Below are 57671 nucleotides of genomic sequence, written 5' to 3'. Positions count from 1 at the left end.
AATACCATATTTTCAGGTTTTAGAGTGGTCTTTTGTATTTCCTGCCAAGGTACAATATAAAGAACTTGTGGCAGTTCTTTGTTGCCTTTAATAAAACTGGTTTTTAGCTCTAGTCTGTCTGTTGACTCTACATTGTTTTGGCTACTCTCTTCATAGGCCATGGCAGTTAAGCTGAAAAAGAGTAGTAATAGCGCAGATAAGCTGAGATTGATTATTTTTTTCATTAATTATTTGCCGCCATGGTTGCTTGTAAACTTTCTAACCAGTTCTCAGTGTTTTCGTCTTTTTCGCCGTTATAGGCTAAATAGAATTGATAGTGCTCAATGGCTTTAGTAATGTCTTGCAGGTAAATATCAAAAAGTAATGCTAAGTTGTAATGGGCAAGGGCGTAATCTGATTTATTACTGATTGCCTTTAAATAGTAGTTTTTGGCGTTATGAATCTCGCCCTTTTTTTGTGCTAAATATCCAGATAAGTTCCATGCCTGCGCCATATTGGGATTTTTCTCTAAGGCGGTTTTTGCATAATCCTCTGCTTGAGCCAAGTCTTTTTGTTTAATACTGATTAAGGCTAAATTAGCCCAGGAGCCGGCAATGTTCGGTTGGCGTTCGCTCATGGAAATAAACAACGCTTTAGCCTGGTCTAGATCATTATTATTTAAAGCAACTATAGCATTTTTGTAGAGCTGAAGTTCCTCAATTGAAGACTCCGTTGTTTTATTATTTGTTACCGGTTTATTGCTTGTTACTTGATTACTACAAGCTGAAATGGTCATTATAAAAATTATGACCAAGGTAATGCTCAAGGTATTGTTAAGGGTAGGTTTAATGTAAGACATTGATAAAGTTCTCTACTTTTGGCTCTCGCTTATACCTTATTGGAAATAAGCGCTGTAATGCTTGATGGCTCTTTTTTATCCATTGGTCGTAAATATCATCTTGGGTATAAGCCAGGTTAACTTCATAAAATTCGATGGCTTTTTCTTCAAATGGAAAGGCTTGATCTTCGAGTAAAAAGAGATACTGTTCTTTTTCATCATCACTAAGGTGCTTGGGCACTTCCGAGGTTAATAAGGCCTGACTAAAGTCATTGTATATTGTGGCAATGGCATAGGTGGCTTCTGTAGCTGTTTCAGCAACGCCATAAGAAGAGGCTCGGGCATAGTAGTTAACACTTGCCTGCATTTTTTGTTTTTTACGTTTTAAGTTCTTCTTTAAAGGGCGAACTAATTTTACTGTTGAAAAACCTCGGCTTTCTTGACGTGCTAGGGCAATTGCCGCATTTGAGGCGATAAAATTAGTACGCTCATTTTTAGCTGAACTGGGTGTCTTTTTATCTGTAGAAAGAATTCTTCTATGCCAGAAAAGGCTTTTGTTCAGCTCATTGCTCTGGGCATATAATTGCGTTAATTGATACATAGCTTCGAAGTAAGGCATAAAAGGTTGAGGGTAGGTTTTTATATACTTTTTTAACGATCTCACGGCTGATGAAATATCGTTATTTTGTTGATAAAGATCAGCGGCTTTTAGCAGTGAAGCCATTTTGTATTCTTTACTATTTTCATGGCTCGACAACTTCTCTAATTCTTTTGCTGCAGCAATATCTTGCTTAGAGTTTAAGTAGGCCACCGATAACTTTTTAGCGATATCATTTGAATTTTTATGCTGTGGATATAAGCTTCTAAAGCGCTTGATATAGTCAATGGCAGGTAGCCATTGTTCACTCTGAATGGATAAAGCAATAGCATCAAAAAGACCTGAAGCTGCGGTTTCACTTTTTGGTGTTAATTGAGATATTCTTGCATAGTGCTCGATAGCTAAGGGTATTTCTTTTTGCTCAACAGCACTTTTACCTTGATAAAATATCGCTAAGGCTAGCCCTTCAGTAGCTGAGCTTTTATCTTTAGCACTTAACTCTTGGGTTTTCATTAAAGCAAAGTAGCTACTTTCTGCTGCTAGGTACTCTTTGGTTTGGAAGTAAGCGTGTGCTTTAACCATATTAATGGTGTTAATGAGTTTAGTGCTTTTATTACTGATAACTAATTCTGCTAGGTGAATTGTATCGTCAAATCTTTTGTTGTTATAAGCGGCATCACTGGCACGCGCTATTACTTTAATAGCTTGTTCATCAGTAGGGTATTGTTGAGCATATAGAGTTGATGCCTCAATTAATCGGTTAAGCCAAATTGCCTTACTTTCAGGGTTAGTTGCATCAGTTAATAATTTATCAGCTAAGGTAATGACTTGGTATGCAGCGGCTTTATTGGTGACAGTCTGTTCGTCAAAACCCGCCAGTTTATAATGCTTATAGGCAAGTTCTTGCATGTTATGCTGTAAATATAGAGAAGCAAATAAGAAGTGGATATTGTCTTGGCGAGAGTAAGCTGAAAAATGTGCTAAATAATTTTTGTACCAACGCTCAGCGCGAGTGAAATCAGCTAGTTTATTACTTTTTTGATACTCTTTATGGTAAGTCGCAGTTTCAATCAAAATATGATTCTTCAATGCTAGACTTATCATCTCGTAGCGTTTTTTATAACGGCCTTTTTTGTTCAGCCAATAACTGCTTGTTGGTTGGTAGTTGCTATAAAATTGCTCGAAGGCTTTTTTCCTCTGCTCGACAAAGCCAGATTTTTTCCAAATATCAACAACTTTTAGTGACGCTTGTGCCGAAAATTCAGAATCGGGAAATTGGCTGATATAACTATTTAGGGTACCGACAGAATCGTTATAACGTTGCTGTTTGAGGAAGGTGTCACTTAAACTGCTATAAATATAATATAAATTATTTACATGCTCTGTTTGTTGGAAGTATAGGTTCAAAGGCTCTACGCCACCAAGGTAGGAGAATGACAATCCCATGGCACGAAAGTATTCATCGAATAAACTCTGTTGACTGGCGGATAATTGCTCATACTGCTGAAAATCATTAAAGTTAATCGCCTGGACAAAATCATCGGCCGCTTCAATGTAAAACTCTTGTTTAAAGCGAGACCAGCCACGTTTATAAAGCGACTTTTCATAAAACACCGCATTATTTTTAGCGATAATAATTTCAGTGTACTTATCTTCAGCCAAGGTATATTTTTTAGCGCTAAAGGCGTACTCAGCTAGTCTAAATTGCGCTTCTAGATAATAACGTGACTTAGGGTAACCCTTGGCCAGCAATTTCAAGGTTTCATGGGTCTGATCGTATTCACCCTGTTGATCGTAAGCTTTGGCTAACTGGTAAAGTGTGACATCGTTATGTTTAGCTTTAGGGTAATCTTTTATTGAGGTCTCTAATAACTCAATGGTTCGGTTGAGCTTTTCATTGGCGAGTTTTTCTTGGGCGGCTTCAGCCGTTTCACTTTGTAATAACTCTTCAGATAATTTAAATTCGATAGCTGCCAGGCGGTTTAAAGCATCGGCCCGAGATAAATCTGATTTAGAGGCATGTTTTAAATAATTAATGTATGCGTCGCGAATATCACCTTCTGATGTGGCGATGTTCTTTTTTTGTGCTCGGCTTTTACTCTGCTCTGCATTATCGATGTTTTGCAGTGTTTGCCGTGAGCTCTCTTTTTCGTTGCAGGCACTGAGTAATAGACTCAGGCAGCAAACTAATAATAACCAGAATTTAGTGGCATTAAGCTTTGAAAAAATAAGTGTTGATAAGTTACGCGGCATTACTGTTCAACCGTATTGTTGTCATAAAGTCTGGCCAAGCCATACCTAGATTGATTTAAATAGCTACTTAATTGAGACACTCTATTTTGCATGATACTTTTTGCCATCATGATGGTGATATTTTCATATTCGTCATTAAGCGCAGTAATTTTTTTGCTAATTTGGGGCTTGTTTAACCTTGTAAGTGAATCTTTAAAAGCCAGCATATTTTGACGTTGACTAAAAAAATACTTAGGGTAATTTGCCAAAAAATCGACTCGGGTTTTGTTATTAGCATCTGAGTTAGCATTAGCAATGCTCATAACAGAATTTTCACTCATTGCCATAGTGGCTTTTTTGAGAATAAGTGGTGAATTAATTAAGCGATTCATGGAATTTATCTTGTCTTGATAATAACCAGATGCTTGTGAATAACCGAGTGATGCTGTGGCTAGTTGCTGTGATTTTTCATAGAAAAAAGGCATCAATAAATAGGCTTCATCAATGGGTAAGTCATCTTGTTTTTTGTCTTTTAAAAAGCGAGTGGCATTTAACGCACCAATATAATCGTCTTGATGTGCGGCAGTTAAGGCAATGCCCAATAACGCTTGATTACTATATCGGCTATTAAGGCCAACCAGTTGGAAGGTTTTTCTGGCATTGCGGTAGTAGGCTTGATTGAGTAGAGAATAACCTAGCGTGATATATAAACGGTTTAGGGCTTTCTCTTTATTTTCCGTTTCTTGTGAGGTTAATAGCTGTGAAATAATTTGATGGCCATCAGTCCACCAACCTTGCCTGATATTAGCGAGTGCCATATTAAATTGTGCAGCAGCATAATATTCACTACTAGCGACAACTTTTTCATAGGCCTTTATAGAGCGGTGATGTTCGCCTTGTTTTTGCAAAGAAATACCGGTCATTAATTGTGCGTGATGATATTGCTCTATAGGTAATTCACTCATATTATCTTTGAGGTAAGTTAGTACTTTAGGCCAATTTTTACGTTGAAAGTAAAAGTCTGCTAGCAGGTAGCTAAGTTGGGCGTTAACCCCATCATCGCCTTGGTCATTAATTTTGCTGATCAAGTCCTGAGCATTTATTAAAACATTATTATCGAGTAACTGCTTAATCAATAAAATGACTTTAGGATCGTAATAGTTGCGCGTTAACAAAAATTGATTTCTGATGATCAAGGCCGTCGCTTTAATCGGTTTTTTGAGGTTGATTTCATTTATTATGGCTTGGGATAAAGCCTCAAGAGAGTTGAAACGGGCTGCTTTGAGTTTTGCTGTTTTAATTATTTTATTATAAAAGTCGTTTGTAAATTCTTGGTGTGCTTTATCAATTACTGCTAGCTGATTTTGATAGTTTTTTACTTCTGCAGCGGCACAATAAGTGCTAACAAATAAGCCGAACGAAAATAAGCTTACATAAATGAAATGTACAAAGAGGTTTGTGACTGTGGCTTTCATTAAAGATACTTCATTTGATGTTGGCTAATTGAGCTCGTCATAGGGTTAATATTTAGGTTTTTTAGAAAGCTAAAATAAGCATCAACGGCTACGCTAGTTAGCGTAGCCGTTGATGTTTTACTCGTTATTTACATAACTGAGCCTTAGTTCTGTCTTAGTTCAATTTCAGTTATGTTAATTGGTAGGTAAATAAACCTTCCTCATTAACATTTACCTCGATATGAGATATTTGCTCATTATTAGAGAGCTTAGTTAAACACTCAACCGCCATTTCAGGTAATAAAGTTCGGGTTAAAATATTTTCAATATTACGTGCACCTGTATCAACTTCTTGGCTTCTAGCAAGAATATGCAGCATCACTTCTTCATCATAACTAAAGGTAGCGTTGTAGTGCTCTTTAACGCGTTTAGCAATGCGATTCATATTGATTTTACATATCTTCAGTAAGTTCTCATCACCCAGAGGGTAATAAGGAATTACGGTTGTACGACCAAGGAATGCTGGTTTGAAATAGTTCAGTAGCTGAGGTCTAAAGTTATCTAATAATACTTCAGGATCAGGCAATTCTTCACTTTGTGCACAAATAGCGCGGATATGCTCTTCACCGGCATTTGAGGTCATAATGATAATGGTATTTCTAAAATCGATATCACGACCTTCACCATCTTTGATGGTACCTTTATCAAATAAGTTATAGAAAATATCTTGTACGCCAGGATGAGCTTTTTCCATTTCATCAAGTAAGATAATACTGTGTGGTTTTCTACGAGCAGCTTCGGTTAAAACCCCGCCTTCACCATAACCAACATAACCAGGAGGAGAGCCAAGCAACATAGATACTTTATGCTCTTCTTTGAACTCTGACATATTGATGCAAGTGATGTTTTGTTCACCACCGTATAATTCATCAGCAAGCGCCAGTGCGGTTTCGGTTTTACCGATACCACTTGAGCCTACCATAAAGAAAACCCCAATAGGTTTACGTGGATCAGTTAAGCCGGCACGTGATGTTTTAATACATTCAGCGATAGCTTCTAATGCATGGTCTTGACCAATGATACGTTTTTGTAAAATATCTTTTAGACCCATGATTGCTTTGATTTCGTTGGAAACCATTTTACCAACAGGAATACCAGTCCAGTTAGCAACAACTTCTGCAATGGCTTGACTGCCTACATTCACTTGAATCATAGGCTCATCACCTTGCATTTCAGTTAATGATGCCATAAGAGCATGTAACTCTTCTTTGGTTGCAGCGACTTCGTCAGCGGTTAATATTTCAGTTTTGTTCTTACCATCATCTTTTACATTCCCATCAGTGCTCTCGGGAACATTCAGTGTAGCTTCAATTTTTTTCTGTAATGCATGAATTTTTGTAACAACCGCTAACTCTTTTTTCCATTGAGCTTCTTGCTTAACAAGTAACTCAGTAAAAGCTGTTTGTTGTTCAGTTAATTCAGCAATAGTTTCTTGATGGTTACCTAATGTCGCTTGTTCTCGCTCTAACGACTTTATTGTTGTTTTCGCTTGAGTAATATTTCGGCGAGTATTTTCAACCGCTTCAGGCGTCGCACTTTGGCTTAATGATACCCTTGCACAGGCTGTATCAAGTAAACTCACTGACTTATCAGGAAGCTGACGAGAGGTAATATAACGACTAGATAATTTCACTGAATCAACAATCGCTTCATCCATAATACGTACGCCATGATGGTTTTGTAATACGTTAGCTATGGCGCGCATCATATTGATGGCTTTTTCTTCACTGGGCTCTTCAATTTTAACCACTTGGAAACGACGTGTTAGTGCCGGATCTCGTTCAAAATATTTTTTATATTCTGCCCAAGTAGTTGCGGCTATGGTACGTAGCTCACCACGTGCTAATGCAGGCTTTAATAAATTAGCTGCGTCGCCTTGGCCTTCTTTACCACCTGCACCAATTAAGGTATGTGCTTCATCAATGAACATGATAATAGGTTGGGGTGATGCTTTTACTTCAGCTATCACTGATTTTAAACGATTTTCAAATTCACCTTTAACACTAGCACCGGCTTGTAGTAAACCTAAATCGAGCGTGCGCACACAAACATCTTTTAGTGCATCAGGCACGTCGCCTGCTGCGATACGTAAAGCGAAACCTTCTACTACGGCGGTTTTACCAACACCAGCTTCACCGGTTAAAATAGGGTTGTTTTGACGACGACGAATCAAAATATCAATGATTTGACGAATTTCTTCATCACGACCTAAAATAGCATCGATTTTGCCTTGTTTTGCATCTTCAGTTAAGTTCACGGTGAACTTATCTAATGATGGTGTTTTACTTGGCGCACCAGGCATTGGCGCCTTGCTATTAGATGTATCACCCATCGCGCTAGAGAGTGACTCAGCAGTTGTACCAACAATAGCACGAGTTACTTCACGTAGTGACTCTGGTTGAATTTTCTTTAACTCACCTGATAATGCAGATGTTGATTGACGCATACTGTCATCAAGCAATAACGCCGTTAATATATGCGCAGACGTTGCAACGCCGTGACCATATTCAACGGAGGCGAGCATCCAGGCATTTTTGCTGATATCAACAATGCTTGGAGATAACGCTGGTGCTCTGGTATTGCCGCCTTTAATACGGTCCAATTCTCTGTTTAAGTCTTGATGGATTTTGCCCAGATCAATATCAAACTTATCAAAAATAGCCAAAATATCGCTATCAGGTACTTCCAATAATTTTAATAACCAGTGCTCAATCTCAACATTGTAATGAGTACGTGAAAGACACAGTCCCGCAGCTCCTTCTAGTGCATTACGAGAGGTTTCATTCAACCTACCGACTAATGATTTTAAATCAATTGTAACCATATCTATTCCCTCTTTGTTCAAGTGATGTTAATTCACTTGATATCACTTCATTACATAAGTTTGTTAGTACTAACAAACGCCTTGTACATTGTTGCAGCATGAAACGCCGCAAATTTTGGTAAAACTCTTTTCGCCATTATAAAACTCAGCAACACCGCCAGCGCGCAGCACCCAATGAAATTCATCATCAGCGATATAAGCTAGGCCTGAAGAATAACAAGGTAGCTCTTTATAATTGCCGTTACCTTGTTTTTCATGGGTGAGCGCGGCATGTTGGTAGAACTCTTTTAATTTTTGTGGGCTGACATAAAATCCTTTGCAGGCTTCTGCCATTTCAGGCCTTTTTTTAATGCTCTCGCCTTGAGTCAATACTGTGATCTCAGATAATTCATTGGCGGGCCGACTGCTTGAACAGGCGCTAATCAAAGTAATAAAACACAATACAAATGCCAAATTAAGGGGCATTAGTGGTAAATTTTTATTGTTACTAAAACGGCTAAAATCTATCATAGTTTTATCTCCTAGAAATAGGTATATCAACTACGGCATTGCCGTGTTTAGTATCGATAGATTTGCTCGATAACCAACTAGTCCAGCCTAAAATGGGTTTGTTATCAGTAGCAAAACTTACCTTACTCGGCAATTCTTTTTTTAACGTTCTTAAGATAAAGCTATAATCGTGTTCAAAACCTAAATACAGCCGAACAAACTCATCTAAGGCTTTTAGGTGAGGAGTTTGTGGGGTGAATTTTTTTAATTGTTTAGCGGTTAATGGCCCTAAAATAATATTGATTTTTCCTTGAGCAAAGAAACCACTTTTACCTAACATAACCGTCTTTCCTAACTGATTATTTTGTCCAGCAGCACCGTTATTTGGTAATTTGGTTCGAACATCATCAATTAAAGGTTGCCATTGACCAACAAACTCTTTTATTTCTACCGGTAACTGAAAATGGCTTTCAATAATTTGCTTAAGGCCGGAAGCCGTGCGTACAGAGCTACTTAATAGTCCAGCATAACGCAGCAGTGATTCATCTTTAGTGTATAAGCGGTCAGTAAGGTTGCCGGTACCCAAGCCAACCAATGCCAATAACATCTTGGTGAAATTATCTGTTGTCGTCTTAGGTTTACTGCTTTTACTGGTATTACTATTTTTTTCCTGAAGGCTATTAATATCAGTTGCACTGATATTGCCTAGTCGGCTTCTTTCATATTGCAGTGGCGCAAAGTACTTCACCGATGATTGAAAAAATAATGAGGCAGCCCTGTGGTTAAATAAATTAAAAAACTCACTAATGGTTTTATCTTTAAGTTTTAATCGTTTCAATACCGTTTCGGTGTAGTGATAAGGCAAGACACCATTGCTACCGGTTAAGCCGATAAAGTTAAGCTCAACTCGCCATTGATTATTTTCAGAATTTGCTTGATACAAGGGTTCAACAGATGAAATTTCAGCTGAAGGAAATGATAACGATTGTCGACTGGTAAAGCGAATGCATTCAGATTGTGGCGGCATAAAGCGACCCACAGACGCAATTGCTGAAGTTTCAACCAAATCATTATAGTTATTACTGCGCTCAATCAACCGAACAGTTTGCTTAAAAGAAAACTGATAAGGGTACTGAGCTAATGTATCTATTACAGCAGTATTTTTTCGCCAGCTCGCGGTGGACATTTCTTAAAATAACCTTCTTTATTTTTTGTTTTTATTAGTAATCGAGTAAATGAGTTTATAGAGCAATATAAGCCAAAAAAGTGCTCTAACACGCTCGAAAATAGGAAAACACTACTGCCACTCAATAACGAATCATCAATGTTCACTGTGATTTCGATGCCGCGACACATAGCTGTATAACCATCAATTGTGAGGGGGGCGCTAATAGATTTTGCTTCTACTTTACTAATAGATTCTATCAATGTTCGGGTAACTGCTGAGCCTTTAAAGTCATACAAACGCAGAATTTCTTTTAAGGCCAAACAGGCATTATTACCACCGGTAAGTGATAAAAAGTTCAAATTCAAATGAGAAATTAAACGCCACCTTGCATGATCGCGAAGTGGCGGTCTGATAACCGCAGTTGGCTGCATTAAATAGCGTATTGCCGAACAAGGAGGTGCACTGTCGGTACATTGTAGTTGAGACTCACCGACAGAATAAGGTAATTTTTGCGGTAAATCTCTATTACTACAAGTAGTTTCAATAGTAATAGTGCGATCTTCAGGGATATTCGGATTAAACGATAAATCTACTAACGATAAAAATACATCCGTGCCTTCATCTCTATCATAGGTATCAAGCTTGGCATTACGGCGTGCGGCAAACCAAAATGAATGAGAATTATTTTCTTGCTGCTCGTGATTCATGCCATAAAAAGGCAGGAAATCGACATCGTCGCCATAATATGAAGACGCGGTTACATTATCAATACTATAAACTTCATAACCCGTTGAGCGGCGCGAATCAGGGGTAACCTTATATTCGTGCTGAGTATGCTCTAGTTTTATTGGGTCAGCGCTGTGGGCAAATAAATTCACCACTGGTGTACAACCTAAGTTGAAGGTCGACTTTGAAATATTATGCTCAAGCTCAACATTCATATTATTGAGGTAAATATAAAAGTCTAGGGTATCACCATCATGCTCTACTAATTTTTTAGCAACGCCTACAATATCAATAAACATGAATTTTTCAGGGAAGGCAAAATATTCTGTTAATAACCGGTAGCCTATAAAAGAGGAATCTGGGTATGGCAACATACCTTCACTTGTTGAAAATCCCACCGATTGAATTGCTTTCATGCCTAAGTCAACGGGCTGAGTATCTTGCTCAGAAGTCGCCATAAAAGTACGGTTACAATCATTGAGTAACATTTCATACAGCGGGTTTATATGTTGCGCTTGGCCTTTAAGATAAAAACGTAGTTTATCAATCTCTAGATCGGCAAAATTTATATCTTTAGAAAAGGTTTTAAGGGAAATTTTAAGCACACTATCTGCACCTCTAATATTTGCAGAGCCTGGCGTGAAAAAAGGCTTAGCCATTAAACTGGCAGAGGTTACTTCAATGGGTAATAAAGGGATTTCATAACTGGTGGTAAAACGGCAATTCTCACCTTGAAACTGTGTTGTTTCTAATAAAGTCCCGCTTGCTATGGTGTAATTTGAGTCAAGCTGCTCTTTATCGGCAACAAACTGCACAATAGACATGGCCGGAATAGGGCGCTGATAATGCGGGTACAAAGTACCTAGTAGGGCATCACTTATCTCGGGAAAGTCATCATCAAGCTTATGCTGAATTCGAGCATTTAAAAAGGCAAAGCTTTCAATTAAACGTGAAACATGTGGGTCTTCAATGGTGTCATTATTAATACCTAAACGTGAGGCTATTTTAGGGTGTTCTTTAGAGAACTCAGCACCGAGTTGGCGTATATACACCAATTCTTTTTCATAAAATGGCAGTAGCTCGTCAGACATAATTAAACTTCCTTTACGTTTACTGAAGGTGTAAGCGTGTGAATAAGAGCGCGAGTAACAGAGTCGAATATTGAGTTAATAAAGAAATCATAAACAATAACGTCAGGTAGTGTTGGGCAACGCTGTAGCTCATTAGACATAGTTAAAGTTCCTTAACGCTTACCGAGCGGGTAACAGAGTCAAGCATAGAGTCGTATACAACAACTTCTGGCAATGGGTCGGCATAAATAACAGTATCAATACGAAAGCGTAAGGTGCGATCTATGCTCTCGGAGTTCTCTATAAAAGAAACTCTAACCGACTTAAATCTAGGCTCATAACTTTTCAAAGTACTTTCTAAATGGCTGATAAACTTCTTACGTCGTTCAATATCCATAATGTTAACCGTGGCAAGGTCGGGCAAACCATAATTGAAAAGTGATTTTTCAACTTCGACCAAATCACTGCTCGGTTGTATCAAATGAAAGCGGGTATTTAATAGCTGTTCTAAATCTCTACGAATACTGCTGCGCAATTGTTTTAATACTTGGTGATGCTCCATTTTTTGCTCTATTTGATTATGAGGTTCATCATCAAATAATCTATCTAAAATTGAAGGTCGTAATTTTTTGTCTTTATCAATACGTGCCATCGTTATTTCCTAAAAGATGCTAGTTCAGTGACTAACTCCAGCTCTGAAACCATTTGGTCTAGCTGGTAATGTGGCTGTATATGGATAACACATAAAAAATGGCCGGGTTTATTGGGGTGTTCTTTCACCCGGACATAACCCTCTTTTAAAGGGTATTTTGCTTGTTCTTCCCAATCAAGATCTTCACTACCTGTAGTGTATTTCATTAACCATTGTCGGATGTGATCCTCACACTTTTCTGCGCTAACAAAAGAACCAATTTTATCTCTAACCATCAGCTTAATAAAATGAGAAATTCTCGCGCCACATAAAACATGCTGTAACATTGACGATATCTTAGCGTTAGTAGTTGCATCTAAGGTATTGTATTTTTGATGTTTATGTATTGACTGATTGTTATAAAAGGTTGTGTAGGGTGATAAATATCCTTGGCAAAGGGGAATAAAACCTAATTCACTAATGTTTTTTTCAGTACCGTCAGTGATAATAACGTCAGTAGTCGGTTTAACTGCAATATCATTACTATCTGTTGCGTGGCTATCAACAGCCAATTCTTTAAAAATACCACCTGAGAGCTGATTTCTTGGCGCGCCACGAATATGGCCAAACCAACCAATATCAGCAAACTCTCTAATTAATATACAGCCGAAGGCGTAACAGGCATTTCCCCATAGGTTATTTTCACCATTTCGAGAACTCTTTTCGCAAAAGTTAATACCTTTATAACTACCCATCGTCGTTTGATATGGACGACGCATCAATATTTTTGGTAACGCTAAACCAATAAAGCGGGTATCAGCAGATTTTCTTAAGGTATTCCATTTTATGTATTCTGTTTGGCTAAAAACTTTATCAAAATCGATAGGTAAACCAAGGCCAGAAAAATCATCCAAGCCAAATAAATCACTTGACGCCGAGGCGATAAAAGGTGAAAAAGACGCGGCAGCAATTTGCGCTATGCCAGCTAAGGTTGAAATGTCGTCAGTCGGGTGTGCTTTGCTTATTCGATGGCTGATTTCATAATCACCAATAATAGCACCGTAAGGCTCACCACCTGGCGTACCGTACTCTTCGCTATAAATTTTTTGAAATAGCTGACTTTGATCAAACTCCATGGCTTTACTGATGTCTTTAACCACTTCAGTCCAGGCCATATTAAGCATTTTTATCTTGATACTACGGTAACCTTCAGCTTGTTTCACTAATAGCCATAAGCCGCGCCAAGATGCTTCTAATTTCTGCAGTCTTGGTTGATGAATGATTTTATTTACTTGCTCATTTATTTGCTCATCTAGGTCAGCCACAATCCTGAGTAAGGCATTACGGACTGTTTTAGCAGACGTTAGCTTACTTTTATCGACAAAGTGTTCAATGCAATACTGCAGGGCTTTACTGTCGTCTTTTTCATCGAGAAGCTGAGTTAAATGGGTAATATAAGTAGGTTGCTCTAATACCGAATCAAGAAGCGTAGTATCAAGCAGAGTCGATTTTGGTTTGCTCATAAGTACAGGGGAATAGGCCACGTTACGTTTTACTTGGTAATATAGTAAACGTGTAAAGCTGCTTTCTAGGTTGGTGAAATAAGGAAATAAATAACCTAAGCAATTGTTGTCTTAGCACAGTAAAACAAAATGACGATTGCATAAATAAAGCAAGCGTCATTAATGTATTAGTGTTTTTGGCAAAAACAGCAGCCTGCTTCATTATTTATTCCCTGAATAATTGCAGGTAATACCTTAGACAAATATAAGTCAGAGGTATTACACTGCGATGGTCAACTAGCTAGCTTTTGGAATTTTCGCTACTAGTCTAAGGGAAGCACTTAATTCTTCCATTTGTAACCACGGACATAAATGTGCAATGGCACTATAAGAACCTGGTTGACCTGGAACTTCTTTAACTTCTACTTTTGCTTCACGTAATGGATATTGTGCTTTCATTTCAGCACTTGCATCAGAACTGTTATTTACATAACTGTTAATCCACTTGTTCAACCATTCTTCAGCTTCAGAAGCTTCTATAAACGAACCAATTTTATCGCGGCCCATAACTTTCAAGAAATGTGCAATACGTGCAGTTGCCATAATGTATGGTAAACGAGCTGATATGGCATAGTTAGCTGTTACATCTGGATCATCAAAAACTTTAGGTTTTTGAGTTGTTTGTGCACCAAAAAATACCGCGTAATCAGTGTTTTTATAATGACAAAGGGGTAAAAAGCCTAATTTACTCAGTTCTGCTTCACGGCGATCGGTAATACCTATTTCGGTAGGACACTGTTGATCAATATCACCATCATCACTAACAAAAGTATGACTTGGAAGACCTTCTACTTTACCGCCACCTTCAGCGCCACGAATACTTGTACACCAACCATATTCAGCGAAAGACTTCGCTAATGTAGCGCCCATTGCGTAGGCTGCATTCATCCAACAGTAACTGTCATGTGAGCCTTGAAGCTGGTTGCCATTTTGATCAAGAGAACCTTCTTCAAAGTTAAATGCTTCGATGGGCTTGGTATCTTGACCGTAAGGTAAACGTGCTAATACACGAGGCATAGTCAAGGTAACAAAACGCGAATCATCACTATCACGGAAACCACGCCATTTGATGTATTCTGCCGAGTCAAAGATTTTTTCTAAATCACGAGGCTTAGAAAGTTCTGCAAATGATTCAAAACCAAACATTTCTGGTGCTGTTGCCGCAATAAATGGACAGAAGCCCGCAGCGGCAATGTTAGAAATATTTGATAAAAGATCGACATCATTTGGATGAGAAGAAAACTCATAATCACCAATTAATGCAGCATAAGGTTCACCACCGGCAGTACCGAATTCACTTTCATAAATCTTTTTAAACGTTTGGCTTTGATCAAACTCAACCGCTTTTTCAAGATCTTTATAAATTTCTTTTTTACTGATGTTAAGCACACGGATTTTTAATTGCGAGCTCGTTTCAGAGTTCATCACAGTGTGATGTAAACCGCGCCATGAGCCTTCAAGTTTATTAAACTTTTGCTCCTGCATAATCGCAGAAAGCTGTGTGGAGAGGGCAACGTCAATCGCGTCGATTGCTGCGTTGATTGTTACCGTTAAGCTTTTATCCCAAGAAACAGTACCGTTCATCGCTTCTTGAGTAAGCGTTTTCAACAATGCTTCGGTTTCATCTCTTGGTGTTTGCTTAGTTGCTGTGATTGCTTGCTCTAAAAAGCTCAGTTCTACTACATCACCAGCTTCTGCTTGGTTGGATAAAGTTTCTTCAGTAGACATTACTTATCTCCTTCATTATTATCGCCATTAACACCAAGTTCACCAGATAAAGTAGATAACGCTTCAGTATTATTTAGAATGTTCTCTAAAAGGTCTTCTAACTCTTCAGAGCGATCTGCTTTACTTAATAAATCACGTAATCGGTCACGGGTTTGTAGTAGTTTCTTAAGTGGTTCAACTTGCTCTACAATTTTATGTGGTTCAAAGTCTTCCATATGATTAAAGCTAAGATCAACCGCCATTTCACTACCATCAGCAGCTAAAGTATTTTCTACTTTTAAATTTAACTTAGGCGCGGTTTTTGCCATGATGTCGTTAAAGTTGTCACGGTCTATTTGTGAAAATTTTCTGTCTTTTAATGCTTTTTTATCTTTGGTATTATCACCAGAGTAATCACCCATAACACCCATAACAAAAGGTAATTCCTTTTTAGCTACAGCGCCATTAGTTTCCACATCATAAGTAATGTGTACGCGAGGTTTCCTTACTCTTTTTAGTTTGTTATGAATACTTTCACTCATGTTTTTCTCCGTGTATAAAAATTAATTTGATTGTTCACAATAACTTTTCATCATCGTATAAGTTTTGGCAGCTAATGCAATGAAAAAATATTAATCGTCGTCAACACTTACTCCGGTAAGAGAGCTATAGGTATCTCTTGAAGATGAATCAGGAATTAACTCTTTCATCAATTCTTCAAGCGGCATATTCCCCCATCTCACTGTTTTTGTTAACATAAATGATATAGGTGAATGTGGTTCTGTTTTCTTAAAATAGTCAGCAATAACATTTAGTTGCTTAAATGCATCATCTCGTGAGTTTAATGCAGCAGTAATAGCATTACCTTGTGCTGGTTTTGCATTACTAACTTGTGCATCCAATTCTTCTGTATCACTATCACTATCATCACTGATTTCAGAAATAATAGGTAATTTAGCTTTTGCTATGTGATTGATTGCACCTTTAGCACCCTCAAGCAGTTCAATTATTTTACTTGTTGGTGGTGCTTCAGAACGGCCACAAAGTTCAATTAACAAAGCATCAACTGCTTTATATTCGATTATACATATTTCTATATCATCATATAAATCAGCGTAATATTCATTTGAAGATTGACCCACAGCTTTTTCAATGTTGTCCATTGAAAAACCATTTCTTTCTATTTGGTTTTGCTGTTTATGTTCATCCGACATGCGACTAACATCGACGGCCTGCTGATATTGCCAAAAAGAGTAAGGTTCGGAAGCAGCATCTTCGGTGATAAATGAGTTACGGATAGGTGTTAATATTACACCATCGGCACCTTCACCATTTAAACCGGCGATAGGGGCAACACGAGTTTCAATACCATCTTCATCTTCAACCGGGTATAAACCTTGCTCCCAATAAGTCTCAATTAACTGCCTGATTAAGGTAAAACCATCTCGAAGGCCTTGAAAACCAGATTTTCTTACTAGAGCCTCGGTAAGCCAGCAGGCAATTTCGATATCTTTAGCCTGAGTGGCTATAAACTTAGGGGCTAATGAGTATATCTTACCCCAATGCTCATTCGCTTCGGTGTTATCACCATCAAACATGTTGTTACGTTCAGCATCACGGGCTGCACGACGAGCATCTTTTATTTGTGAGTAATCTGAAGAATAAGCAGTATCAAGTCGAGGGTCATTACCAACGCTAATCTCACCTTCAATAGGTGTGAGTAGGGATGAAATATCAATTAGAGCAGGTGAGGGCATTAAATCTGTAATCTCCGTATTATTATTTTTATTATTTTGTATTCCTTCTGTCAGAGAAGATTATTATGGAATGGCTTTATTTGCAATAGAATCGCTAAATAATTTATTAACAGTCTGATTACATAGTTAACTAAGCGTTACAGCTTTACCTGATAAAATAAAATAGCTCGTTTTAATAAATAAAAAAAGAAAACAACAGGCCATTTTAGACTGCTTTTAGTGTGATATTTGCTCAGTTAATGATTAAGGTAAACATTAACTGAATCATGTTAATTTTAATAGCTTTTAGTATTAATCAGCTGTAACATGGCAGGCCTATTTATCGGTTGTTTTTCTAGAATGTTTCATTCTGAATAGGCGCTAAACCCTATGAATACAGGGCTTGTCTCTTATATGCCTTTCTCTGTGAAATTATAGGGTTTAGGGCAGAAATTGACTGGTAAAATTAACGAATAACAGTAAGAACATGATGTTCTTTGATTAATGATGATGAGGTTCCTTTTATCAGGGAATGATTTTATGGCAATTGAAATAACCATTATTAACTCACCAAGCAATGTAGATGTAGGCAAATCAAGCCACACATTTCCAGACTCTGGTGGAACGCTAGGACGCGGCAGCGACAACCTTTGGATATTAGATGATCCTAATAAATACATGTCATCAGTACATGCCAAAATAGCTTGTATAGCTGAACAATATTTTCTCACCGATTTAAGCACAAATGGTACTTTCTTTAATGGTGCATCTGAGCCCATTGGTAATGGTAATCAAATAAACTTAAACGATGGTGATCAATTTACCATTAGCGATTACGAATTTATTGCTAAGATTTCAAGCTCGATGGCTAATGAGGATGTTTTTCCGAATAGCAATGCTAGCGATCCTTTTGCAGATTTCGCTGATGTTAGTGCACCAGCAGCAGGGCAAGATGATTTTATGTCGTTAGGGTCTATAGGTAATGATCCCTTTGCTTCTGGTATCAATCAGAGTAGTTCAGTCAGTAATCCTCTGTCAGCTTTTGATGCGGAACAAATTGATCCACTTGAATTATTAGATAATGCCCAATCGTCGAATGATCCTTTCGCACAACCACTAAGTGGTTTTGATAATTTTGCCCAAGACGGTTTCGCTCAAGGTGGTTTACCTGAAAGCAAGAGCAGTGCAGATAATTTTGCTGCGACCACCAGTACCTCAATTGATAGTGGCAATGCTGCCACAGATTCAATTAGCTGGCCTACGGCGAATCAAGACACAAGTTTAATTCCTGATGATTGGGATGATGATGATTTACTTTCAGATTTTACTCCGTCAATTGCTGTGCCTGAAGTTATGGCAACCGCACATGTCCCTGCTTACGAAGCGCCTATACAGCAAGCTTCTGTTCAACCGCCGTCAATGCAAGCGCCCGTAGTTCAACAAGCAGCACAGCAACCGGCACAGCAAATAATACAAACGCCAAGTAATGAAACCCCAGCGGTAGCTCTACAAACGGGCCAACGAACTGATGCTGAATATGCGCAGTTGGAATTAAAGAATAAACAACTGCAACTAGAAGTTGAACAATTAAAGCAACAGTTAATACAAGCACAGTCAGCTGCGATATCACCTAATTCACCTGTAGGTACAAGCAATGAAACACAAAGTGTTGTTAATGCCATGGGTCTTGGTAAGTGGAATTTAGATGATAAGAAAGTAGCGCAAATAAATGATACCGTTGGGCTTTTAATGCGTGAAACTATGCAAGGCATGATGCGAGTATTAAAGTTTAGAAAGAAAATTAAAGAAGAATTTCGAATCAATGTTACTACGATTCAATCTGTTGAAAACAACCCATTAAAATTCTCTGCCAATATTGACGATGCCATGGAAAATATGTTTATCAAAGAGAATAATGCTTACAAGTCGCCAGTGGATGCAGTAAAAGAAGGTTTTCAAGGTATTGCTGAACATCAGGTGGCGGTAATTGCCGGTATGCAAGCCGCATTTAGGGGCATGATAGAGCGATTTGACCCAAACAATTTAGAGAGTCGTTTTGAGAAATATAAAAGCTCAAGTCTGTTAAGCTTAGGGCAAAAAAGTAAACGTTGGGCAGCTTATAAAGAATACCACCAGGGCTTGACTGAAAATCTTGATGATTCGTTTCAACATCTATTTGGTTATGATTTTGTTCAAGCCTACGAAGATCAAATGCAGCGATTAATCAGCGAAAGGTTTTCGCCAAATGATAGCCCTGAAGATGAATCTATTAACTAATTACCGAATATTACGGAACTAATAATGAAAAGATTTACTATAAGTAAAATATTATGCATTGCCGCAATGGCATTATCACTTGCTTCATGTACCTCAGTTAATAGTAAGGTTGGCGGTTTACTTGACCTTGATACCGATCTAAAACTGAGCTTTGTGGTAGATAAAAATGTCAACCCAGATGACAACAAAGTATCGTCACCACTCATTGTTAGAATGTATGAGTTAAAATCCACTAAGGCGTTTGAAAATGCAAATTTTATCGACTTATATGAAAGAGATGCAGACGTATTAGGTAAAACAATGATTACCCAGCAGTCGTTAAAGCCAATTCAGCCAAACGAAGATATATCTGCAAGGTTTGTCTTAAGCAAAGGTACTAAATATATTGGTTTATATGCTGAGTTTCTTCAATATGAAGATGCCAAATATAAAGTGATTATCCCTGTGGCAGAAACCAACATTGTGAGTTCAACGGCCAAAGTACAGCTCATTGAAAATAAGATGATTATCTTAAAATAATGGCCTTAAAGTAATAGCCTTAAAGTTATCACCTAGAAGTAATCATTTTAAAGTATTGTATTGAAAAAATTAACGTGTATTAACCTCACTTGAATAGTAAATAATAAGTCACAAGTGCAGACTTAATATAGTAAATGGAATAATAATAAAAATAGCAGGATTTTATGTCACTAGATAGTAAAGTAGTTTGGTCAGAAGGGATGTTTTTAAATCCCCATCACTTCCAGCAACAGGAGCGTTACCTAGAAAAATATATTCAAGGAAAATGTTCTGCTATGGGAGCATATGCTTGGGGGGTCAACCAACTAGACCTAGATCAAGATCTGTTAAAGTTAGGAAAAATCTCTCTGATTAGATCGTCTGGTATTTTTCCTGATGGTACGCCATTTAGTTTTCCAGATCATAACGACCGCCCTGATGTGTTTGAAGTTCCTGAAAATACCACCAACCAAATTGTTTACCTTGCTATCCCTGTAAAACGTCCCGGTGCACTTGAGATTTTATCCAATGATGAAACACAAGGGTTAGCACGTTATTATTCATCAAAGCAGGCCATAAGAGATGTTTCTTTTGATGGCGGTGAATCATTAGATATTGCCGTGGGAAAACCTAGATTACGGTTGTTATTGGGCTCAGATGATTTAAGCGGTTATGCCACCATAGGTTTGTTTAAAATAGTTGAAACTAGAGAGGATAAAAACGTTTTACTTGATGACAATTTTATTGCCTCTTGTCTTGATTGCTCTACAATTCCAAAGCTATCAGGCTTTTTAACTGAACTTGTTGGTTTATTGCATCACCGCGGTGAGTCAATTGCTGGCCGCTTAGCTGATACTCAACGAGGCGGCACTGCAGAAGTTGCAGATTATATGATGCTGCAGATGATTAACCGACTAGAGCCGTTGGCTGAACACTTATCAAAACTACAAACATTACACCCGCTTGAGTTATATACAGAGTTAGTGCAAATGGTTGGTGAGTTTTCTACCTTTGTTACAGAAAACAAAAGACCACCAAGATTTTCTGCGTATTTACATGGTAATTTACAGCAAACTTTTACCCCGGTAATGAGCTCATTAAGACAATGTTTAAGCATGGTTTATGAGCAAACTGCCGTTTCAATGCCTCTGGTTGAGAAGAAATTCGGTATTCGTGTTGCGCAAATCACCGATAGAAGTTTATTGAGCACAGGCGTATTTGTTTTGGCTGTACGCGCGGCAATACCAGAAAATAATTTACGTAATCAGTTCCCAGCAACCGTTAAAGTGGGACCTGTTGAGCGAATTCGCCAGTTAGTCAATGCAGCAATGCCAGGCATTCCATTGAAACCTTTACCCGTTGCGCCAAGACAAATCCCTTATCATGCAGGTTATTGTTACTTTGAACTTGAACGTAACAATGACTTCTGGAAAGAGCTTAGTCATTCAGGTGGCTTTGCCTTCCATATTGGTGCCGACTATCCAGAATTAGAACTTGAACTCTGGTCTATACGCCAATAATTCACTTACCTCAAAGGAATGAAGATGTCAGTTGATAATCCAGATAAAACGGTATTCAGACAACCTATTAATCGAGGTGATGGCACTGTAGTACGGCCAATGCCTGGTGGGCGAGCACCTAGTAATCAAGCGTCACCGCCACCATCTATGCAACAACCATATCAGCCTCAGCCTGCTCAACCGGTGAGTATGCCAAGAGCCAATGTAGTTGATAATTTCTCCACGACTAGCGGGTTAAATCCATTAGTGAATGCTGCTGCCACCTTACTAGCAGTATTTTCAAAAACCCGCGAATCGCTCAGTCATCCAAATGTCGGTAGCTTGCATCAACAACTTGATCGAGAGATTAAGACGTTTGATATGAAAGCTCGAAATGGCGGTATTAAAGAAGATACTGTTATGGTTTCGCGCTACTTGCTTTGCACAATTTTAGACGAAGCTGTACTCAATACTCCTTGGGGCGCTGAAAGTGCCTGGAATCAAAGAACCTTACTCGGTATCTTTCATAAAGAAACGGCGGGCGGCGAGAAATTTTTTGCCATTTTAGATCGTTTGCGTAACACCCCTGCTGAAAATATTGAAGTGCTCGAGTTGATTTATATTTGTCTTAGCTTAGGTTATGAAGGCAAATATCGTGTTGTGGCTCGTGGCCGAGATCAATTAGAACAACTTCGTGATGACTTGTTTTTTATTATTCGTAGCTACCGAGGAGAGTATGAACGCTCATTATCACCTTGCTGGCAAGGTTTAGCTAACTCTAGAAATACCCTGTTAAATTATATTCCTATGTGGGTTGTTGCCAGTGTTTTTGTTGGAATAATGGCGTTAACTTATTCAGGATTTAGGTATTGGTTAGATGAATCTTCTTACTCTGTTAGCCAACAGCTTAGTGAGATCAAAAGTGAAAATAACCAAACAGTAAAAGACTTACCGTCAGCTAATTAGCTGCACCTAAAAGTTATATGTAAGCTCTTTAGCTAAATAGTTAAAAGTAAGTCGTTTAAAAATAATCTGAGTATTTAATGAAAAATATCATAGCTTTTTTTAAAAATAGAATTGTCATCTCCGTTATTGGTTTAATCATCTTAGCGTTACTTATTTGGTTTATTGGCCCAGCGATTAAATTTGGTGAAAACAATAGTGCACCATTAATGTCAGAAAGCGCCCGATTAATCACCATTTTAGTGATGTCATTATTATGGGGCATTAATAACCTAAGAATCCAGCACAAAGAAAAACAAAGTAATAACAGCCTAGTTAATGACTTACAAAGTGCTCAAGAAGAATCTCCAGGTGATATAATTGGCGAGCAAACATCTGATGAAATGACTCAGATGAGCGAGCGTTTTACTCAAGCATTAGCAACCCTTAAAAAGCTTAACTTTAATGGCAGTGGCGCAAAGTCGGCGTTATATGAATTGCCTTGGTACATTATCATTGGTCCTCCTGGATCAGGAAAAACTACCGCTCTAGTTAATTCAAGTTTAGATTTCCCCCTTGCCGAACAATTTGGTAAAGGTGCATTGCAAGGCGTAGGTGGTACTCGAAATTGTGATTGGTGGTTTACCAATGAGGCGGTATTAATTGATACTGCAGGCCGATATACCACGCAAGACAGTCATAAAATAGTTGATAGCTCTGCATGGGAAGGCTTTTTAAAATTACTAAAGAAACATAGACGTAGAAGACCCATCAATGGTGCGATTGTCGCTATTAGTTTACAAGAGCTATTAACACAAACCGAAGAAGAAAGAGCTAAGCATGCCAAGTTGATTAGGACTCGTATAGACGAGTTAATGGAGAAACTTGAAGTACGTTTTCCAGTTTATTTAATGTTCACTAAATGTGATTTAGTGTCAGGCTTTAGTGAGTTCTTCGAGGATTTAGGCAAAGACGAACGTGAGCAAGTTTTTGGTATTTCATTACCCGATTCTCCTGAGCCTTCCAAAGCTCCTGATTTTGCCAAACTTAGCCAAGAATATAAAAATATTATCAAAGGTTTGTATGATCGTGTGCTGTTTAGGGTTCACAGTGAACGTGATATTAAACGTCGTAGCGCAATTCAAGGTTTTCCTCAGCAAATGGAAAACATGCAAGGTATGGTTGATAGTTTTGTGCAGCAAACCTTCGTGCAAAATCGCTTTAGCCTGCAGCCATATTTGCGTGGGGTGTATTTTACCAGTGGTACACAAGATGGCACACCCATTGATCGCCTAATGGCGTCAGTTTCATCTAATTTTGGTTTTAGTAATACTGGTGGCAACTCGCCATTGCAACAGGGTAAAAGTTACTTTTTAGGAAAGCTTTTTAAAGATGTTATTTTTACTGAATCAGAGTTAGTTGGCACTAACCGCTTTTATGAAAAAGTGATTAAATGGGGTCAGCGAGTCGCCTATACCACTATGGTTGGTATCTCAGTAGCATTAGTCGTAATGTGGACTGGTGCATACACTCAACATGAAAGCTATATGCATGAAGTTGAAGGCTATGTGGCTGAATATCAAGAGCAGGCTAAAAACCTGAGTCATTGGTCTTCAGATATTAGAAACACCTTACCAACACTTAACGCCTTAGCGAAAGCCAGTATTGTTTACGATCAGGATCAAAATCCTTGGCTAAATAGTTTAGGCATGTACTCAACCAGTGTTGATGAAGCGGCTAATGGCGCTTATGAAAGTCATTTAACGACAGTTTTTTACCCTAAGTTAATAAAATATATTGAGATACACCTCAAGGCTAATACTAAAAATGAGGCACTCTATAGCGCTTTTAGGAGCTATGTTATGTTCAATAAACTTGAGCATATGGATAGGCCACTCGTTCAAGAATGGTTTTTAAATCAATGGCAAGATGAGTTTTCACAGCAAACGGAAAACAAACAAGCACTTGAAGCGCATTTAACTGCGTTACTTGCCCTAACTATTAGACCTGCAGAGCTAAATAAATCACTGCTAATGTCTACCCGCCAGCGTTTATTACGTATGCCTATCTCACAACGAATTTATCAACGCATTCGCAGTAAAGCCGAATATGCCCAACCTATTAATATGTTGGCTGAAATGGGCGGAGCGGTGCAAGACAGTTATCAAGTTAACCCTGCGATTGAAGCCAAGTTAACTATTCCTATGTTATTTACTAAAGCAAGTTATGATGAAATAGACTTTTCTGCAGATTCTGAATTTATTGTTAGCATAGCGAATGAACGCTGGTTACTTCATGATGAAGCAGCACAAGAGGTTGCTTTTATCAGTGATGATCTTGATGACATCAGTAAAAAAGTAAAAGCACTATATTTGGCTGAGTATAATAAACACTGGCAACAGATATACGATGTATTAAATGTCAAACCTGTAAAAAACATATTACAAACCAGTAATTTACTGAGCAGTTTTGCTGACCCCATTTATTCGCCAATTGTAGCAATACTTAATGTTACATCTGCTAATACGCAGTTATCGAGCCAAACGGCAGCCAACTTGTCTGATGATAACAGCACAGGAATAACGGGTGGGTTAGCCAGTTTTGCAGCTTCGCAAACTCAGTGGACAACAGTTGATAAAAGGTATCGAAGCCTCAACGTTTTGTTACGTGAAAGTAAAAAGCAGCCAGCGGCGATAAACACCGCATTATTAAAAATATCGCAGATGCAAGAAATGGTTAATAGCATCAGTTTAGCGCCAGACCCTAGCAGAAAAGCCTTTAAATTAGTTAAAGCGCGTTATCAAAATGGTGCTGATAACGCTATTACCGCGCTGCACTCTTACGCTAAAAATATGCCAAAACCAGTTAAACGTTGGTTAACTAGCCTTGCGGATGAAACCTGGCGAGTAATATTGAGATCGGCGCATCAACATATCAATAACGAATGGCGAAATACGGTTTACCAATCTTATATGGACAGTATCGAAGGTCGTTATCCTGTTGCGCAAAACTCAGATAATGATATCGCCTTATTTGATTTTGTCGCCTTTTTCAAACCTAATGGTACGGTTGATACTTTCTACCAAGAAAACGTTAAACCTTTCATTACTACACGCGGCGGTTGGAAAAATAAAACCATTGATAAATATAATTTAGGTCTTTCAAAAGGCACATTAAGACAGATAAAGCGCGCCTTAGAAATAAAAAGTGTGTTGTTTAGAGAAAGTGCTGAAACACCAAGTTTAGGTTTTAGTTTAAAACCCAATGCCATGCCTAAAAATAATGTTCGGTTTATGCTAGAAGTAGGCGCTAACAGAATCACTTATAGCCATGGACCTAAATTTTGGAAAACGTTGAAATGGTCGGCTGATAGTGAACAAAGCCGAGTTCGTATTGTCTTCGAAGATCTAAATGAACAACAGCACAGTGAAACATTTGAAGGCCCATGGGCTTGGTTTAGGTTATTAAAACAATCACAACTGACCAAAACCAATGAATCAAGTACTTATTTAGTGACTTATGCCATATCAAATAATAGTGATGATGAAAGACAGTCTTTTGATGCTAAGCACAAAATATCTTATAAAATCAAAGCGAAAAGTATTAACAACCCATTTGAGAAAAAATTGTTAAGCTTGTTTAAATGTCCTGAGAGGATCTAGTGAGTACAGACGCACCTTTAGGTTTATACGGAAAACTACCCAGTTACGGTGACTTTGTACACCGTAACCTACCGGCCAGATTTATTACTGCTTGGGATGAATGGTTGCAATTATTTGTTGCTAGTTCAAACGAACAAATTGGAGACTCTTGGTTAGATATTTATTTAACCAGTCCAATTTGGCGCTTCGTTTTATCTGCAGGGGTAGTTGATGAAAATCATTGGGCGGGCATAGTGCTGCCCAGTGTTGATCAAGTTGGACGTTATTATCCATTTACCATTGCCATTCCCTTAAATAACGACATTAACCCGTTAGAATTTATGTCAGCGAATGGGCGCTGGTTCGCACATATTGAAGAATTAGCCTTACAAGCACTTGATGGCCAATTTTCACTGGAAGAGTTGTTAGCGCAAGCTAATCATCAAGCGGCAATGGTGCCTATGGCTTATCGAAAAGTAGGGCAACAGTTGACTACAACTAGCCAGCATATAGATTTTCAATTTGAAGAAGAGTTACCGATGAACCTCTATGCGCACTTGCTTGATAGTATGTTTAGTACAACGATGAATAGTTACAGTGTTTGGTCGACAACAGGCTCTGAAAATATACCTCCTTGTCTTTTTACCGTGCAGGGCCTACCGCCTGCTAGCCAGTTACCAGCTATGATTGACGGTAATTGGGCACACTGGGGCTGGCCAAAAACTTATGTGGCGAAATAACTTTAGACAGTATATGGATATTGAGAATAAATAAATTATGAATGACGTAACTGTTAGACAACCGCTTAGATGGTTGAATCGATATGTTGCCGAAGGTGCTAATGGTGTTAGTGCTGTAGGCATTGATAGCGTTATTGTTGCCAATCAGATGATACGGATTATTAAAGAAAGAAATATATTATGAATGACGTAACCGTGAGACGACCACTTACATGGGTAAGCGAGGGTGCTACAGATGTGGGCACCGTTAGACCATTAAATGAAGATTCATTTTTATGCCAATCTGAAATAGGTTTATGGACAGTGGCTGACGGCATGGGTGGTCACGACGGCGGCAGTGTTGCCAGCCAGTTAATTGTTGAAAATTTAAGTCATTTGAGCAAAAAAGCAAACCTTGATGATTTCGTAAATGATATAGAAAACACCGTAACAGACGCCAACAACCGACTATTAGAGTATTCTCGAGTAAAGCTGAATGGCCGTATTATTGGCAGTACCTTTGTTTCGTTATTAATAAAAGGTAATGTCGGCGTTTGTCTATGGGCTGGAGATTCAAGGCTTTATCGTTTCAGGCACGATAAACTTAGCCAACTCAGTAGAGATCATAGCCATGTTGCCGAACTAGTTAGTGAAGGTTTGATCTCTGAAGAAGAAGCTAAAACTCATCCCGAAGCCAATGTAATTACTCGAGCCGTGGGCACTTCAGAACGTCTAGATATTGATGTAGATGTGTTTGACGTTAGAGTAGGCGACCTATTCCTGCTTTGTAGTGATGGTTTGTATAACGCGGTAGCAGATGATGAAATCATGCAATGCCTGCGCGAAAGCTCTCTTGAAATAGCGGTGAATAAATTGATACAAACTGCACTAGATAACCAAGCCTCAGATAATGTCTCGGTAATATTGGTAAAAGGTATTCATCAAAATGTCAGTGTATAAGCGTAATGGAGTACTTATCTCGTCATGACAATTAAAGACCAAGCTGAAAATGATGCGGTAATTACTGGAGTAAGTAATACAAGCGAAAAAACAGATATAGCTAATCAAGATAATAACAGCAACCAAAGTAGCGTTGAGGCAAAAACTGTTTTTAGAAAGCCGCTTTCTGTCAGCGAAAAAGCGACTATTGAAAGTGCTAGCAGCGACAGCGCGCATGTAGCTATAGATGTGCAGAGTGATGCTAAAACCGTTTTCAGAAAGCCAATATCGAAAAGTAAAGCGGAGGATATTGCTAAAGCGGTTGCACTTGCTAAAAAAAATAATGCTACTGAGCATGAAAGTGTTGGTAATCAAGCAGCGGTAGATAGTGATAAAACGGTATTTTCACCTAGACCTATCACTAAAGCAACAGTTCAGCCAGATGATGCAACCATCATTAGCCCAGATACGGTTGATTCCGATAAAACTATTTTTTCCCCGCGAGTACCACCACAAGTTGCTAAAACCGCAGTCACAAATGAAGTTGTGCCTGAAGCTACTACAACAGGGCCTGTAGTTGATGATGCGACTCGCTTTAGCCCAAGTAGTTTTTCACCAGCACTATCACCGATAAGTGGCTCACTCAATACAAGTTCACCAACAAATGATACTCAAGGCAGTGCGCTTGATTTGATCAGCAGCCAAGGCTCTGCTCAAAACAACTCCCAAGCCAGTGCACAAGGTAGTACTCAAAGAGCAGCTCAAGCGATTGATGAAAGTTTAGCACAAAGCACTGATTCAGCAGCAAAAGCTGATAGTAAAATATTAAAAGGCCGTTTTCTACTTGAGGATATTTTAGGTATTGGCGGCATGGGGGTGGTCTACAAAGCTAAAGACCTGTTAAAAGTTGAAGCGCAAGATAGAGATCCCTATATTGCCATTAAAGTATTAAGTGAAGAGTTTAGAACGCATCCTGAAGCCTTTATTTCTCTACAACGTGAGGCGAAAAAAGCGCAACATATTGCCAATCAAAATACGGTAAAAGTATACGATTTTGACCGAGATGGTGACGTGGTCTTTATGACCATGGAATACATGATTGGTCAACCGCTTGATCAAATGGTTAAGCAATATCACGCTACGGGATTGCCACGTAGTGAAGCACTGCATATTTTACAAGGCATGAGCTTAGCGTTGATACATGCACATAACGAAGACATAGTGCATTCAGATTTAAAACCAGGCAACGTCTTTGTTACTGAAAATGGTACGGCGAAAATATTTGATTTTGGTATTGCCCGTGCGGTACAAAAAATTGACCGAAGTCAAAGTGAACAAGACCGTACGGTATTTGATGCCGGTAACCTTGGCGCACTTACGCCAGCTTATGCCAGCCGAGAAATGCTTTTAGGGCAAGTACCTGATGTGCGTGATGATATTTATGCTTTGGGCTGTATTGCCTATGAAATGCTGACAGGTGATCATCCTTTCACTCGGCTACCTGCCGATGAAGCTTACGATAAAAAATTAAAACCCAAGCGTATTCAAGGTATTAAGAAACGTTATTGGAAAGCAATTGAATCAGCATTAGCTTTCGAGAGAAAAGACCGAATTGTTTCTGTTGAAGCTTTTTATAACGAGATCACCGAAAAGAAAAAAGCCAATGGACTACTCGGTGTTACCTTTGCCGTAGCTGTGGCAGCTTCAGGTTTTGCTTATTATGAATATACCAAGCTTGAAGAGCCAAAAGTTTCACAAGCAGAGTTGATGACCCAGCTTGAATTTAAAATTCGCTATCAAGTATTGCAAGAAAATATTGAGCGCTTTATTGCCTCGCCAAGTTTTTCAACAGAATGGCAAGGCTCGTTATGGGAAGAAATACAATCACTGGCTAATTTATTCCCTGAAAAACCAACGCCTTGGTATTTCAGCAAACGTGAAGAGATTTATCAGTTATATCTAGGAAAAATAACGGCGGCCATTAGTACTGTAAACTTTTCTAGGGCTAACGCTTTAATTAATAATGCTAGTCGTTATAGCGACGATTTAAGTAAACTTGATCAACATAAGTTCAACCTCTCGCAAAAAATAGCTCAAAAAGAAGCGGCGGACAAAAAAGCAGTAGAAGCCAACCGATTAGCTTCTCTGAAAAAGCAAAGGCAAGCAGTACAAACAGCGAAAGCAAATAAAGCTAAACAGGCGCAATTAGCCGACAAAAAAAGTAGCACTAATTTTTATAATTTAGCCATGGATAACGTTAATGAGCAATTAGCCTGTACGCAAAGGCTGAATATGCGAGATTTCAAAATAGCCATTGAAAAACTACGAACCTTAGATTACTCCCGTTATAAAAAATCAGAAAAAACGATAACCCAAAATCTAGCATCTTGCATTGTCACTATGGGGCAAGTTAGCCCCGATTATGCCAAAGACGCTAAACGTTATGCGTTATTACTGTTTAAAGACAATCCAGCCATAACTTCCGTCGTGATTAAGGAGAAGGATGGGTGCCGGCTTTCTATTGCTGGTTTAGGCGCTCGAGGCTCTCGTGCTGTCTGTAAAGATACCTTAAAAGTTGGCGGCACCGGGCCTACTATGGTCGTTATACCAGGCAGTGATAAAATTAAAGCATTTGCTATTGGTAAGTACGAAGTTTCAATCTCACAATATAATGTTTATTGTAATAAATCTAAGGCTTGCAAAGCTATTTCTGGTCGTAGTAAACGCTTACCAGTAACTGATATTAGCCTAGCTGAAGTGACTAACTACATTAACTGGTTGAGTAAAACCACAGGTAAAAAATATCGTTTACCTCATAAACGTGAATGGATTCATGCTGCGCAATCAAAAGGTAATCGACTTGATTCCAATCGTAACTGTCAAATTAGCTCTCGTGGCATAAGCAAAGGTGATGAATTGATTAAAACTACTACAGGTAAACAAAATACTTGGGGCGTTGTTAATTATGCTGGTAATGCACAAGAGCTTGTTTACCTTTCGGGTAAAAAAGTTGCCGCTGTCGGTGGATCGTATCAAACGGCTATGGATGTTTGTACTAGTTCTGCAATAACTAGTCACACCGGTAATGCTGATAAAATTACCGGATTTCGCTTAGTGAGAGACTTAGTAGGCAGCTAAGTTAGTAACTTATTAGCTAGCTAAAGAGGTATTAAATATGAATATTTTTGAATGCTCGAAAAAATTACGAGAGCTGAATAAAGCTCATGCTCATTACACCCTATCGTTAGACGAATATCGAAGGGATCGCAAAATATTATTAGATGCGCTCGACCATAGCGTTAATGGTATAGCGATAAAACAAGTGGCAGCAGTACCACAATCAATGACAACTCCGGGAAGTGACAATGGTCAACACGTTGAAAATCATGAGTCTCTTGATAAAACACAGCCGTACTTTGCCGGAAAAATAGATAAATATATGAGTTTTATCAAAGGCTCAAACAATAGTTAATTTAATAAAACGAATTAATAAACAAAATTAATCAAAAATTATAATCACTAATCAAAAGGTATTTTCATGGAAATTGTTAAATTATTTCAAGCGGGTGGCACTTTTATGTACCCGATTTTATTGGTACTGGCGCTGGGTTTAGTCATCGCCATAGAGCGCTTCGTTTATTTGCTAAGAACAGAAAGAGCTACTAACTCAGTATGGTCTGAGCTAGTGCCTATGTTAAAAGCATTAGACTTTCAACGTGCGGTAAAGTTAACCTCTGAAATAAAAACGCCTATTGCTAATGTACTTAATTACGGTTTCTCACGTCATAACGATAATAAAAGCCGTGAAATCATTGAAGCGGCATTAGAAGAGGGCATTATGGACGAAATGCCACAACTAACTCAACGTACACATTACCTAGCTACCTTAGCCAATATTGCCACTTTACTAGGTTTATTGGGTACAATCATTGGTCTAATTCAAGCCTTTACTGCGGTTGCTCAAGCAGATCCAGCAGAAAAAGCTGATTTACTTTCTGCCAGTATCGCGGTTGCCATGAACACTACAGCCTTTGGTTTGATTGCAGCTATACCTTTGTTATTAATTCACTCTTTCTTAATTACTAAAACTGCCCACTTAGTTGATAATGTTGAAAAATCCGCACTAAAAGCGCTTAATTTAATGGTTAGAGATTAATGAAAAAAAGAGGCTTACAAGGGATACAACAAGCTGAAGAGCTTAATATCACCGCCTTTTTAAATTTAATGGTGATATTAGTACCATTTCTGTTGATCACAGCTGTTTTTTCAAGATTAACCGTACTTGAATTAAACCTACCTGCATTAGATGCTAAAGGCGAAACATCCGCCAAGGTAAAGTTGCAATTAGAATTGGTCATACGCGAACACAGTTTTGATATCCAAGACGCCAATATAGGCCTAATTAAAAAAATTGAGCGCACTCAAAAAGCTAACCAATGGAAGCAGTTTACTGATGCCATGGTTGCTATTAAAACCCGTTTTCCAGATGAAAGCAGTATCTCATTATTACTTGAACCTGATGTTGATTATAAAACCATGATCAAGGTTATGGATAAGGTACGAAGTGCCCAAGTGGTTACAGGATTTGAGGCAGTAACTGTGGTGTTATTTCCAGACATTTCTATTGGTGATGCCCAAGTTATTGTTACTGGAGTGGTCACGGATGAAACGGTTGCCGCTGAAGCTAACGTAGCTTCTGGTCGAGCAAGTGAACAAAGTACTCAAGAGTAAATATTATGAGCAAGGCTAAGTTATCCGGTCGTTCAAAACGCATGTCGAGTTTTGAAGGCCTCCATAAACACGGTGGTTTGAACCTAGTGTCATTGATGGATATTTTTACTATTTTAGTATTCTTTTTATTAGTTAGCTCTGGCTCTCAGCAGCTGCCTAGTAGTAAAGATATTACTTTACCGACATCGGTTGCCGATAAGGTACCGAAAGAAACGCTAATTATCAGTATTACCTCGACAGACGTTTTGGTACAAGGCAAGAAAGTTGCAGATGTGGCTGAGCTACTAACAACTGATGAAATCATTATCAACGCGTTAGTAACAGAGCTTAATTTCAGAGCTGATAACCGCTTGTATGCAAAAACACAACAAAGCGAAGGACTTGCTATTACCATTATGGGCGATGAGAATATACCTTATCAATTACTCAGAAAAATTTTAGCTACCTGTCGCCAAACTAATTACACCAAAATAGCATTTGCCGCTGTGCAAACCGCTAAGAATAAAGGGTAATATTCATGACAACTGCTACTTATCAACAGTTAGCGCTTGCTTGGCATCCTCAAAGTAAAAGTGAGAAACCTTTTATTATTTTTGCGGTGTGTTTTGTATTACTTTTTGTTGGTCTTGGTCTTTATATAGGCTCAGTAGAGCTTCCTAAAGAAACCAAACGCGCCAAAGTTGTGATACCAGAGCGAGTGGCTAAATTTATTTTAGAAAAGCCAAAACCTAAACCCAAACCTAAGGTTATTAAAAAAGAACCAGCAAAGCCTAAGGTGATCAAAAAGGATCCGCCTAAGCCAAAAGACAAGCCGAAAATTAAGAAAAAGCAGGTTAAAAAACAACAAGTCTTAACGAAGAAACAAGTAAAAGCCCGTGAAGTTGCGAGTGAAAGTGGTTTGTTAGCACTTAGTAATGAGCTATCCGATTTAATGGATACCTCAAGCATTGATGCCATGGTAGGTAATAGGCTGGCCAAAAACAATATTGCTAGCAGTCAAAAAATCTCAGCTCAACGTGATACTTTGCTAACGGCTGATGCAGGTAAAGGCAGTGGCGGGGTAAGTACTGCTAATGTACTTAATGGCAGTCGCAGTAGCGTTAAGCTTGATGGTGCTCAAGTTGCCGCAGCACAACAGCAATTACTTGCTGCGCGCGCTGATACTAGTTTAGTGGAAGGCGTTGAGCCGGAAGAGTCGGTAGATAAATCATTTAAACGCACAGGTAATTACCGCCCTGAAGAAGATATTGCTTATGTTATGGATAAAAACAAAAGCAAACTGCATGCACTTTATCGTAAAGCGCGCAGAAGCAACCCTGGCATCAAAGGTAAGATTGTCTTAGAGATAACTATTTCACCTGAAGGTAAAGTGTTAGTGGTTAATATCGCCTCAAGTGAGCTAAACGATAAACGTCTTGAGTCGCGTATTGTGGCTCGTGTAAGGCAGTTTAACTTTGGCGCTGCTGATGTGAAATCAGTGACGGTTACTTATCCGGTAGAGTTCTTACCGTCTTAAGCGCTTAAACTAGCTAGCTTCAGATAACATACGCTATGTATATGCTAAACATAAGTGTCAACCTTATTTAGGTCGGGACAGTATAAAATAATAGGGCAATAACGATAGTTATTGTCCTTTTTTATTTGCTATGCAAAGGCAAGTGGTATGGTTACTCTTTGAAATATCGTACTTACTTGTTTCTCTCTTTACTACTGAAGTACTTTATCTTTCATTGGGCATAACATAACCGACTTCTTCAAAAGCACTATTGTTTTGTAATTTATTGGCGAGTGCTGAAGGACTTGATTTAGCATCATTTATCGGAAGGACTTGATTAGGGTTCATACCTATTTGTGTCGCCGCAAATTGATAGGTAAAAGTGACAAATTGCGAGCAAAACATCTTGTGACCAGTACCACTAAAAATGTCAGCGAATATTTTATCCATTTGCGCTGCAGACTTCGATTTACCGCCCACGCCAAAGCGGGTTTTCATCGGGCCAGTGAAGCTGTATTTTAGCGTGTTGTTATTACTATTACAGTCTAAAAAAATCTTCGCGCATCGCGCCGCCGCGTTGGCCAAAATTTTATTTCTAGGGCGGTAAACAATATAGCCATTCCCCTTATTTTGAACACGCATATCTTGAGCAATAACTCCCTTACCTTGAGATTCAATTTGGTAATTATTGTCAAACATAACACCTGCATGGACAATGTTTGGGTTTAACAAGCCTCGCTGTCCTAAGCGAATAGCTTTATTGACTATGCTACCGCTAAAAGATTTAAGAAGAAGGTCACCAGCTTGAAGATCTTTGCTTGTTAATTGCATATTCTATATTCCTTTATCTATGATAATAGTATGAAAAAAGAGCTGAATTACTTTATTGAATATCTTAACGTAAAATAGTTAATATTCAATAGGATAAATGAGATCACATAGAAATATTATAACCAAGAGAAAATATACTTTTTTTGATGCTGTTTATAGTGCTATGAATAAATGGACCAAACTCGCTTCGCCGCATAGGAGCTTAGCCTAGTCAATAAGCGTAATGGTTTAGTGAAAGAGTATTGATAGCAAAAGAAGGCTAATAGCTGTAACGAATGTTGCTGCTTAATATTAAATAAGGGTAATAACGTGATTATTATTACCCTTATTACAATTTGTAAATAGCTTAAGTATTACTCTAATCAACGGTAAGTTACTGGTACATTTAATACACTCAATATACGGAGAAATATTGATTATCAGTAACCCTCGAAGCTCGTCAGTAATAACAACGGCTGAATAATATTAATTTAACTCAACATTTTCGTTAGCATAACCTGAGTAATGAATAGACTGACAAGTATTATTTTCATCTGTTACCACCCATTTATTCCCTGGGTAACCGGTTAATGAAATACTCTCATCTTGCGCCAATGTGCCGTATAAAACACGCTCAGCATCCTGATACTTTAACCAATAAACATTCACCGGCTCAGCAGCAGTATTAATAAAGTTAAGTGCATAATATTCATCATAGGTTTCTGCAATAGAAGCTGACTCATCAGCACAGTTATTGGCCTCCTGCGCAATGGTTAATGCTAATGTATCAAAGTATGGGCGCATATGAGGTATTTCTGCTACTGCGGTTATAGTGTGATTGCCTTGTGATAGCTCAGCGGTAATCTTGTCGCCGTAGCCTAACGCACCATCAATATTTGAGTGCCAATTAAAATAGTTTGAAATATCACTTCCCAACCTAATTGCGGATACTGCTAGGTTTACACTGTTATGCTCTTGCTCAATAACACTAATTGCAACACACGTAGCAGGGCCTGTGGGTCCGCCTGTTGTTGATGATTCCATAAAACATGTTTGCGCAAATGCTTGCTGACTAACGAAGCAAGTAGAAGTGACGAGAAGAGCATTTAATAATTTTTTTGACATAATCCATAACGCCTTAAGGTAATTATATGGTGGTAAATTTGTTTGTACTAATTCTGAAGTACGATGTGGATTTTACGTTTCAGTGGCTAATAAACAATAAAATTTCGCTTGAGATTAATTATAATGTTTGATCTAATTAATCTAATGTATACATTATAAAACTGTAATATTTTCATAATAAACAAGTGTTAGGGTGTGGTATTTTGTGTTTGTATACAAAGTGGCTTTGATGGTTGTAACTTTTAGCTTTAATCTTTAGCTGTTTATATACACCTTGTACATAACAGCCTATTTCTAAGTGTAGAACTCAATAAATTACCGAGACAATAATTAAAGGGCATTAAAGAGGGAATCCCTTGTTAAGTTATCTCAAACTAAGGGAATATCACACACTCAGAATCGCAATAAAAATCAGTGAAACGAAACCGTTTACAGTTAGTAAGGCAGCTAAAATCATTGGATTAAGCGTTTAGTTATTAACTCAAAAGGTAAAGTGAACAGGGGTTAGCTCTTGGTATAAAGTATGGCTAAGAAATATTTAGATAGGGTGCAAATAATGTCTATGTTTGATTATTAAGGGCTATTAACTAGTTTCATAAATTCTGGATCGTTAAGATAATAATTGAAGTCGTTATCATTTAAAAAAGCTTCAGTACTTTTTCCTTGTCTTCTTGCTAAAGATACAAATAAAAGCAGCTTGGCTTTATCCTGCTTTAAGGCGTAGTAACAGGCAAGATTAAAGTGCAGGACATTATTGTCAACTTCTAGAACATTCATATTTTTACCAAGTATATGTTCAGTCGTCTTATTAAAAAGTTTTGGATTATCGAGCCTTACACTGATATAAATTGCAATACTCGCTACGTCAGAGCTTTTTTCAGATAAACCTACATAAGGAACAATAACGTCAACGTAGCTATTAAAAACAGTAAGAGCAACGTTATGGTTAGCGGTTTTAGTATATTTAATCATTAACTTAGTTGCATAGTTAGCAAAAAATAGAGGTAAAGAGCCTTTGTTTTTATATTGCTTTGCTGTTATTTCAGATAACTTGATGTAGCTATATACTTCAGGCTCAGCATCGATTGCTAATTTATATTTGTTATTAAGCTCTACAACGGAAAGCTCATAGGCATTCTGTTCTTTTTGCTGATTTTTCAATTGTAATTTTTGTTGATACAACTGTTTTAGGTCCCTAATTATGGTTAACACAGGATAAGCTTTATAGCTTGCTAGTAAAGCTAAAAACAGCATGGGGGCACTGAAGCTAGTAACCCATATATAAAAAAAGGGCTGAAGTGTAATGCCTGTATTTAAGTATATAATCAGGTAATGTAGGCCTAAGGAGAGGTAAGCAAAGTAGCCAAAGCAAATTAATGCAATAATCATCGCTTCTCTTTCATTTCTTGAGGTATTTCCAGCTCCATTAGCAAATGATCTGCCTATGGCTTTCGCCCAGGTGAATGCAAAATATACTGCTATTGATAACAGTATAGACATAGCCACAAAGCCGGCATTACCAACCCAGTAGCCCAAGGGAAAAAGCAGGACAAGGGCAATGATAGTTAAAAAACTAAACATAATGAGACCATCAGTTCTAATTTCTTTTATTTTCATAACTACTCTCCCTGCTAGGTCGTTTATTTATGTAATATCTGTTTAATAAAAGAAACATTAGTAGTTTTGACATAGCTAAAATATTTTTTAACAAATATTTTATATTGGGTTATTCCCCCCGTAACAAGAGTTGTTACGGGGGGAAAACGTTTATTGTTTTTCTAAACGTTTTTTAAGATTTAAAGCAGCATCAGCGGCTAATAAGCGCATAAACTCTGAGCCATTATTCTGATCACCTTGTCCGCCCCCAATTACAATTTCAGGTACCAGACGACTATTACCTAAACTACTGAACAGAGCAGTTTGAATTTTTACTTCTGCCTTTAATGTCTCATCAAAAACATATTTAGGATCAAGTGCAGAAGATTTAGCTCTTTGACGAGCTTCAGCTAATACATCCATGCCTTGTGCTTCTAAACGTTGCTGTTTAAGTATTTCAGCTTGCTCTTTGGCTAACTCAGCCTTAACCGCTACACGTTGCTGAGCAGCTATTATGGCATTGGCTTTAACTCTTTCAGCATCAATCTGTTCTTTAATTTTTAGCTTTTCTGATTCAGCTCTTTGCTTGGCTATTGCTTGCTCTCCTAAGGCAACTTCAGTACGAGCTTGTTGTTCTGCTTTTTTTAGATTTTGTCTTGCGAGGGCTTCATCAGCAGCTGCTTGTTTTTGTGCTTCTAGTCTAGCGTTTACTTTACCCTCGTAGTCAATATCTATAATACTCGCATCAACAACTGTTATTCCATAGGCACCTAAGATTGGTGAATTGCGCAATAAATTACCTTTATCATCTTCTTTAATTTTAATGGTGACACGTTGCTGTTTACTTAGGTTATTAGGTTCTCCTAATTTATTACGTCTACCAGAGTCGATTATTTGTTCAGTGACAAAAATTCCATTGATTAGTTGATCTGAAAAATCTTGGCTTAGCTGACCATTGCCACCTGAGTAATGTTGCTCAACTGACATCATTCTTGCCGATGCTTTCACCGTTTCAGTGGTTGCACGCATTAATAAATTTGAAATTAATGTTTCTTGCGAGCCAAACTCTTCATGAATCTTAAGCAAACCTCGTAATGCACCTGAATCACTGGCAGGTACATTACCTGGTAATCTAAAACGAGATACTCCTCTAGATCCCCCGGTAGTCGTATCAAGGAATCGAATTGAAATCAACGGCACAATAGCACTCGCCGTTGCACCTTTATCGCCAGTAAAATTAATAGAGATAACTTTTTTATAGGCTGATATTGTGCCAAAAGCTTTGAAATAAGGACCCGCTTGGCTAATTACCGTTAAATCACCGGTGAATGCTGATTGATGAACTAAACGTTCATCTGCTTCATTCCAAGCAATCATTTGTGAAATTAACGTAGCAATAACTACCAATATGGTCATTGCTGCGGTAATTAAAATAAGGTTACGACGCCCTATTCGGGTAACTAGAGAATCTGTTGCCACTTGTTGATCTGTACTACTCATATTTTTTAACTTCCATATTTAATTTTTTTTTAACAAAATAGATAACTTCTTGTTCACTTAACTGTGCACAAAAACTACCTGATCTATGCAACGCTATAAAGGTTGCGAGTGTATCTTCTTTACTTTGTATTGTTTTATCTTCGTTCTCTTGGGCTTCATTCTTTTCAATAAGTTGGGTGATTAACTCATCCACTATCGTATCTTCATCATATAACACGTTATATTCGTTAGATTTGCTGACTCGGCCTTTTTTTATATTACGATAAATAACATAAAAAGCTGCGCACATAATTATAATGAGCACACTTAACCCCATAATATAAAAAAACATAAATTCTACTTATATTGTTTAGAAAATTGGATTTGGAATAACAAACTTAGGCATAAGCCGTAAATGTTAAGCTAAAGTATTTTACAGGGTTAAAAGGTAAATGACAGATTATAAAGAAATTTATCATTATATTGATGAAAGAAGTAATTAACGATGAAACTAAGTCTGTGATACTCCCAAGTACGTATTTAGACGGTTTTGGTAACTCATTATAAAGCTGCTTTATTTCTATATATTCGTAAGCCGACTTGAATGTGAGCTTTCATAAAGCAATCATTGATAGAAACCTGCCACTCCAACGCTAGTCTTATCTTGCAAATAGCAATGACTCAGTTAAAGCAGATGGTGAAGAAGTTTTAGCATAACGTTGTAATAAGTCTGTAAGTTACGATAACGTTGGCTTACTGGAGAGCTTACAAATAAACAACATATTTTCATTAACCTAATTGAAAAATGTTCTTGTTTTTTTATCATCTGATGGTACAGTTCCGACCAGTTAACAGTCTTTGCTATTTATTTTTTTGGCGTTCAATTACCAACATAAAATATTAATAGGTACATGTACTGGATATAAAGGAATATTTGAAAGCAAATGGATGTGCTGTGTGAGTGAAAGTCAAAATAAAGATAATAAAAATGAAGCTGCGCTTACCGTTTTTAAACCACGGACCCCAAAAAAAGCCAATGTAGAACCTGCTGTTGTAACCGATCAAAGAACGGTTATAAAAGTAAAGGCACCTCAACACGAACTTACCCGAATTAGACAATCTATACGGGTTCAAGATAATAGTATTGGTTTTGCAGCAGCAAAACTAGAAGCCGATGACGCACTACAACAACAAAAAATAGTCTTAAATAACCGTTTTGTCTTAGAGTCGACGCTAGGTGCAGGTGGTATGGGCACCGTTTATAAAGCGCAAGACTTACGTAAAGTAGAAGCGAGTGATATAAAAACAGCCGTCGCGGTAAAAGTACTAAATGATGAGTTCAAAAATCATCCAGATGCTTTTGTTTCTTTACAAAGAGAAGCAAGTCGCTCTCATATATTGTCCCATCCTAATATTGTAACCGTGCATGATTTTGACCGCGATGGTGACGTTATCTTTATGACCATGGAGCTTTTAAGCGGTCGCCCTTTAGATTCTTTATTACGTGATTATAGCGGCACAGGTATGAGCTTAGATAAAGCCATACCTATTATTGAAGATTATTGTAGTGCGCTATCTTTTGCCCATCAAAAACACTTTATTCACAGTGATCTTAAGCCAGGTAATATCTTTGTGACAGATGAAGGTACCAAAGTTTTAGATTTTGGTATTGCTCGCATTAGTAATGTAGCTGCAGTAAAAGACCATTTTGATGCAGGTGATTTAGGTGCCTTGACGCCAGCCTATGCCAGTTTAGAAATGTTAAATGGTGGAGACCCTCATCCAAGTGATGATGTTTATGCTGCTGCACTCATAGCTTACGAACTTTTTTCAGGTAAGCATCCTTTTAATCGCTTACCTGCTAATGAAGTGAGAGATAAAAAGTTAAAGCCTAAACGTATAAAAGAGCTTAATAAACGGCAATGGCAAGCACTTGAAGCCGCTTTAGTGGTAGACCGAGATAAGCGCACGCAATCTATTGAGGATTTTTGGAATGCTTTTGCCAATAAAAAGCGTTTACCCATCTATAGAGTTATTAGCGCAATACTTTTAATTGTCACTGTGTGGTTTGTTTACAATACTTTTATAGCACAAAGTGAAATGTCAAAATTGGCGGACAGTACTTTTATTAAAGCGAGTGATTGTTTAGCTAATAAAAAAGCTAACTGTGCTATGGAGGGTGCCAAGGCTGTATTAAAGCTTACGCCGGATTATCCGGAAGCTCAATTACTGTTACAACAAGCCAAGGCATTAAAATTAGCACAAACCTTAACCGAATTATTTAATGACGTTCACCAGTGTATTTACAATAATAATGACACTGTTTGTGCTGAAAAAGCATTGTATAGTATGCAAAATTTAGCCAGTAACGCTGATCAGACACTAAATGCTGAAGATGAATTAAGCAACTTTAAAGAAAGAACCGCTATTGCTAATGCTTTGAAAAATGCCGAGCAATGTTTGCAAGAAAAATCTTATCTTTGTGTGCTTGAAAATACGAATACCATACTAGATTTACGCCCTGACCACATACAGGCAACCTCATTGAGTCAACAAGCAAACCAGCAAATTAGTCAACTAGAAAAAAAACGCATCGTAACGCAGCAGCAATATGACAACCTTATTATTAAAGCAAACAATTGTTTTAATAATAAGGACTATGCATGTGCAAAAAAATCCGCGGATAGCGCTTTAGTGCTTAATTCAACGGATGAGGTTAGAGCAATACAGCGTGATGCTGAGATGGCTTTAATCGAAGTGAAGCGTAACTTATTAGAGAAGAAACGTAATAGAGCAAGAGCTGATAACATGGTAGTTCAAGCACGCCAATGCTTAGCTAAAAAGCAATATGATTGCGCTATTGCCAAATCTGAATCGGCATTAAATTTAGTGCCCAAATACCCGTCTGCGCTTAATACATTAAAACAGGCGACAGAAGAACGACAAAAACTTAAAACTAGCTTTTCCCTACAGTAGGGTTGACATAAAAAGGATAATTCATGTTTACTAAAAAGATCACTGCAATAGTTATTGCTGCCATTTTACCACTTTCAGCGAATGCAGGTTGGGGCTTAGATGACATCAAAAAAAGTGTTAAACCCGATTGTGCAAATTCAAAAGACAAAGCGAAGTGTAATCAAAAAGCTATTGCTAATACGGCGATTAAAGCTGGAGCATTAATCGCAGCATCAAAACTTATTTATGATTTATTTATTGATTTTAAAACTGAAGAAGTAAACTCCGAAAAGGAAGTTAAAGAAGCTTACTTAAAGTCTAATAAATCGCTCCCTAAAAAACCAACAGTTACTTTTTATAAAACCAATGTAGACCCGGGTAAAATAGTACCTGTGGGCAAGCCAACCACCATTAACTCACAATTAACTGTAGTTGCTGGCTCAAAATCTTCTAATGTAGATATTGAAGAGAAAATTGTCTTTTTTGATAATGACGACGATACAAAAGAAGTCCGTAGTTTAGTTAAAAAAGTTAATGAAAAAACTAAACAAGCAGGTGCTTTTGAGAACTCTTTTACCTTCACTTTACCTGTAGGTATGCCACAAGGTGTTTATAAAATTAAAACATCTTTAATCGTTGATGGCGTTGAAACAGCTCCTCAAGATAACGAAATGCAGGTTGTACTTAATGTGTTTGAAGATCGATCCTACCAAATAGCCGCTGTAAGGTATTAATATATTTGTTACCTGAACGTATTAGTTTTCAAATATGATCGCATTTTAAGTCAGAAATAGTTGTTGGAATATATCTGGCTTATTCATCTCTTTCCTCAAAGGAAGATATTAACCTAATATAGAAATATCATCTAGTCTGCTATCAATACATAAAGGACTATTTGAATAACACTAAAAACCTAGAGACTCTAACCAACCGTATGTACTTAAAATAGCCTAAATGGTAATTCAAGTATCTTCAATAGTTGGTGAGTTAGCACCAGAAGAGGCGGAATAAACACTTGGTGGGGTTGTACGGGGTAAATTGTCAAGACGTAGCTCTACAAGAAAACCCACCACAGTATAATTAATATTAATTAAAGTAATTAACGAGAGAGTTAACTAAGTTAACTAAGTTAACTAGGACATCCATTGTTAATCTATCTCAAACTAAGAAAATACCACCACTTAGAGCCCCAATCAAAATTAGTGAAACGAACCGTTTACAGTTAGTTATCTGATTCATGAAATCAAAATGGCAAGGAAAGTATCTGTTGGGTGTTTTTGGGTGTCATAAAGCCTGAAAGTGTTTTGAAAATAAATGATTAAGCTAATGGGTTCTTAAGCTAAGAGTTTTTCGCAGCAACTTAAGTTCTGTCGTCGCTTTAATCCCTGATGTTGGCAATAGTCCGCAAGCACACCGCTATGACCAACAGCACCATGAAATAGTTTTCTAAAGCCTTTACTCAACGTAAGCCAATTATTGGGACTAATATTAAGGCGCATTAATAACGCAGGCTGCTCGGCTTCAATGTGACCAGATTTATCTTCTCGAATACAGCGACCGGTGAGTTCAATTAATTGATGGTAATCTTTTAATTCAAACGGTAAACCTTTTGACATACCTTTGCGCGGGTTACCTATGAAGGGTAATCAATTCTTAGGCTGTTTAGCTTTTTTAGCATAAGTTATTCGTTGCTTTACGCTGGTGTAGGTTGAGTCCTCAGGTGTTTTCGATATATTAGCTCTTACTGGATTTAAATCAACATAAGCCATGCAGGCGGCAAGCGCGGCCTCATCAAGTAGAGCTTGTGATTTAAAGCGTCCTTCCCAGAACCTCCCAGTACAGTTATCTTTTTGGTTCGCTTGTCTTGCAATGCTTTCATTCAGTAGCCGCATGAACCAACTTATATCCATCAAACGGGAGCGATACTTGGTTAATGTTTCTTGCAAGTAATCAGCAAGGGGCTCACCACGACAATATTGCCGCGTTAACAAAGTCCCTTTAAATAACTTATGCCAGCGTTCAAGTACTTTTTTAATTGACCAACTCTTCGCTGTTGCTTCATCAATGAATAGCACTGTATGGGTGTGGTTATTCATGATTGCATAGGCACAGACGTCAATGGAAAATACCTGACTGAGCGAGCTTAATTTGTTTTCAACCCAAGCTCTCCTGTGTTCGTAACTTTGTCCTGAGGCTTTATCTTCACCACACAAATAAGCCCTACGTACGCAACGGGAAATACAATGATAATACGGAGTGTCAGCTAAGCTAATTAGCTGTTTTCTGGCAGTGGTCATGATAACCCCTGTACTAAGGTGATAATTTAACCTTAATACAGGGTTTGGTAATGCTCAAATAAGAATGGATGTCCTAGTTAATTTCATTTCTGTCAACAAATTGAATTTCAGCCGAGTGTGTTTGGATACAATACAGTAACAACAACTATCCAACTTACTCGCTAAAGGGTGCTATGCGCTATTCAAACAAGCATGGGCATTGGCTATACCGTAAGTGTATGGATAAGTTGCCAGCCATAATAACAAGTAACAAAAAAGGGTGGATTGTAGTAATCAACTAATTTGTTGTGAGCGAGGCTTAGGCATAAAAATCACCAAACTTAATTCAGGTAAATTAAGTTTGGTTTATTGATGTAAATTCAACCAAGCTACTATGGGTGGCCTAATAAGTTATAAGTTCCTAGTTAATTCTCTGAATGACATTTGAATATTTTAATTGGACTCATCCATTTCTTTGAGCCTTCCCTTGGATTTTCAATATTATCAGAGTCTAAAAGGTAGGCATTTCCACCTTTATAAATAGTTACCTCTTTGGCAACCGTTTCTTTTTCTTCAATGTCATCATAATAAAGAATGGCCATATCTAAATGCTCACACCTTGATTCAGAAGGTGATTTAAGCAGCTTTATAACACTAATCTCTGCAGGTTCTTCCTCAGAATCAGGTGTACTTTTATGTACCTTTTCAGGAGTGATTTTAGGGGCAGGTATAACTTTTAAAAGGCGGCTTGCATCACTTGATGCAATTAATTCATAGCTAGGTTGACCATTTTCATCAAGCACTGAAACATCTATTCCTGAATCAATCAAAAATTTCAATGAGTTATAGATATCATCAGAGTCTAGATCGGGTTCACCATTTATCATTCCATGCTTGTGGCGGTGTATGGTATGTAAAAGAGCATTATATCCTTTATTATTTAACTCATTAACATTTGCGCCTTTTTTGATTAAGTATTTCAGTACATTGATTGAACCCGTTTCAGCTGCAGAGAAAATAGCGGTGTTACCATTAAACTCATTTTTTGTATTCACATCAATTTTTACTTCTTCAACAAGTATACGCACCGCTTCAAGGTTTTCGGTTGTCTTTATTAAGGCACTTCCAAGGTAAGATGTAGCGGCTTCCAATATAGTATTCCCGTCATTATTGCGACCGTAGTAATCAACATCTTTATCTATGAGTAACGATAAAATTTCGTTATCTCCAAATTCTAATACTCGATATAAAATTCTTTTGAAACGATCATCACTAGTTGCTCCTGCACTTAATAAGGTTCTGACATTGGAGGCACCTCCCCTTACTACAGATATACTCAAGGCGGTTCCTCCATTGTTGTTCTCAATATTAATATCAACTCCTTTATTTACTAAGTATTCAACAACATCAGGAAACCTACCTTTACACGCTATCATAAGCGGGGTCAGCCCTTCTTCGTCTTTCTCTTCGAAATCACCGTGGTAATTTATAATAAAGTTAAGATCACTAATCTTAAGTGCTTCTGAGAGATCCGCAGCTTTAGGGAATTCTATAGGTTTATCATGGGCCTTATATGTAAGGTTAACGTCAATATGTTCTAGCCCCAAAGGGGTTTCTAAACTAAGAGTACCCTGGTGGTTCATAGTACGTCCATCACCAGAAAAGCTAACACGAAACGAAGCTTTTCCATTTTCCAAGAATAGATTAAATCCGTCTTCTATAAATTCAATACGACCTATCTCTTTTATGTTGCCTTTTTTTATTTGAATAAACCGACGAGAATCAATCAAAAGATCTACTTCACCGTCATACCAGGAATAATCCATCATTTTAGTTTGAAGGTGTATGATCTTTTCCTCGTTGTTGGGTTTCTTTACAAAAAAAACGACTAATGCCGTTATCAAAATTATTAGAAGAAAAAACAAAATGTTCGGGGGCAGGTGACTAAAAGCCATAAATTAAATCCATTTTTTATTATATGACGCTCAATGATATCGATACAAAAAGACAAAGGCAAATCAACATTTCCGGGGACTTTCCTATGTATTCCAATTCAGAAAAATTTAAAAAATTACGATTTCTGTATCAGAAGCTGTAAATAAAAAAGTTTTTATGGGGTATTGATAAAAGATTTTCATGGGTGGCCAAATAAGTTTTATAAGCGAGTGTCCTTGTTGTTCTAAAAGTCATCAATCACACTATTTATCTGAAAACTTAATAAAAATCCCTGTTTACTCTCGGTGATTAAAGGCCTTTTAGCTTAATTAAAGTGAGCAGTTATTGATTTCTTAAATATTATTTATAAGCGAGTGACCATGTCAAGCTTCTCAAATTTTAATGAAGTAATAAATGTTATTGGTTAACCAGTTCAATACCTAAGTTATCTGTAATTATTACTTTCATGGGTATGCCGTGTTTTATATTGTTCTCTGCTTGTTTCTCTAGTTCTGGGTGCTGTTTAGAGTCAAACTTTAATGAGACATAGACCGTTTTTGGGAAGTTATCTTTAAATTTAAAAATTATCACTCTATAGCCTGAATCGGTATCTTTACTACCAGCAACTCCTTTATTGATAACTCGGTAGCTTTCAATAGGTAGTCCCATAACTTTATTCGAAGGACGAATATCCATTGGTAGATTAATGACTCGTTCGCCAAAAGCTGAACGAGCAGAAGATTTACTTGGTAGTATGGTAAATAAAACAATAGGGCCAAAAATGAGAGCACACGAGGTTATCATCATTTTTTTTAATGTTATGCCGTATGGATTATATAAATTCACCCATGCTTCTTGCCATGTTTTATCCGGGTAAAAATCCATTGTTTCTAGCTGCATCGACACGATATAGGCAAAGCTGTGCATAAGCGCAAAAAAAACAGGTGTAAAAGCAGCAATGAAACAAGCAGTAGAAAAAAGACCACGCCATGAGAATTCTCCCCCCGCGCTTGGTAAACCTAATCGAGTACTACCTTTATCTCTTAAATAAGTAACTTTTTTATAAATTCGATTAAATGAAAATGATGCACCACTGATGTTACTATCTTTAACTGCGGGTGCCTGTAAATTATCAGCAGGGTAAAGTAAGGCCTCATTTTTTGATATGTCCCCGACATAAATCATCTGATTCTTTTCACCATGTAGCGCCCAAGATATTTTATTAATAATTGAACCAGTACTTGCCCAAATAATAATATAAGTGAAAAATAAACCAATATATAAAACGCCTTGATGGTCTATTTCATTATGATATTTAAACCACCAAACGGTTACTTTTAAAATGTTAGTTTGATAAAAATACTGAAAAACTAAATTCGATAGAATAAAAGGGATTAGTATTAGGAAAATATCTTTTAGGTAAACATAAGTCATTGTAATTCTTGTTGTGGTAAAGCTGTCAGGACTGTGTCCTAAAAGGATAAAAAGTTTTTCATTTAAATGATGATATATCTATCGCACCATAACCCATTCATTTTGCTTATTAAGATAAAACATAAACTTATATAGGTGGATTAGCTGTGAAGAGGAGTTGAAATACAAAATAGGTTGGTCTTTATCAGAATCAATTACTCTAGCCAGTTTGCCATTGGCAAGGATCTCTAAACGCATTCCTTCTGTTTGGAAATCATAAAGTTCTAGCTCTTTATCATGCATATCTACGCCAACACTTAGTTTCAGATGCCCTGCCTCTTCGTCAGGTAAGTTGTAGGCAATAGATGTCTCGGCCGCTCGTTTACTATAAAGCGCTTTGAGTTTTTCTAAGTCTTTGTTCTCTAATGCTTCATGGATCGTTTGATATTTTTTCAATAAGGATTCAAAGTTTTGACTATTATTTTCGATTGATTTCCCGTCTTGCCATACCCATTGAGGAAAAGGTGAGTTAATGGTTGTGGCTACTTTGATAAGATGGCTTTTATCTTTATTAAGTTCTATTTCCTCTGATTTTTGTTGTTTAGTTGTAATGTTTTCAATATTGAAACTTACATGATCTTCAGTAAGCTTAACAGTAGCTGTTGCTAACTTAAGTTTAATTCCATTATTAAGAGATAAATCTTGTTGAAACAAGGTAGCCGTTACATAAGCGCCTTCAGAATAATTTTCAACGATGCTATCTCCATCATATGGTAGGAACGTTTTGATGCTCAGGATGTTCTCTCCATCAACAATAGAGTCAGGAGCAGGGACCTCTACAGTTAATTGTCCTTTTTCATCATCGAAATAAACAGGAATGTCATTAACTCGAACATCAACCCCTACTCCATTTAAATCAATATCTACACCATAAAATAGTTTATCGTTATTTGTGTTTGCCATGGTTAAGCCTTTCATAAGTAATATAATAAATGTTAGCGATAATATTATTTTTATCGTTATTTTGTTCATGGTAGTAATACCTGCTTGTTTGGTCAAAGCCTAGAACTTTATCAAATAGCGCCTGTTATTTGACTGAGTTTCTGGACACCCTTCTGCTGTATCTGTATCTTGTGGTGCTTCTTCATCTGGACTTGGAGGAATTAGTACTATTTCTTTACTTGTTGATTCCTCTATCTGGTCAGGGATTTTGCTATACTTGCTCTTTTTACGTCCAAGTATCGAAACGTTTTTCTCAAGCTTCTCATATTTGGTAAATACTATAACCAATCCATTAAATAAGAAACGGCAATACCAGTAATAACCAATATCATCTCGCTCTATTACAGATTTTCCTACAAAACCACTTTTAATTCCTGCTCGATAATTTTTTTCAAATTTAATAACCCAGAAGTGGCCTTTAGCCCCGATAAGTGTTTCAAATTGAAAATCCATTGCAATAGCTTGTTCTGATTTACAGTCTTTACTATCTTTCCCGTTAGTTCCTTTAGTGGTAAAATTAACAAAAGCTTTGGCGTCGAGACTTAATACTAACTGGATGTCAGCTTTCAAGCTTGCAAAGCTTTTTTCATTACCTACACCTTTTACCGCCGCAGCAACCACTGCGCCAACAGGTGTTCCTTTTGTTGCCGTAAGAATTGCAGGAAAAAGATCAATACTTCCTTTTATTCCAATAAGAGGGTCTGCAGCAACACTTAAGGAGTATGTACTCATAACTTCTGTTGATTGTTTATTCTCTAACAGTTCAGCTTCATATTTAATAGACAAATTAGGCCAAAATATTTCTAATTTGACACCTGAATCGTAATATTCACCATTACTTAAGTTTTTTAATAAGGAATCTACCTTATTAGTAACATCATCAATATTTGCTAGGACTTTATCAATATTGTTTTTATAGTCACCTGCAAAATCTTTTTTCTTTTCGTCATAATAAAGTTCCATTTTACCGTGGAACTTTCCAGACTTATTCTCGTGTTTATTAACAACGTCTATTTGACCTGTATTTTTATTTTCAGATGTTGAGCGGCTAAGCTCTTTATTCCCAAAAGAATACCCAACACTTGCATTCCATTTGATCTTCGGAAATACGTTCACTTCAACGGCAGACGTTGAAAAACGATCACAAGCATTAGCGGAAATTTTATACCTTTTAGGTTTTATCGAAGGTAACCATAAAACATTAAGAGGATTGGTGACCGGCTCACAAGCCAGCTCATATACATTACTAAGTGAGCCTTTTGTTGTTTTAGCCGGTGATGGCTGAATAGATGTACTAGACGATGTGTGATTATCACATGGAGCGTTGGCTTCAATTTTTGCAGTGATCTTTTCAAAGCCACCTTTGTCTTTTTCGCTAGCGACAACATTTAAACTTGGAACTATGCTTGAATCACTGGTGACTATTTGCTTTCTTCCATCATGGTCACAGGCAACTGTTAATTTAGTTAGCTCACACACCTTTTCTTCATCGTCTTCTTCTTCTGCAGTTGTTTGTGCTGGAGCAGGTTCTTGTGTGTTTGAACTGACTACTTCAGCTACTTCCTCAATAATATCTTGAGCTTCTGGTTTTCTAGCCTCAGCTTCTTGGGTGATTACTATTTCGCCCTTAATTAACGCTTGCCCTAAAGCTTCATTCATTGCACTGGCATTAGTCGTACTACTAGCGGGAACGTTTAAATTTAGACTATGAACCAAATCAGTTAATTGTTCACGAGCAGGGTATAAAGTATTTAAAAAGTTTTGTGTATCAGCCAGGCTACTAAATTGTTTTTGTTCTTTGGGGGCGTCGGTTAACAAACAACTTGCAGGTAAAAATTCAAAAGTTAAGCCACTTTGCTTGAAACGTCTTTTCTCAATGGACTGGTTTATATCAGTTAATGAACCGCTCTTAAAAGCCTGCACACTACCTTGTATTAACGCTTGAGCAATATAGCTTTCAATACTAATCCAGGGATTAGCTTTGTTCCAATTGTGGTAATTAAAAAATGAATTCTCTTGTGCCAAGTTCTCCCAAAAAAACAGTGGAACTTGCAAGCTGTGAACAAAATGCAAAGCTATATTTTCATCGCTAAAAGATTCAGCTTTAATCGAACTTGGAAGAGAGCTTATGCCTTTATTGGTAAGCCTTAGCGTGTAATGCAGGCCAGTTCTACTTTTGAACACTTGTGAGGTTAACATTTTATTGCGCACAGTCCGTTGAATACAATGGTTTTGATGCTAGTGATTATAACTAGGCTTTAAAGGTGATTGCACGTTTTTTATTTAAATTACAATTATTCACATTATTAAGTTAATAAATAGTGGGGTTATGTTGTTTCAATAGGCAAACCAAAAACTGTCATTCCCTTAACATGTTATTCAATAACTCCGTCCTTTTCTCGTCAAAATCTCTGTTCATAGACCGAAAAAGTCATAATCGCAAGTCAGGCTCAAGTCTAAAGTTAAGTAAAAGTGCAAATTAGTTAGTATTTATTCACCTTTGAATTTGTACTCTAAGCTAATTAATTAATACCTCACCTATTGATGTTAACCTCATAAAGCTCCGTATATAGTGCCTTGTAGCCCAATGGTGAGTTTCTTATAAATTGCAGTCGTTACAATAATTGTACAATTTTTAACTACACACAAAGTAACAAATATGGTTATTATGTTGTCAATTAAGTTGAAAATATGTTAATTTCGCGCACGAAATAGACTTTGGTTAGCGTTACAGCAACAAGCTTACTTGTTCTGATAGTTAACTTTGAAACTGCACCTTTATTCGCATGGATGCTCGTGTAGTTATTGTCTTTTAAACGTATTACTTTTCATAAATTAAAGTAAGCGTTAATCCATATTCTTATTATTTTTACTTTTACTTTAGATACGCAGGGAAGTTTTATGAAGTTTTCATCTTTAGCGCCAGTGTTTTTACTTTCGCTTGGCACCTTAACCGCATGTGGTAGCGATTCTTCAGATCCAACTCCTACCGTCGAAGACACCACAGCGCCAGTTATTACCTTAAATGGTGGTAGTTCTCTTACTCACAGTGCAGGCACTGATTATGCTGATGAGGGTGCTACAGCCAATGATGCCACCGATGGTACAGTAAGCGTTACCATAACAGGTGCTGTTGATAGTGATGTGGTGAGCAGTTACACACTTACTTACAGTGCTAGTGATAAAGCAGGTAATAAAAACAGCATAACGCGTACCGTAAATGTTGTTGATACCATTGCGCCGGTTATTACTATTGCAGGCGATAGTCCTTTAAGCCACAGTGCTGGTACTGATTATAGCGACGCTGGTGCTACCGCAGAAGATGCGACTGATGGCACTGTTGATGTAGTCACCACAGGTAACGTTGATAGTGCGGTAGTAGAAAGTTACACACTCACTTACACCGCAACGGATGCTGCCGGAAATAGTAGCACGGCAACGCGCACAGTTAATGTGGTTGATGATATTGCGCCAGTATTGGTTATTAGTGGTGCTAATCCACTCACTCATAATGTCTTTGGCACTTATATCGATTTAGGCGCAGTGGTTACTGATAATGTGGACGACGCTAACGCAATTACAATTACCGCAACAGGTGAAGTAAAAGCCAATGTCATTGGTAGTTATACCGTTACTTACACCGCAACAGATGCTGCTAATAATGCCGCAACGCCTGTTGTGCGTACGGTCAATGTTGCCGATTTAACAGCACCCGAAATCACGCTTACAGGTGATGCGATAATTGAACATAACTATGCTGCTATTTATGATGACCAAGGCGCAACAGCCGTTGATGCCGTTGATGGCGATGTTGCTGCCACGACTACAGATACTGTGCTTATCAACAAAATTGGTAGCTATGGTCTTACTTACATTGCAACGGATGCCGCAGGCAATGAAGCTACCCTTGAACGTGTTGTTAACGTTGTTGATATTACTGGTCCTGTTATCACTCTGACCGGTGGTAATACCATTAGTTTAGGTAAAGGGCGTGTTTATAAAGAGTTAGGTGCAACAGCACTTGATAACCTTGATGGTGTCGTTGTGGTCGGTGCGCCAACAGGCACAGTAGATTATGACACTATCGGTCAATATGAGTTAACTTATACCGTAACAGATACAGCTAATAACGTAAGTAGCCAAGTCCGCACCGTTGATGTGGTAGCACCTACCCCATTTATTACTACTTGGAAAACAGATAACAATGGTGTTAGTGCAGATAACGAAATAACTATTACAACTAACCCTGCTCATGCCAACTATAACTACACAGTTGATTGGGGAGACGGTAGTACGAGTGAAAATTTAACCGGCGATTCACCTCCTCATACTTATGCTATTGCAGGCACCTACACAGTAACAATTAGTGGCGATTTTCATCAACTTTACTTTTTTAGTAACAGTTTTGATAATGATAAGTTACTTAGCGTTGAGCAGTGGGGAGATGGTCTTTTATTATCATTAAGTCAAGCATTTGTCGGTTGTGATAACCTCGTGATAAACGCTAGTGACACCCCAAATTTAAGATCTGTTGTCGACTTGTCTTACATGTTTTATGAAGCAAGTTCTTTCAATCAAGATATCAATGCTTGGGATGTTAGTTCAATCACTGATATGAACTCAATGTTTGAAGGTGCAACCTCATTTAATCAAGCCCTTAATAGCTGGGATGTCAGTTCGGTATTAGAGATGAAATCTATATTCAGGGAAGCGACTTCATTTAATCAAGACATTAGCCAATGGAACATGGGCTCTGTGACTGATACTCGTACTATGTTTTATAACGCTATAGCTTTTAATCAAAATATCGGGTCATGGGATGTTAGCTCATTAACTACTATGTCAAGTATGTTTAATAAAGCGATTTCATTTGATCAAGACATCAGTAGTTGGAATATCGGCTTAGTGACCAACATGAAAAGTTTGTTTTTTGGACTTTCTATTTCCACAGAATATTATGATGCGTTACTCGACAGTTGGAGTAAGCAAGAGGTACAAAGTGGGGTTACTTTTGGTGTCGGAACTAGTCAATATTCTCCCAGCTCTCAAGACGCGAGAGACATTCTAACAGGTAAAGGTTGGCTTATTACCGATGGCGGTGCTACCCCATAAAAATAGTTTTTATAAGCTAATTTCAACCCGTTAATAATAGCTTGCGTTACAGCGAGCAATATAAAAAAACATACGCAGTAAGGATATTCGCATGAGCAGTCGCTTTAATGGTCAAAGCAACAATGAGTTTAGTGGTATTAACAAGCAAAAGGTTAATAGTAAAAAAACTAAAAAGTCTCATGCGAACTTTACTGCTCATATAAGTAACTCAAAAATAAGTAAAAGCAAAAACAAAGCCTTTGCACTCTCTTCTACTGCCTTTTCAGTGTGTTTAGCACTATCAAGTTATGCTTTACCCGTACTCATTAATCCTGCTTTTGCTAATGGCCCTAAAGGTGGTGTTGTTGTTGGTGGTAGTGGTGATATTTCTAAAATAGATGCCGCAACTACGCTTATTAACCAATCCTCACAACACATGGCCATTAATTGGGATAGTTATAATATTGCTGCCAATGAAACTGTGCGTTATGTGCAACCCAATGCTAGTGCCATATCACTTAACCGGATTTTGGGAGTAAACGGCTCTACTATTGCTGGTCAAATTCAATCTAATGGTCAGGTTATTTTAATTAATCCTAATGGTTTAGTTTTTACTGATACCTCAGTATTAAATGTTGGCGGTATTATTGCCTCTGGTCTGGATATGTCGCCAACAGATTTTATGAATGGCGATTATATTTTTAATGATCTTACCTTTGAAAATGGTACCAGTGCTAATGGCAAAGTCATTAATCGTGGCATTATTAACGCAGCAGTTGGTGGAAATGTTGCACTTATTGGCAAACAGGTCATTAACGAAGGGTTAATTGAAGCTAATTTAGGCTCAGTTACTTTAGCTGCTGGTAAACAAGCAGTATTAACTTTTGATGCTGGTGGTGTACTGGGCGTTAGAGTCAGTAAAGAAATTCTACAAGATGAATTAGGCGTCGATCCTGCGTTAATTAACAGCGGTGAAATTAATGCTAAAGGTGGACGAGTATTATTAACCGCCAGTACTAGCCAAGATATTTTTTCACAAGCGGTTAACTCTGGCCTAGAACAAGCAACTAGTGTGGTCGTTCATGAAGATGGCAGCTTTACCTTAGGTGGCGGTGCTGATGTTGTTAACAGCGGTAAAATAGATGTTTCTTCAGTTGAATTAGATTCGACTCTTAGTAATGCTGGCCAAATAGTGGTGTTAGGTGAAAATATCACTTCCAGTGGAGAGATCCTTGCTAACTCGAATTCTTTTAATGCCGGTGAAATAGAAATTCATGCGCAGGATACATTACTATTTACTGAACAAAGCTTGACCTCAGCGCGTAGCAGCATAGCTACAGGCGGAACTATCAAGGCATTAGGCGATAAAGTTGCGCTATTAAATGATTCAGCTATGGATGCTTCTGGTGACATTGGTGGCGGTGAAATACTAATAGGCGGTGATTATCGCGGTGAAAATGAATTAATTAGAAATGCCAGTGCTAGTTATATTGCTGGTAATACCCATATTAACGCTGACGCTATAAATGAAGGTGACGGCGGAAAAGTTATTATCTGGAGTAATGACTCCGCTAAAGTATATGGCAATATATCAGCTACAGGCGGTTTACTTAATGGTAACGGTGGATTTGTTGAAACCTCTGCTGAGGTAGTTGATTTAAGTCTTAATGTTAATGTTTCTGCAAATCAAGGTAATTCAGGTACTTGGTTAATAGACCCTTTTAATATTACCATAGATGATGTACCTAATGATTCAGCCATTGATGACTCACAAACCCCTACAGCACCCGTTACCGATCTTTTTACTAATGCTGGTGCTGACTCTACGCTAGATATCGATTCCTTGTATGCAGTTTTTACTAACGGGGCACATGTTAAAGTTGAAACATCTGATGCCGGTGGCCTAGCAGAGCCAGATGGCGGCAATATAACACTTGCCACCTCTATAGACATAGAAAATAAGCCTGAAGGTGGTGATGTCACTCTTACCTTATCTGCTCATCACGATATTAATATTAATGGTGTTATTCATGACTCGGTCCTTGACGTTGAAAGTATCAGCTTGGTTTTTGAAGCTAACTCCAACGGTGTAAGTGGTGGTGATGTTAATATCAATGCAAATATTGATACTAGGGGGGGCTACTTAGAAGCATCGGGTGACAATATTATTTTTTCTGCAGCAGCTAATGTGCTAACTAATGGCGGTTATATAACTTTAGATGCCGTCAACTCTATTAATTTTGATAACAGTATTATTAATAGTGGCTCAGGAAAAATTACCATAACGGATATCACTGCAAGTGTAGACTTTGGCACCAGCACCATTAATACCGGTGGTGGAAACCTTGAGATATTTGATACCTCGGTAGGTGTTACTGCTAGTGGCAGTGTTAATTTTAATGCCAGCAACATAAGCACTGAAGGTGGTAGTATTGTTGTTTTTGACGCTTTAGACGCTGATATTGCTACGGGCGGCATAGATTTTGGTTCAAGCACCTTTGATACCGCAGGCGGTAATGTAACCCTAAATTCCACCTCAGGTATTGTTGCTTTAAATTCTACGGCTATCACAACGCAAGGCGGTAGTTTTATAAGCGCTGCTAGCGCCAGTGTGAGTACTGTTAATTCTTCAATTACCACTACGGGTGGTGAAAACCTTGATGGTGGCGCTATTAATATTAGCACCACAGGTGCATTGAATGTTGATACCTTAACGGCAGATGGCGGTACAACTAATAGAGGTGGTGGTTCAAACACTGGTGTTGTTGGGCGTGCTGGAGGGGATATTACCTTACTCAGTAACAATAGTAATATTACCGTAAATCAAAATGCATCTGCTATTGGCACTACTGGTGATTATAGAGATGTGTGGTACGAATTAGGTCAAAATGGCGGAGAAGGTGGGGCTGTAGCTCTAACTGCTAATAGTGGTACTGTAGACACCCAGGCAATAAGTACTGATGGTGGTGCGGCAGCTGGAGATAATGAGTACTCTGATAGTGGCTGGGACATAAACCAAGCCAATGGTGGTAATGCTGGTAGTATAATATTAGTCGCTGATAGCGCTTTAATAAATGGTAACTATAGTGCTGTAGGTGGTGTTGGGGTTGGTCGGTATTTCCGAGATGGTTCAGACTCTGCAGGAGGATACCCTAGTGTACAAGGCGTTGGCGGTAATGGTGGTGATGTTTCAATTACGGCTAATTCAGCAACACTAAATAATGACATTAATGCCAGTGTTGGTGCAGTTAACGAAGAATCGCTAGTAGGTGTTATTGAAGGTATCGTAAATATAAACCTCAGCGGCAGCGATGGCATTGCCACAATAGGTCGCAATAGCGCCTTCACCACCCAAGTAAATATTACGGGTAACAATAGCCAAACCCTCATAAGTACCAGTACTTTCGACGGTTTAGAGTGGTTTATTGATGGCGCTGGCAATGGCTCTTGGCGCGATAACAGTGACAGTAGCGCGCTAAACCTTGTTTTTACCGGCATTGAAAATTTCACTGGTGGCGTAAATACCGATGTATTTAATATTACCGAGTCTGGCAGCATTCTTACTGGTGGCATCATTGATGGCGGCAGTGGCACTAACACCTTAAAACGTACAAATACTACTATCACTAATACATGGGTTGTTGATGGCCTTGATACAGGTACGTTGAACACTATTCGCTTTAATAAAATACAAACCCTTACCGGCAGCAGTGTTAATGATAACTTTAGTTTTACCAGTGCAACCGCGAGTGTCGGTACAGTCACTGGTGGTACAGGCAATAACTCACTAACGGCACGTGATGCAGATAATGAATGGCATATCACAGGGGATAATAGCGGTGTTTTATACCAAGACAACGCTGGAGCAGGTTTTGGCACCTCTTATATAGATAGCTTTACTGATATTCAAACCCTTATTGGTAGTAATGCCAACCTAGATAACTTTGTTATAGACAGTGGCAGTAGCATCGACAGTATCGATGGCGGCAGTGATGGTAATAACTCACTGACTGGTCGAGATACCGATAACGAATGGGATATTTCAGGCAGTAATAGCGGTATTTTATATCAAGACAATGCAGGTGCTGGTTTTGGCACTTCCTATGTTGATGCTTTCAGCAATATTCAATCGTTAATTGGTAGTGATGCCAATTTAGATATTTTTGTGATGGGA

41 protein-coding genes and 1 pseudogene (1 of these 42 running past the window's edge) are annotated in these 57671 nt (G+C 37.9%); 18 read left to right on the top strand and 24 right to left on the bottom strand.

The features are described from left to right. The 14 genes from GAB14E_RS14680 to tssA form a co-directional block, all read right to left on the bottom strand. On the bottom strand, nt 1-224 hold the 5' portion of the coding sequence (locus GAB14E_RS14680) for a hypothetical protein (protein ID WP_052093592.1). 58 nt of this gene lie to the left of the window's left edge; only the first 224 of its 282 coding nucleotides appear in the window; the start codon lies at nt 222-224; its stop codon lies beyond the left edge, outside the window. Beyond that, a complete protein-coding gene (locus GAB14E_RS14685; protein ID WP_033081745.1) occupies nt 224-838 on the bottom strand; it encodes a tetratricopeptide repeat protein in 615 nt (204 codons plus the stop codon). The genes GAB14E_RS14680 and GAB14E_RS14685 overlap by 1 nt, the downstream gene beginning before the upstream one ends. Beyond that, entirely contained in the window at nt 825-3668 is a 2844-nt protein-coding gene (locus GAB14E_RS14690) for a tetratricopeptide repeat protein (RefSeq protein ID WP_033081744.1), read from the bottom strand. The genes GAB14E_RS14685 and GAB14E_RS14690 overlap by 14 nt, the downstream gene beginning before the upstream one ends. Further along, nucleotides 3668-5122, bottom strand: a complete 1455-nt coding sequence (locus GAB14E_RS14695) for a tetratricopeptide repeat protein (RefSeq protein WP_033081743.1) — start codon at nt 5120-5122, stop codon at nt 3668-3670. Before GAB14E_RS14695 ends, GAB14E_RS14690 begins: the two co-directional genes overlap by 1 nt. Before the next feature lie 169 nt (nt 5123-5291). Further along, nucleotides 5292-7985 (bottom strand): type VI secretion system ATPase TssH, encoded by a 2694-nt coding sequence (gene tssH / locus GAB14E_RS14700; RefSeq protein WP_081967770.1) that lies wholly within the window; start codon nt 7983-7985, stop codon nt 5292-5294. Between the two features lie 69 nt (nt 7986-8054). After that, nucleotides 8055-8495 (bottom strand): hypothetical protein, encoded by a 441-nt coding sequence (locus GAB14E_RS14705; protein ID WP_033081742.1) that lies wholly within the window; start codon nt 8493-8495, stop codon nt 8055-8057. Nucleotides 8496-8499: 4 nt separating this feature from the next. After that, nucleotides 8500-9660 (bottom strand): type VI secretion system baseplate subunit TssG, encoded by a 1161-nt coding sequence (locus tag GAB14E_RS14710; RefSeq protein ID WP_033081741.1) that lies wholly within the window; start codon nt 9658-9660, stop codon nt 8500-8502. Next, nucleotides 9624-11459 carry a type VI secretion system baseplate subunit TssF gene (gene tssF, locus GAB14E_RS14715; protein WP_033081740.1) on the bottom strand — a complete coding sequence of 612 codons (1836 nt, stop codon included), beginning with the start codon at nt 11457-11459 and terminating at the stop codon, nt 9624-9626. The genes GAB14E_RS14710 and tssF overlap by 37 nt, the downstream gene beginning before the upstream one ends. 2 nt (nt 11460-11461) lie before the next feature. After that, on the bottom strand, nt 11462-11599 hold the full coding sequence (locus GAB14E_RS24800; RefSeq protein WP_156115696.1) for a hypothetical protein: 138 nt from the start codon (nt 11597-11599) through the stop codon (nt 11462-11464). Between the two features lie 2 nt (nt 11600-11601). After that, nucleotides 11602-12090, bottom strand: coding sequence for a type VI secretion system baseplate subunit TssE (tssE, locus tag GAB14E_RS14720; protein WP_033081739.1), 489 nt, complete (start codon nt 12088-12090; stop codon nt 11602-11604). A gap of 2 nt (nt 12091-12092) precedes the next feature. Then, a complete protein-coding gene (tssC, locus tag GAB14E_RS14725; RefSeq protein WP_197061177.1) occupies nt 12093-13613 on the bottom strand; it encodes a type VI secretion system contractile sheath large subunit in 1521 nt (506 codons plus the stop codon). Between the two features lie 255 nt (nt 13614-13868). After that, on the bottom strand, nt 13869-15359 hold the full coding sequence (tssC, locus tag GAB14E_RS14730) for a type VI secretion system contractile sheath large subunit (protein ID WP_033081737.1): 1491 nt from the start codon (nt 15357-15359) through the stop codon (nt 13869-13871). Beyond that, nucleotides 15359-15880, bottom strand: a complete 522-nt coding sequence (gene tssB / locus GAB14E_RS14735; protein WP_033081736.1) for a type VI secretion system contractile sheath small subunit — start codon at nt 15878-15880, stop codon at nt 15359-15361. Before tssB ends, tssC (GAB14E_RS14730) begins: the two co-directional genes overlap by 1 nt. Before the next feature lie 90 nt (nt 15881-15970). Further along, nucleotides 15971-17095 carry a type VI secretion system protein TssA gene (tssA, locus tag GAB14E_RS14740; RefSeq protein ID WP_033081735.1) on the bottom strand — a complete coding sequence of 375 codons (1125 nt, stop codon included), beginning with the start codon at nt 17093-17095 and terminating at the stop codon, nt 15971-15973. Nucleotides 17096-17614: 519 nt separating this feature from the next. On the opposite strand from tssA, the gene tagH reads away from it, so the two are divergent. The 14 genes from tagH (at nt 17615) to GAB14E_RS14795 (ending at nt 33836) form a co-directional block, all read left to right on the top strand. Beyond that, on the top strand, nt 17615-19351 hold the full coding sequence (tagH, locus tag GAB14E_RS14745) for a type VI secretion system-associated FHA domain protein TagH (protein WP_033081734.1): 1737 nt from the start codon (nt 17615-17617) through the stop codon (nt 19349-19351). Nucleotides 19352-19375: 24 nt separating this feature from the next. Continuing rightward, complete coding sequence (gene tssJ / locus GAB14E_RS14750; RefSeq protein WP_033081733.1) at nt 19376-19870, top strand: type VI secretion system lipoprotein TssJ; 495 nt, start codon at nt 19376-19378, stop codon at nt 19868-19870. A gap of 164 nt (nt 19871-20034) precedes the next feature. After that, nucleotides 20035-21369 (top strand): type VI secretion system baseplate subunit TssK, encoded by a 1335-nt coding sequence (gene tssK, locus GAB14E_RS14755; RefSeq protein WP_033081732.1) that lies wholly within the window; start codon nt 20035-20037, stop codon nt 21367-21369. Between the two features lie 24 nt (nt 21370-21393). Then, nucleotides 21394-22314 carry a type IVB secretion system protein IcmH/DotU gene (gene icmH, locus GAB14E_RS0122810; RefSeq protein WP_197061176.1) on the top strand — a complete coding sequence of 307 codons (921 nt, stop codon included), beginning with the start codon at nt 21394-21396 and terminating at the stop codon, nt 22312-22314. A gap of 77 nt (nt 22315-22391) precedes the next feature. After that, the gene (tssM, locus tag GAB14E_RS14760; protein ID WP_033081731.1) at nt 22392-25952 is read left to right on the top strand and encodes a type VI secretion system membrane subunit TssM; all 3561 of its coding nucleotides are present in this window, start codon (nt 22392-22394) and stop codon (nt 25950-25952) included. Further along, the gene (gene tagF, locus GAB14E_RS14765; protein WP_052093591.1) at nt 25952-26671 is read left to right on the top strand and encodes a type VI secretion system-associated protein TagF; all 720 of its coding nucleotides are present in this window, start codon (nt 25952-25954) and stop codon (nt 26669-26671) included. Before tssM ends, tagF begins: the two co-directional genes overlap by 1 nt. 37 nt (nt 26672-26708) lie before the next feature. Then, nucleotides 26709-26855, top strand: a complete 147-nt coding sequence (locus GAB14E_RS24795; RefSeq protein ID WP_156115695.1) for a hypothetical protein — start codon at nt 26709-26711, stop codon at nt 26853-26855. Next, the gene (locus GAB14E_RS14770) at nt 26852-27610 is read left to right on the top strand and encodes a PP2C family protein-serine/threonine phosphatase (protein WP_033081730.1); all 759 of its coding nucleotides are present in this window, start codon (nt 26852-26854) and stop codon (nt 27608-27610) included. The genes GAB14E_RS24795 and GAB14E_RS14770 overlap by 4 nt, the downstream gene beginning before the upstream one ends. Before the next feature lie 24 nt (nt 27611-27634). Further along, the gene (locus tag GAB14E_RS0122805; protein WP_052093590.1) at nt 27635-30727 is read left to right on the top strand and encodes a bifunctional serine/threonine-protein kinase/formylglycine-generating enzyme family protein; all 3093 of its coding nucleotides are present in this window, start codon (nt 27635-27637) and stop codon (nt 30725-30727) included. 37 nt (nt 30728-30764) lie between these two features. Continuing rightward, nucleotides 30765-31061, top strand: coding sequence for a hypothetical protein (locus GAB14E_RS14775; RefSeq protein ID WP_033081729.1), 297 nt, complete (start codon nt 30765-30767; stop codon nt 31059-31061). Nucleotides 31062-31127: 66 nt separating this feature from the next. Next, entirely contained in the window at nt 31128-31745 is a 618-nt protein-coding gene (locus GAB14E_RS14780; protein ID WP_033081728.1) for a MotA/TolQ/ExbB proton channel family protein, read from the top strand. After that, nucleotides 31745-32320 carry an ExbD/TolR family protein gene (locus tag GAB14E_RS14785; RefSeq protein WP_081967768.1) on the top strand — a complete coding sequence of 192 codons (576 nt, stop codon included), beginning with the start codon at nt 31745-31747 and terminating at the stop codon, nt 32318-32320. The genes GAB14E_RS14780 and GAB14E_RS14785 overlap by 1 nt, the downstream gene beginning before the upstream one ends. Before the next feature lie 5 nt (nt 32321-32325). Beyond that, the gene (locus tag GAB14E_RS14790; RefSeq protein WP_052093589.1) at nt 32326-32832 is read left to right on the top strand and encodes an ExbD/TolR family protein; all 507 of its coding nucleotides are present in this window, start codon (nt 32326-32328) and stop codon (nt 32830-32832) included. Nucleotides 32833-32837: 5 nt separating this feature from the next. Next, complete coding sequence (locus tag GAB14E_RS14795; RefSeq protein ID WP_033081727.1) at nt 32838-33836, top strand: AgmX/PglI C-terminal domain-containing protein; 999 nt, start codon at nt 32838-32840, stop codon at nt 33834-33836. Nucleotides 33837-34040: 204 nt separating this feature from the next. Here the strand turns inward: GAB14E_RS14795 and GAB14E_RS14800 are convergent, their stop codons facing one another. The 5 genes from GAB14E_RS14800 to GAB14E_RS14815 form a co-directional block, all read right to left on the bottom strand. Beyond that, nucleotides 34041-34646 carry a hypothetical protein gene (locus GAB14E_RS14800; protein WP_033081726.1) on the bottom strand — a complete coding sequence of 202 codons (606 nt, stop codon included), beginning with the start codon at nt 34644-34646 and terminating at the stop codon, nt 34041-34043. Between the two features lie 465 nt (nt 34647-35111). Next, nucleotides 35112-35750, bottom strand: coding sequence for a hypothetical protein (locus tag GAB14E_RS14805; protein WP_033081725.1), 639 nt, complete (start codon nt 35748-35750; stop codon nt 35112-35114). Between the two features lie 573 nt (nt 35751-36323). Then, nucleotides 36324-37367, bottom strand: coding sequence for a TPR end-of-group domain-containing protein (locus GAB14E_RS24060; RefSeq protein WP_052093588.1), 1044 nt, complete (start codon nt 37365-37367; stop codon nt 36324-36326). Between the two features lie 150 nt (nt 37368-37517). Then, nucleotides 37518-38846 carry an SPFH domain-containing protein gene (locus GAB14E_RS14810; RefSeq protein ID WP_033081724.1) on the bottom strand — a complete coding sequence of 443 codons (1329 nt, stop codon included), beginning with the start codon at nt 38844-38846 and terminating at the stop codon, nt 37518-37520. Continuing rightward, the gene (locus tag GAB14E_RS14815) at nt 38839-39177 is read right to left on the bottom strand and encodes a hypothetical protein (RefSeq protein ID WP_033081723.1); all 339 of its coding nucleotides are present in this window, start codon (nt 39175-39177) and stop codon (nt 38839-38841) included. The genes GAB14E_RS14810 and GAB14E_RS14815 overlap by 8 nt, the downstream gene beginning before the upstream one ends. Nucleotides 39178-39782: 605 nt before the next feature. On the opposite strand from GAB14E_RS14815, the gene GAB14E_RS24055 reads away from it, so the two are divergent. Both GAB14E_RS24055 and GAB14E_RS14820 read left to right on the top strand, forming a co-directional pair. After that, nucleotides 39783-41801 (top strand): serine/threonine protein kinase, encoded by a 2019-nt coding sequence (locus tag GAB14E_RS24055; RefSeq protein WP_052093587.1) that lies wholly within the window; start codon nt 39783-39785, stop codon nt 41799-41801. A gap of 23 nt (nt 41802-41824) precedes the next feature. Then, nucleotides 41825-42514 (top strand): hypothetical protein, encoded by a 690-nt coding sequence (locus tag GAB14E_RS14820; protein ID WP_033081722.1) that lies wholly within the window; start codon nt 41825-41827, stop codon nt 42512-42514. A 600-nt stretch (nt 42515-43114) separates the two neighbouring features. Here GAB14E_RS14820 and GAB14E_RS23725 read toward each other — a convergent pair. From GAB14E_RS23725 to GAB14E_RS14840, 5 genes and pseudogenes are all read right to left on the bottom strand, one after another. Continuing rightward, nucleotides 43115-44077 (bottom strand): annotated as a pseudogene (locus GAB14E_RS23725) (transposase). A 404-nt stretch (nt 44078-44481) separates the two neighbouring features. Continuing rightward, complete coding sequence (locus GAB14E_RS14825) at nt 44482-46011, bottom strand: ankyrin repeat domain-containing protein (protein WP_033081721.1); 1530 nt, start codon at nt 46009-46011, stop codon at nt 44482-44484. A 397-nt stretch (nt 46012-46408) separates the two neighbouring features. Continuing rightward, nucleotides 46409-47425: a hypothetical protein gene (locus tag GAB14E_RS14830; RefSeq protein WP_033081720.1), complete on the bottom strand. Its 1017-nt coding sequence runs from the start codon at nt 47423-47425 to the stop codon at nt 46409-46411. A gap of 78 nt (nt 47426-47503) precedes the next feature. After that, a complete protein-coding gene (locus GAB14E_RS14835) occupies nt 47504-48436 on the bottom strand; it encodes a hypothetical protein (protein WP_033081719.1) in 933 nt (310 codons plus the stop codon). A gap of 30 nt (nt 48437-48466) precedes the next feature. Further along, nucleotides 48467-50605: a hypothetical protein gene (locus GAB14E_RS14840; RefSeq protein ID WP_033081718.1), complete on the bottom strand. Its 2139-nt coding sequence runs from the start codon at nt 50603-50605 to the stop codon at nt 48467-48469. Between the two features lie 702 nt (nt 50606-51307). Between GAB14E_RS14840 and GAB14E_RS24050 the strand changes: the two genes are divergently transcribed. Together GAB14E_RS24050 and GAB14E_RS14845 are read left to right on the top strand one after the other, a co-directional pair. After that, a complete protein-coding gene (locus tag GAB14E_RS24050) occupies nt 51308-53518 on the top strand; it encodes an immunoglobulin-like domain-containing protein (RefSeq protein ID WP_052093586.1) in 2211 nt (736 codons plus the stop codon). A 91-nt stretch (nt 53519-53609) separates the two neighbouring features. Then, the coding region (locus GAB14E_RS14845) for a beta strand repeat-containing protein (RefSeq protein WP_033081717.1) at nt 53610-57671 on the top strand (4062 nt) is incomplete at its 3' end.

It is taken from the genome of Colwellia psychrerythraea (assembly GCF_000764185.1).
Lineage (GTDB): Bacteria > Pseudomonadota > Gammaproteobacteria > Enterobacterales > Alteromonadaceae > Colwellia > Colwellia psychrerythraea_B.
Note: the sequence above shows the minus strand (reverse complement) of the source record. Positions and strands in the feature narration are given on the sequence as shown.

Bases quoted from the DNA above. Each gene is read 5' to 3' on its own strand.
- tssK (WP_033081732.1), top strand. From the start codon at position 20,035: ATGTCACTAGATAGTAAAGTAGTTTGGTCAGAAGGGATGTTTTTAAAT.
- GAB14E_RS14705 (WP_033081742.1), bottom strand. From the start codon at position 8,495: ATGATAGATTTTAGCCGTTTTAGTAACAATAAAAATTTACCACTAATG.
- GAB14E_RS14790 (WP_052093589.1), top strand. From the start codon at position 32,326: ATGAGCAAGGCTAAGTTATCCGGTCGTTCAAAACGCATGTCGAGTTTT.
- GAB14E_RS24800 (WP_156115696.1), bottom strand. From the start codon at position 11,599: ATGTCTAATGAGCTACAGCGTTGCCCAACACTACCTGACGTTATTGTT.
- GAB14E_RS24050 (WP_052093586.1), top strand. From the start codon at position 51,308: ATGAAGTTTTCATCTTTAGCGCCAGTGTTTTTACTTTCGCTTGGCACC.
- GAB14E_RS0122805 (WP_052093590.1), top strand. From the start codon at position 27,635: ATGACAATTAAAGACCAAGCTGAAAATGATGCGGTAATTACTGGAGTA.
- GAB14E_RS14785 (WP_081967768.1), top strand. From the start codon at position 31,745: ATGAAAAAAAGAGGCTTACAAGGGATACAACAAGCTGAAGAGCTTAAT.
- tssC (WP_033081737.1), bottom strand. From the start codon at position 15,359: ATGTCTACTGAAGAAACTTTATCCAACCAAGCAGAAGCTGGTGATGTA.
- GAB14E_RS14795 (WP_033081727.1), top strand. From the start codon at position 32,838: ATGACAACTGCTACTTATCAACAGTTAGCGCTTGCTTGGCATCCTCAA.
- GAB14E_RS14710 (WP_033081741.1), bottom strand. From the start codon at position 9,660: ATGTCCACCGCGAGCTGGCGAAAAAATACTGCTGTAATAGATACATTA.
- tssH (WP_081967770.1), bottom strand. From the start codon at position 7,985: ATGGTTACAATTGATTTAAAATCATTAGTCGGTAGGTTGAATGAAACC.
- GAB14E_RS14840 (WP_033081718.1), bottom strand. From the start codon at position 50,605: ATGTTAACCTCACAAGTGTTCAAAAGTAGAACTGGCCTGCATTACACG.
- GAB14E_RS14825 (WP_033081721.1), bottom strand. From the start codon at position 46,011: ATGGCTTTTAGTCACCTGCCCCCGAACATTTTGTTTTTTCTTCTAATA.
- GAB14E_RS14835 (WP_033081719.1), bottom strand. From the start codon at position 48,436: ATGAACAAAATAACGATAAAAATAATATTATCGCTAACATTTATTATA.
- tssF (WP_033081740.1), bottom strand. From the start codon at position 11,459: ATGTCTGACGAGCTACTGCCATTTTATGAAAAAGAATTGGTGTATATA.
- GAB14E_RS14770 (WP_033081730.1), top strand. From the start codon at position 26,852: ATGAATGACGTAACCGTGAGACGACCACTTACATGGGTAAGCGAGGGT.
- GAB14E_RS14695 (WP_033081743.1), bottom strand. From the start codon at position 5,122: ATGAAAGCCACAGTCACAAACCTCTTTGTACATTTCATTTATGTAAGC.
- tssJ (WP_033081733.1), top strand. From the start codon at position 19,376: ATGAAAAGATTTACTATAAGTAAAATATTATGCATTGCCGCAATGGCA.
- GAB14E_RS14805 (WP_033081725.1), bottom strand. From the start codon at position 35,750: ATGTCAAAAAAATTATTAAATGCTCTTCTCGTCACTTCTACTTGCTTC.
- tssE (WP_033081739.1), bottom strand. From the start codon at position 12,090: ATGGCACGTATTGATAAAGACAAAAAATTACGACCTTCAATTTTAGAT.
- GAB14E_RS14775 (WP_033081729.1), top strand. From the start codon at position 30,765: ATGAATATTTTTGAATGCTCGAAAAAATTACGAGAGCTGAATAAAGCT.
- GAB14E_RS14820 (WP_033081722.1), top strand. From the start codon at position 41,825: ATGTTTACTAAAAAGATCACTGCAATAGTTATTGCTGCCATTTTACCA.
- GAB14E_RS14810 (WP_033081724.1), bottom strand. From the start codon at position 38,846: ATGAGTAGTACAGATCAACAAGTGGCAACAGATTCTCTAGTTACCCGA.
- GAB14E_RS24795 (WP_156115695.1), top strand. From the start codon at position 26,709: ATGAATGACGTAACTGTTAGACAACCGCTTAGATGGTTGAATCGATAT.
- GAB14E_RS14830 (WP_033081720.1), bottom strand. From the start codon at position 47,425: ATGACTTATGTTTACCTAAAAGATATTTTCCTAATACTAATCCCTTTT.
- GAB14E_RS14685 (WP_033081745.1), bottom strand. From the start codon at position 838: ATGTCTTACATTAAACCTACCCTTAACAATACCTTGAGCATTACCTTG.
- GAB14E_RS14690 (WP_033081744.1), bottom strand. From the start codon at position 3,668: ATGCCGCGTAACTTATCAACACTTATTTTTTCAAAGCTTAATGCCACT.
- tssA (WP_033081735.1), bottom strand. From the start codon at position 17,095: ATGCCCTCACCTGCTCTAATTGATATTTCATCCCTACTCACACCTATT.
- tssB (WP_033081736.1), bottom strand. From the start codon at position 15,880: ATGAGTGAAAGTATTCATAACAAACTAAAAAGAGTAAGGAAACCTCGC.
- icmH (WP_197061176.1), top strand. From the start codon at position 21,394: ATGTCAGTTGATAATCCAGATAAAACGGTATTCAGACAACCTATTAAT.
- tagH (WP_033081734.1), top strand. From the start codon at position 17,615: ATGGCAATTGAAATAACCATTATTAACTCACCAAGCAATGTAGATGTA.
- GAB14E_RS14780 (WP_033081728.1), top strand. From the start codon at position 31,128: ATGGAAATTGTTAAATTATTTCAAGCGGGTGGCACTTTTATGTACCCG.
- GAB14E_RS14815 (WP_033081723.1), bottom strand. From the start codon at position 39,177: ATGTTTTTTTATATTATGGGGTTAAGTGTGCTCATTATAATTATGTGC.
- GAB14E_RS24060 (WP_052093588.1), bottom strand. From the start codon at position 37,367: ATGAAAATAAAAGAAATTAGAACTGATGGTCTCATTATGTTTAGTTTT.
- GAB14E_RS14800 (WP_033081726.1), bottom strand. From the start codon at position 34,646: ATGCAATTAACAAGCAAAGATCTTCAAGCTGGTGACCTTCTTCTTAAA.
- tssM (WP_033081731.1), top strand. From the start codon at position 22,392: ATGAAAAATATCATAGCTTTTTTTAAAAATAGAATTGTCATCTCCGTT.